The following is a 57,671-nucleotide window of genomic DNA, read 5'->3' on the forward strand; positions in this document are numbered from 1 at the left end:
CTTTGCTGCGCGTCTCCCGTTCCGGATGGTATCTGCATGGTGAAGCTACGGCCCGTTTCGAGCAGGAATTTGCCGATTTCTGTGGTACGGCTCATTGCATCGGTACAGGAAATGGTCTGGATGCCCTTACCCTGATATTCCTGGCTTACCGGGAATTGGGAGTGATGAATGCAGGAGATGAGGTGATCGTTCCAGCCAATACCTATATTGCCACCATACTTTCCATTCTGCATGCCGGATTAAAGCCAGTGCTTTGCGAACCCTTACCCGAAACATGCAATATAGATGTTATCCATGCCGAAACATTAATTACCCAGCGTACACGCGCCATACTGCCTGTCCATTTATACGGTCGTTTAGCAGATATGCAAGGGGTATATGATTTAGCCGCCCGCTATGGATTAAAAATAGTAGAAGATGCAGCACAGGCACATGGTGCCATCTATGATAAAGTTTTACCAGGAAAGGAAAAACAGCTTTTACGTGCCGGAAATCTAAGTGATGCTGCAGCTTTCAGTTTCTATCCCGCCAAGAATCTTGGTGCATTAGGAGACGGAGGCGCCATAACAACGCATGATACAAGTCTAGCCGCTATCGTCCGTTTCATTGCCAACTACGGTTCTACGGAGAAATACGTTCATTTGTATCAAGGTATAAACAGCCGCCTGGACGAATTGCAGGCAGCTGTTCTTTCTGTGAAACTTCCCCGCCTGGATAAAGACAATGTCCGGAGAAGAGAAATAGCACAGTTATATAAAGAAAATATCCACTGGAAATATCCAAAGTTACAGTGTACCGTCAGTACCGAAGATATAAAAGAGTCTAACGTCTTCCACATCTTCCCCGTTTTTTCTCCCCGTCGGGATGAATTACAACACTACCTGACAGCGCACAATATCCATAGCCAAATCCATTACCCTATCCCCCCCCATCGTCAGAAAGCATTGATACAGGAATACGGGATGCAACAACTCCCCATCACGGAACATATCCACAATGAGGAGTTAAGTCTGCCTATTTCTCCATTACTGACGAATGAAGAGGTAGGTCAAGTCATTGATTGTATAAACTCTTTCGTTTAAAACGAAATCACTTTATCATAAGACGATTTCGGCTGTAAGTTATCATCAAACAACAGCGGATAATTGCGCAGACGATTGCCATGACGACGATCCAGCCATGAATCACCATCATAAACATTCCAGAAGGTAACATTGCGAACCACATTCTTATGGTCGCGCATCACACGGAACAGCATATCATATTGGGCAACCTGTGCGGAATCAGCCTCAGCCGTCAGTTCCAGTTCCTTATCTGTTTGGTCCACATTGAGCTGACCGCCTTGTTCTCCCGTGTTGATACGAACATCAAGTTCAGTGATATGAATATTATCAACTACTTGAGAATAAAGTTCAATAGCTTCTCTGAACTCATCTTCCGTAGGAGATGAGATATTATAATGTCCCTGCATACCAATTCCATGGATAGGAACTCCTTCTGCCTTCATGCTCTTCACCATATTGTAAATACGGTCACGCTTGACAGGATTAGTTTCATTATAATCATTGTAGAAAAGTAATGCGGCAGGGTCAGCTTCATGAGCATACTCAAATGCTTTTTTGATGAACTCATCTCCCGCAATCTTGTAATAAGTAGACTGACGGTAAGGAACATCTGCATCAGGATTATCCGTGATAGCCTCGTTCACCACATCCCATGCATAGATAACATCTTTATAACGATTAACTATCGTATGGATATGCTCTCTCATCCTTTCAAACAACACTTCCTTCGAAACTAATTCACCCTTTTCATCATGATACATCCAGTCAGCCGTCTGGTTATGCCACACAAGACAATGACCACGAAGGGGAATCTTATTCTCACGAGCAAAATTTGCAATCTTATCGGCATTCTCCCAGTTCCATTCTCCCTCTACCGGTTGTGTAGACTGAGGCTTCATGTCGTTCTCCGCAGTAATACTATTGAAATTAGCCGTAATCAACGATACCTGTTCAGGCGAATTCAGGTTCGGCATATTCACGGCACAGCCGATAGTGAAATAATCGGCATACGCATCTTTCAGGTTATCTGGCTTTTTCTGCTCCTGGCTGCAACCGGTGACTACCGCCAACATGCCCAGACAACTGATTGTTTTTAACAATGTCTTCATAACTTTAATTCGTTTGTTGGTTATTAATAGTTTTTATTCGACAAGAATGTCATTTTCAGAAGTAGCATACAAACCAATCAAACAACCGGTAAAGCCGCCGGCAACGTTGGTTGAAAGGATGTCTCCAGATACGGTATTACCCAACTGTAAGAAGTTAGTTCCATCCGTGGAGTAACTGAAGTCATAATTATCTCCTTCACCTTTCACTTGCAGTTGAATTGGGTTCTTGACATCTATCTTTGTACTTGCAAGTACTTTAGACCTTCCTCTTTCTGTTCTTTCCAATACCAGATAGAAATCCTTATCCTTTTTGGTCACCCCAAAGACGTAATTGAACCGCTCGCTTTGTACACAAGTGATGCCCGCCAAGTCTTTTTCTGACTTCGGGATATATTTCAATGTCGTAGTAAACGAAAAGTTACTATGCTGTTGTCTGTGGAAAAGCGTTGAAGTGGGCTTCACCTCTTTTATATTCACAGGGAACGGAGTTATCTGTAATCCTCCGTCTTTCAACACAGTTATGAACTCTTCACGAGGCCCCCGTAAACCAATCCAACGGTAATCCAACTGTGGAGATGTAAAATTCTCTGTGAATGTAAAATTTCCATTGGGGAAGTAACCATCTTTACCTGTTTTGTTCTCAACACCTTTGGGGGTCTTCAACTTCGGTTCCATCGGAATAAGCCCATTTTCAAAAACCGGAAATTCACCCGACCAGTCAACCGGCAGAATAAAAGTCTCACGACCGATATTCACTCTCCCCTTCTCATTCGGGCGAATAGCCAGAAATACACCATAATATTTACCGTCAGGACCTTCCACCAAATCAGCATGTCCGGCCCAGTCTATCATGTTTTTTCTATTATGATTCAAGTATCTCTGGCTCAGGATAGGATTACTCGGAGCTGGAATATAAGGTCCTTTAGGACTGTCACTCACAAAGATGACCTCACTATGCCAGTCACCTGTACCGCCTTCGGCACACATCAGGTAATAACGCCCACCCTTTTTATAAATATGCGGTGCCTCAATCCAAATGGGCTTCTTGGACAAGTCCACCCCACCATTTACGATAATCTGATCTGTTCCGGAAATCACTTGGTCATTTTCCACATCATACTCCCAGATCTTGATGACGCGATGTCCGTTATAAAGCTCCTCACCCTTATTCGGTGCATCGTTATGAACTACATATGCTTTTCCGTTATCATCGAAGAAGATAGATGGGTCTATTCCGTCAAACTTCAACTTGATAGGATCACTCCAACCTTTGAAAGGGTCTTTTGTCTTCACAATGATATTTCCGAAACCACCGGCAAACTGTGTGGTAATCATATAGAAAGTATCATTATTGGGATTATACTTAATGGCCGGAGCATATACACCGGCACTGATACCCGTATCCTGTACCTTCAGTTGCGAAGTACGATCCAGCACATGACCAATCTGCGTCCAATTCACCAAATCTTTTGAATGGAAAATAGGCACACCGGGAAACATGGCAAATGATGAGCATACCAGGAAATAATCGTCTCCTTTCCGGGTTATCGCCGGATCGGGATAACATCCTTGCAGAATAGGGTTATAAAACTCACCAGCCTTCAACGGATTCTCGTTGTACACTTTGTCGTCACCCTGATAAACAACCTGTGAGAACACCGGAGCATTCTTTACTTTCTTACCTTTACTGCCCTGAGCAAATCCTACCGTTGAAAACATTGCCACACAAAGAGAGCACAGAACAATCCGCTTACCCATTGAAAGCGCTGAGTTTACCTTTTTCATTTCTAATGCAAATTTCAGATTTATAATTACTAATTATTTATTTGTCGCTGATACGGAAATAATCGAAGTCCACATAACCTCCAGGGGTCTCCGTTGCATAATTGAAGAGTCCGAAACGATAACCCATAAAGTGCGGAAGCGTATAAGCCATTTTAAGCTGACTGCCAATCTTCATCCACTTCTTGCCATCCAGACTATAATAGAAATCAGCTTTGTCTTTCATATCTGTGAAGTCGCATTCGGCTTTCAGAAATACTGTATTCTGGTTCAGTGGCAGACTTTCCACCTCTTCCGGCTTATCAGTCTGCGCACTTACCATAACCACCTTCTTTACCCCGCTTTCAAACTTCACACCTACTAATCCATATTTCTTCTGGAGAAGTGCAAGTCCTGCAAAATCTCCTTCTTTCATGCCTGATACATCTATAGAAGTTATTCCCGAACATACCGGACCGATTGTCCGTTGTGTCAATGTGTTGCGGGCCAACAGAAAATCATTGTCCACCCGTCCGGTTTTCAGGCGCAGATAACCTTTACGCTCACTGACCGACCAAAGGGAATTATCCGGTTGGTGGTTCCACTGCCAAACCAGTGGCAAAGCCGCTTCTTTCTTCTTACGCGTGAACTCATCCGAAGCTACAATGCCCGATATTAAGCCTTTACCAGCAGGCAGTTCCAGTGTTTCCGGCACTTTCCCGTCAATGCCGATCACCGGCCAGCCATCTTCCCACTTCATAGGAACCAGATAAGGGATACGTCCTACCGAACCATTGTCCCGGAAAAGATAAGCAAACCATTTGCCGTCGGGAGTATCTATCAAACCTCCCTGAGCAACACCCTTATCCTGCAGGGCAACTCTGCCTTCCCAAGGTCCGTCCATGCTGTCGGAGCGATGGATGACCACCGTACGCATTCCTCCCTTGGGCCAGGTGATATTGAATAAATAATACTTTCCATTCACCTTAAACAATTGGGAGCCTTCAGCCGGCAAACCTATATTATCTCCGGATGGAGCGCTGGCATTTTCTATAAATACCCGTTCCGTGCCCTCCTTGATACCCGACAAGTCTTCTTTCAGTTCAACAATATGCAGCTTGCCACCACCCCAAATCATATAAATACGACCATCATCATCAAAAAACACCGTATGATCGTGATAGGCAGGCTTGAAAGTGTTCACCTTCCAGGGGCCTTTCTCTATATCCTTGGTGCTGAATATATAAGTCTTTCCAGTGGTCTGGGCAAACGTCGTTACGTAATACATATTATTATGATAGCGGATGCAACTGGCCCACGTACCGCGCCCATACGTACTTTTACCATTAGTCAGATTCAACTCGTCCATGTCTTCCAGGACATCGTAGCAATAGTTCACAATTTCCCAGTTCACAAGGTCTTTAGATTTCATGATAGGCACTCCGGGAGCCATATGCATAGTAGTGCTACTCATATAATAAGTGTCTCCCACGCGGATCATCGACATATCCGGTACATCGGCATAAATCACCGGATTCTTGGCCGAACCGGTTTGCGCAAAAGTTGCGCAACTATAGGCAACAATTGCCAGCAGAAAAATACAAAAACGTTTTCGCATAGTTATATCCTTTTTTATTAGAGTTCTTCTTGGTGGGCAGTATTCTTCATACAGGTTTTCCGCTCCGGTATCTAAGACAGAATCTCCCGGCAACAAATATACAGCAAGGATTCAAGAGACGCATACAATCATTTTACACATTCTTTCACTGGTATTACATCTTTGCCTTCAGCTATTTCATTTTCTTTCGCTCATGTTACATCAGGCTCATAAAGTACCTCTGAGACAGGAAATAGATATCCTCGGCAAAGAGAAATGACTTCCTTACCAAACAAATTTATTACCTTGCAATAATTGATTATTGCAAGGCAATATTACAAGAAGAGATGATTAATGTTTTTCCCAGAAATCAAGATATTGGTGGGCAACTTTGACGTGGTCGTGATGCTTAATTACATATTCGATACTCTGTGCTGACAGTTCCGGAATACGTTCCTTGTGAAGGACAATATCTTCCAGTTTCCGATAAATATCCTGCTCGTCCGGCAACACGTTGATGATGGGACGAAGTTGTGTTTCGTTTATAATTTCATAGTTCTCCGGTTCACCGCCACCCACTACAATCACTCCCTTTGCCATAGCAAGCAATGAGTTCATGGAGGGAGTATATGAATAGAGTTGGTCTAACTGGACGTCAGCGTCATCCATCAATTGTTGATAACGTGCATAGGGCACATCGTGCACTTCGGTGATGCGGCAAAGATCGGGATACTTGCGTTGTACTTCCTGCAGAACGGGGAGCATAACATCAGTTCCCTTCAAATTGCTACGTGCAGTCTGCACGCCAATAAAGAAATTCAGTACCTCCGGCACGCTACGAACCCGGGAAGTTATTTCCCGCAAGTCAATTGCCAGAGGGATAAAAGCTGTTTTCTCAGGGAAGTAAGGCTGATAAGAAGCATAGTACTCCCAAAGACAGGCGATGATACCATTACAGGTTTCGGCAATGGCACGAGTAGCACGGGCAGCTCCTCCATAATACCAATCCTGAAGAGTAATTTCATTGAAAGGTGTGTCTCGATACCGGTCACCAATCTTAAAATCGGAATAATGGAAGACATCAGTTTCCATACAGGCGCGGATATAATAATAATCAGTTCCGAAAGCCCCCAGGAAAACTTTGCCATTATACCGTTGTAAATAGCGGTATACAGGCAATGTACGCTCACTGCGTAAACGCAAGAAGTAGGGACTGATGATTTGCACTACATCATATCCCCGGAAACTTGGCAAATGACGCAGGATGCGGAGAAGGCAAGAAATACCATCACGCAGGCTATCTGTAGGACGGTCAAGGGCAATATTACGCGGATAGTTCCTCCAGCCGCAACCGTCGGAAGCAACGCATACATGGTGTCCTAAAGCCCGAAGCCCCTCGGCAAGGTTCCAATGCAACCCGCTAAACTCTCCAAGTAACAGTATTTTCATATAAACAAATAGGTATAGGCATTGATAACAGGAACCACCAAACGGTATTTCCAACTGTATCCTTTACGGGGCAAAGGTAATAATCCTTCTTGTTTCAAGGCAGCCAATTGGCGGTTTATCTCTTTAATGCTACATTTATTACGTCGCATCTGACGAATATAGTCAATAGTCAGAAAACACACTCTCCTATTCAATGCCTTAGCAGGCAAAGTATCCGATTGAGACGCCAAAGAAAACTCTCTCAACCGGAAAAGCATATCTTTAAAAGCATCCACTCTCTCCCGGCATTTGTCTTCGGCAAAAACCCGAGTCAAAGAGGTTGGCAAACAGAAATAGCCATATACCTTATATGGGGTCACCAGCATTTTCCGAGCATAAAAATAGGCTTTGGCTACAAACTCTTCATCTTCAAAAAAACTTGTTTCACTAAAATAAAGAGAAACCGTTTTCAACATTCCCCTACGGAAGAAATGTGTCCAAACCACTCCTGTAAAGTTATTCAAGAGCATAAAGTCAGCACCCGACAAGTATTCTGTATACGATAATGGTTGATTCGGCAAGTCTTTCTTTTCCAAAAAAGAATTGCATGATAATTCCTGAAAACCAAATCTCAATATATCCGGTGAATATTGCTTCAACAAAGAAAAGCAAGGAAGAAGGGTATTCGGCAACATAACATCATCCGCATCAATAAAAAGTATATATTCGCCATGCGCTTGCTGCATACCCTTATTACGCGCACCTCCCGTTGTCCGGTTCACGTCATCCGCTACAATAATCTCATAGCTCTCCTCCTCCATCCCCTGCCCATGAATAGAGTCAAGGCAGCGTTCCAGCAACGTCGGGTCTGCCGTACCGTAAAAAGGAATAATTATGCTGATAAAAGGAGTCATGTGGCAAATATATGAAAAAATCCTCCCTCAGCCTCACAGCCAAGGAAGGATTTTTAGAGAGAAACACACTGAAAAATTATTCGATAGGCACTCCTTTATAGAAGTCCAATATCTTTGTGCGGAACAGATATTCATATTTAGCCTGCAATTCATCGGATTGGGCTTTCATCAAGTTCTGTTTCGCTTCATTATATTCCACCGCAGTAGCTTTACCATTGTCGTACTTTTCACTCATCAGTCTGAAAGCTTCAGCGCTGGCATTGGAAGCAGTGCTACTGCTGGTATATTTACTTTCAGAAGCAAGTGCAGTGTACCATGCCTGTTGAATTTCCTTATAAAGCGTCTTTTTTACATTGTCCAACTGCAAAGAATAATTCTCCTTTTGCAAACGGGCTGTCCGCACACGGTTGCGGGTAGAAAATCTATTAAAAATCGGCACACTAAGACTGAAACCTACATATTTACTGAAGTTGTCCCGTAGTTGCTGGCTGAAATTGCGGTCAAGAGTAGAATAATAGTTCGTTCCGAGACTACCGTTCAAATTCAGTTGAGGATAGAAATCACTCTGGGCAATGCGGATATTGTGTTTACTGCCTTCCAGACGATATTGCGCAGCCTGAACCGCAGCCTTAGTCGTTACAGCAGTCTGATATACTTCATCCGGCGGGGTAAGAGGAAGCAAATCCAATGTCACAGCAGGAGCTGACAACGTGAATCCTTCCGGCGTCTCCAACTCAATAAGCTGGCTAAGGTCAAGCAAAGCCAGTTGATAATTATTATCAGCCTGCACAGCTTTCAACTCATCCTGGGCCACACGTGCCTGAGCTTCAGCAACTTCAGCAGGAGATGCCTTGCCCAATTCGGCAAGCCGGGAGATACGGGCCAACTGCTCTTTGCTCAGTTCTACCTGCCCAAGGGCAACCTGATGCAATTCCTTATTGAACAGCACCTGCAAATAAGCAGAAGCAATATTTATGGAAATATCTTCTTTCGCTTTTTCCAAATCTGCCATAGCCGCTTTAAGATTCAACTTCGTCAACGCATACTGATTAGGAATTTCCAATCCCGTAAATATGGGAATACTGGTAGACACAGACATACTTGTGCTATTACTATTCGTATTGACATAAACCGTAGAATAGTCACCGGTAGTCTCATCTTTTATAGCAGTCTGTGTACGTCCCCAGTTCCAACTCTGTCCCGCGCTACCATTCAGATTCGGCAAGCGTGCCCATTTAGCTGTATTCACGCTAACCTCGCTCTGTTCCGCCGTATTGGCTGTCCGGCGTATATCTATATTATGTTCGATAGCGTAATCAATACATTGGCGTAAAGTCCAGCCTTCCTGAGCTTGAGCCGAAAGACCTCCCAACATAAGACATGCTATGATTAGTTTATTTTTCATATTCCAATGATAATATTGAGTTATAATAAATGATTCATTAAAGGCTATTTATCTTTCTTTTCAGCACCACGTACCTTAGCCTTACCGTCCACACCGTCTTTGATGACAATCTTGATACCATCGCTCATGCCTACCTTCACCTGTTTGCGTTCAAACTTCTGGGCAGGTACACTATCCGTCATAACATAGACGAATGTACTGTCTCCGCTGAACTCAATAGTACTCTCCGGTAAAGTGAGCGCTTTCTCTGCACGCTCCAGTACAATCTCCGCATTGGCAGAATATCCCGAACGAATCATCACTGTATCCGGCACTTGAATAGCTGCCTTGATTTCAAACTGATTGGCACCGTTTTCTTCTACTCCCTTCGGAGAGATATATTCCAGTATAGCCTCGAATGAAAGATTCTGCAACGCACCGATTGTCAGCTTCACCGGCATTCCTTCGTGAACACGTCCAACTTCAGTTTCATCAATCTTACCTTTAAAAATCAAATCGTTCATGTTGGCAACTGTAGCAATCGTAGTACCATCATTGAATGTATTACTCATAATCACCGAGTTACCGGCTTTTACAGGAACATCCAGTATCAAACCGTCGATAGTAGAACGGATCAGTGTACTTGAGAAAGAAGCACTACTCTTTGTAATACCTTCCTTCACAATTTCCAGATTATCCTTAGCTGTCTGCAACTCTTCACGTACCTGTTTCACACTTACCTCAGCCTTTTCGTAGTCTTCACGACTAACCAGCTTATCTTCAAACAATTTCTCTATACGGGCAAAGTCCGTTTCCCCCTGTTTTGCATTAAGTTCTGCCAGACGCACACGGCTTTCGGCAGAGTTCAGCGTCCCCAGTTCGGGAATCACCTTCACCTTAGCAATCACTTCTCCCTTACGTATACTCTGTCCCGCTTCTTTATACAACTCGTCAATGATACCCGATATCTGGGGCTTGATAAGAATCTCGTCTCTCGGCTCCACCTTTCCGGTTGCCACCGTTGTCTTTTCCAGGTCAGCTACTGCCGGAGTTATCGTTTCATACACCGTAATCTTCGGCTTTGACTTCTGATAAAGGAACACAAACGTAAAGATGAAAATGGCAGCTACAACTACCAATAATGCGATTTTCAGATACTTTTTCATACTATTATTATATTATTGTTTTTCTTATTTCTATTTTATATCCCGCCCACACCCGCAGGCCCCTTTTAATTTTCAATTTTTAATTTATTCGTCCCTGATTGCCTCAATAGGTTTGATTGCCATAGCACGATAAGCCGGAGCCAGACCGGCAAGCACTCCTAAAGCAATCAGTAATGCACATGTACCTATAGCCAGTCCGAATGAGACCTGATAATGAGTAGTTATATGCCCCGGATCATTAGCAGCCACCTCCAGCACTTGCAACACGAGCACGGCAAAAGAAATACCTGCCATACCTGCAATGGTCGTCAGCACCATACTCTCCGAAAGAATCTGCTGCAAAATGTCCCTCGGGCGTGCACCAATGGCACGGCGAATACCAATTTCCGTAGTACGTTCACGCACCGTCACCATCATAATATTCGATACACCGATAGCGCCTGCAAACAAAGTTCCCAAACCTACCATCCAAATTAAAATGCGAACTCCTGCCATCAGGTTATCCACCATGGAAAACATCGCTTCCGCATTCAGCATCATCACTGCCTGTTTGTCATCCGGAGATATGTAATGAGCCGCTTTCACAATACGTTCCACCTTATCCTGAATATCCGTTACCTTGATACCCGGCTTCACCGTGAAACACACCACATGTATCCGGTTACCCAGATTATAGGCCTGCTTCATGGTAGTATAAGGCAAAGTAACAGCCTCCGAGGCTTGTCCCTGGATATTCATGTTACCCTCGGACGAGCACATGCCGATAACCTGATAGTAAATCCCATCTACCCGGATATACTTTCCACAAGGATCCTCTCCCGGACGGAATAAACTTTCATACACACGCTTACCGATTACGCAAACTTTGCGTGCTTCCTTAATATCCACATCATTGATGAAGCGTCCATAAGCCATTTCCTGATGTTCTATATGCTCATACTCAGGATACAATCCCTTTACACTACAATCATATTTTTTATCTCCGTGTATAGCTGTTCTTCCCCAATAAGCGATGGAAGGGGTAATGACATCTATCTCATTCACTCCATGGCGCAGGCGCTCTATATCTGAAAGTTCCAAGTCCCACCAGCGTCCTTTCCGGAAACCTTTATACGCTTCTCCCGTCTTCTGCGAAACCAGGAAAGCCGAGTTCGTGGCAAAGCCTTCAAACTGGGAACTCATAGCCTGCTGCATCCCCTGTCCGCCACCGATTAGTGCCACCAACATGAAGATACCCCAGAATACACCGAATGCCGTCAGCAAGCTTCGCGTCTTGTTTCTTGTAATCGTGATGAGGATTTCCTCACAAGAGTCTATATCTATTCTCATGTTATATAGTGATTAATGTTTAATGATTAGTGATTAATACTTCTACGTTCATCGTTAGTCGTTAATCACTTCTCAACGCTTCTATCGGACTGATACTCACCGCCTTCTTTGCAGGGAAGAATCCTGCCAGTGTGCCTGCGATAATCAAGGTAAGCGTAGCCTGAATGGCAATCCCCAAATCTACGGTCGGATTCGAGAACATGGTCTGCTGGAACATACCCGCATCCATAGTCTGATTGCCGAAAGCCGAATTCATCCACTCCGTGACGGCAATGCCGGCCACCATACCTATGTATCCAAACAAAGTAGTGATAGTAACACTCTCCACAATAATCAGCCAAAGAATAGATAATGGCTTCGCTCCAAGTGCCTTACGGATACCAAACTCGCGAGTACGTTCTTTCACCGTAATCAGCATGATGTTCGAAACCCCGACTATTCCACTCAATAAAGTAAAAATGCCAATCACCCAGATAGCTGTACGAAGCATTCCCATGGCATTTTGCGTCCGCATATAATCAGTGAAGCGGTTCCATATCCAGATAGCACTGTTATCCTGAGGATCAAAACGACGGCTGGCACCAATCACCCTACGATAGTTGGCCTCAAAGAGTTCATTGCTCTCTATTGTTTCCAGATTCTTAGTAGTGAAAATGATATTATTCAGCTGTTCGCCTTTATTATAGATAGTCTGTAAAGTGGAAAACGGGATGTAAGCCTCACTGGCTTCGCGGTCTCCCTGATCGTTATAGATACCAACTACCTGATAAGCCACGCCACTTGCATTGACAAACTGCCCGATAGGTTCGGTATGAGTCTTGCCAAATAGGATTTCAGCAGTCTTCTTATGTATAACTATGACTTTCCGCCGTTCTTTTAAGTCATTTTGATTAATAAAACGCCCGTCCGCAGTTTTCACGGTTTCCACCTCCGTATAGTTAGGATGCACCCCCATCAGGGAGATATTCACATACTCTTGTCCGAAACTAACGTTTACATTGCCCTGCCGCACAGTAGCGCCGGCACTGATTACATAATCCGGAAAATACTTTTCAGTAGCCTCCAGATCATTATTCTCCAAACGGACACGGCGTCCCTCTTTCAATCCTGCATAAGGCTTGGAAGTCCATCCCGGGAAAATGCGGATAGAGTTCAATGCACGTTCTGAGGACGACTGATCGAAAGCATGGATGATACCGTTTCCGGCACCCAGCAGCACTATCAGCATAAAGATGCCCCATGCCACGGCAAACCCAGTGAGGAATGTACGCAACTTATTCCGCTTGATGGTTCCGTATATCTCTTGCCAAATATCAAACATTCTGAATTAAGAATTAATAATTAAAAATTAAAGAGCTGAAAGCCGACTGTCATGCCGGAGTTTTCATCCTTTCATGATTCACTCTTTTATCGGCTTGTCATTTCATGATTCCGTCTTTTCCAAACGGAGAAGCGTCATGATTCAGATTTTCTTCAATACTGCCGATAATACCATCCTTGATGTGGATAATCTTATCCGTCTGGTTGGCTACACCACTCTCGTGAGTAACAACTACAATCGTCATACCCGTCCTGTGCAAATCTTTAAGGATCTGCATAACTTCCACAGAAGTCTTACTATCCAGAGCACCAGTAGGCTCATCAGCCAGAATAATCTGAGGCTGCGTGATAAGAGCACGGGCAATGGCAACACGTTGTTTCTGTCCGCCGGACATCTCATTCGGCATGTGGTGTGCCCAATCTTTCAATCCCAGACGATCCAAGTACTCCAGCGCCATGGCATTGCGTTTACGGCGGCTCACTCCCTGATAGAAAAGCGGAAGCGCCACATTCTCTACTGCATCTTTAAAGGAAATCAAGTTAAACGACTGGAAGATGAATCCAATCATACGGTTCCGATATTCAGCCGCTTTAGTCTCACTGAGGTTTTTGATCAGCGTGCCGTTCAGATAGTACTCACCGGTATCATAATTATCCAAAATACCCAATATATTAAGCAAGGTGGATTTACCGGAACCCGAAGCTCCCATGATGGAAACAAACTCACCCCGCTTGATATCGAGGTTGATGCCTTTGAGCACATGTAGGGGTGCTCCATTGTTGTAGGTCTTGTTAATGTCTTTTAGCTGTATCACGTATACCTCTGTTTTAGTCTGTTTTCTTATTAATTTTCACTATTAGACGCAGCTATGTTACGAAAAGTTGCAAAGAGGGTGAACTTTTTTTCAAAAAGATTTTGAAGTGTCGTTTTTCTTTGTGTAATTTGTAACCATAATACTAATTAACTAACCCTTTAAACAAAACATTAATATCATGAATTCAAGCATGGAAAAACCCTACGTAGTAGGTATTGACATAGGCGGAACAAACACCGTCTTTGGTATTGTGGATGCACGCGGAACTATTATTGCAAGCGGCTCCATCAAAACCGGCGCTCACGATCAAGCAGATGCTTATGTAGATGCAGTCTGCAAGAATCTGTTGCCTTTGATTATCGCTAATGGCGGTGTAGATAAAATCAAAGGTATCGGTATCGGTGCTCCCAATGGTAACTACTACAGCGGTACTATCGAATTTGCCCCCAACTTGCCGTGGAAAGGTGTGATACCTTTGGCAGCTATGTTCGAGGAGCGTCTGGGTATACCTACCGCATTGACTAATGACGCTAACGCCGCAGCTATCGGTGAAATGACTTATGGTGCTGCACGTGGTATGAAAGATTTTATCATGATCACTCTGGGTACAGGTGTAGGTAGCGGTATCGTTATCAACGGTCAGATGGTTTATGGCCACGACGGTTTTGCTGGAGAACTGGGCCACGTTATCATACGCCGCGAAAACGGTCGTCTTTGCGGATGCGGACGTCATGGCTGTCTGGAAACTTACTGTTCAGCTACCGGTGTAGCACGTACAGCCCGCGAATTCCTGACTGCACGTACCGAACCAAGTTTGCTTCGCTCTATCCCTGCTGAGAATATTACTTCTAAGGACGTATACGATGCGGCAGTTCAAGGTGACAAGCTGGCACAAGATATTTTCGACTTCACAGGCAATATTCTGGGTGAAGCTATTGCTGATGCTATCGCTTTCTCAAGCCCCGAAGCTATCATCCTGTTTGGCGGATTGGCCAAATCCGGAGATTATATCTTCAAACCTATCCAGAAAGCTATTGATGACAATGTGCTGAATATCTATAAAGGTAAAGCCAAATTGTTGATGTCTGAGTTGAAAGACTCCGATGCAGCCGTTTTAGGTGCCAGTGCACTGGGCTGGGAACTGAGAGACTTGAAATAAAATAGTCCATCATAATTTTAAGTGAAATCCTCCTTTTGCCGGTAAAACGGGAAAGGAGGATTTTTTATAGCACTATGTTCGGACTATGTTTTAATGTAAAAATCAAATTATGAATCTACATCCAAATCACCTCCCCATTCTTATAAAGGAAAATCCTTTCCTTTATTTTTTCATCTTTCTCCGTCTTTTGCTTCAATCTAAACAAAGCATCTCCCGGAACGTTTTCAAACAACAAATCCGTTCCACTTCTTTTTTGTTCTCCCAGTGATTCCCAATCACCATTTTTCCAGTAAAACAATTCATAAGTACTATTCCTGAGAATCTGCGACATAACATAGGGTACCACAACAATATGTTCCACTTCATAATCTCCTCCCAAGTCAATATCTACATACTTCTTTTTTGATTTACCGCGATAACCTGTAGAAGTAAAACCATCAAAAAGAACCTCTACCGATTCATGCTCAGACAAAGATTGCAAAGGAGATATGATTTCAATATCCTCTATTTTACCCTGCGAATTATAAAAGCCCAACTCTCCCAAAGCAATACTATCCGAAGGCAAATTAATTCTCACGAAGCGACTGACTCTTCCCACATTCACCTTATAGGCAGTACGTCTAACCGGCAATATTCCCGATATCGCGCACAAGGTATCTTCTACCCTATTCTTATTCAAACTTACAATGCTTGTCCCGCTCATACATTTCAGATACTCCCTATTTCTAAATGATTGTATCACAACATTTCTCGTCACCAAACTATCTTCTTGTACACCCATCCCATCCAAGACTAACACACTGCCGTCCTCTTTCAGGCACAAGGGAGGAGCAGCCGGTAATAAACTTCCCTTTTTATAATAAACGGGCAGATATACAATATTTCTCCCCATTTCCCGAAATAGTGCTTTCCCGTCTGCTATCTCCCCAAATTGTACAGGTATCCAACCTTCAACATTAAATACACACAGATAAGCATATGTTGTATTCTCCGGAGCATTTTCGGTTAAAAGCACCTCCACATCAGTTGTTTTAAAATAATCAGAAGAAACATCCTTTTTCTTAAAATTACGGAATAAAGGAGGGATATCCTCCATTTCCACACCTTTACCCAACAAAGAGCTCTCCAAATGAGTGGAATATGTTTTTCTGTATACCTTCGGAACACGAAACTCCCCTTGCCCGTTAAAGTCATACATTCCTGTATTACTGTACAATCTATTATAGTGTTCCCATTTATTATGCCCCCAAAATGGGTCAAAAGCATAATGTTTATCACCCACTACCAACACATTCCAAGAATGAGAACCATTCTGGCTCCCCCATGCCGGAACAAAATCCACAGTAACCGGCATACCGAGGGCTGAGAATAATAATGAATTAAAAACTCCCCGCTCCGTACAGCTTCCGCCTCCCATCTGCATCAGAGCCTCAGTGCTCAAAGCAGGGATACCCGAACCATTGAAAGAAGTAAAATCAATATTCTTATAAAGGGCCAATACAGAATCAGCTTCATCAGTCAGCAGCTTTGCCCTATCTTGAAAGTATCGACGTTTGTATAATTGATAAAACCGTGAACGAGAGTCATCCAATACAAAGCTACTGCCGCGATAGAAAGGTAAAATGTACTCACAGAAGTGCTCAAACGAACATTTATCTGTAGATGCATTCTCTTTCCATGATTCGAATGCCTGATCTATTTCAACTATCATCTGATTAGCAGTTATCGCTTTCTGCAAGGGAACATAATGCACGGTTCCGAATGTTTTACCAGCCTGAGATACATCCCACAGACTATCTATCAGCGCTATCCATCGGCTTCTATGGGTAGACTTATACTCATCCCTGATTGAATCACATCTCTGATAAAACGCCTTATATCTTTCCACAGACGTTGAGGTCGGCACAGAGTGCCCCACCATATTCAGAATCAGAAACTCGGCAGCCTTCAATTTAGAACCATCATCCTGATAATGCAGCAAGACCTTTTCAAGTTCTCCCCTGTTCTCACCAGCAAGAGATAAAACTTCTTCCACACCTTTACTATATTTATTGCATGACACCAAAAGGCACAATAAAGCCCCGCTTACAAATACCATCAAACACTTTCTCATCATAATCATCAGAAATATCTATATTAGTGGCAATCAGCATTGTTGTATATACTTATCCAAACTATCCGTAGCTGATAAAGTCAACTTATTTTTTATACGCTGTTTAGCTTTCAATACAGACCGGGGAACTATATTAAAAAGAAGAGCAATTGTCTTATTATCCAAGTGAGCACGTACCATATAGCATAACCTCAACTCCTGGACACTTAAACTAAATGGCACCAATTCTTCCGACAGGCACCCACCGTAAAACAAGTCTATGACGATAAACAGATCCCTCCATTCGGCCTCATCCTTGACTATACCATAAGCAGGTTTTTGATGAAGACACAATAACTGCCCCATTGCCACTATCAAAGAAGAAGAACATCCTGCTAATGCCGATGCCTTCTGGTAATCCTTCAATTGTTTTGTCAACTGTTTATTGCGGTACAGCAGACAAGCATTCCAACTATCCTTATACGTATCCATATCCACCATATTATATCATATTCACTTATCAATCTTCGTATTGCACCAGTCATCTCCTATCTTTTCCACTTCGCCCCTCATTTCCCTGATAGCGGTGGAATAAACTTTCGGTTCTTTAGTCAATACAATCCGTTGCATCTTCTCAAACTTCTCTCTATTCCGATAGTCCGGCTCCGCATAGAGTTTTGCCAGCAGGTAGTAGGGATAAATCCGTCCCGGCAAACGGTGGATTGAAGCCAGATAATAAGTTTCAGCCCTTTCATAGTATTGCATTTCCTGATAATTCTTACCTGTTATATTCAGTATCATTGGGTCAGTACTATATATAACAGCCTGCTCCAGAAAGAGATTAGATTGATCATAACGACCGGACTTATGCAAACTATGCCCATATTCAAATAAAAAAGTTCCTCTTTCTCCCAACTGCGGATAGAGTTTATAGTAAGCCTCATTGGCAGCAGTATAATTTCCCAGATGATAAAGCATCCTCGCATTCGCCCAATCCCGGCAGGCATCTTCCTCCTGTTGCCATTTACCGCCAAGCCCCACTATCCATATCAGTGCACAAGTGCCCCAAATTAGAAATTTCCCTGCCACATCTCCAGTGCCACAAGCAAACAGCAGGCAGATACCGGTTACTGCAAATACCGGAAAATGCATGGGATAAGAAGAAAAAGAGAAAATAAGCAAGGATATGAGTGCTCCGCAAATTTCATAACGCCCCCATTTCGCCCCTAACCACAGGCAGCCCCCAATAGTCACCAGTAACATTCCACAAAGCATTATTCCTGCTGTTAACGCCAGTTCCAGATATTCATTGAAAGCGTATTCCGGACTTCCGGCCACACGTTCTTCCCAAGCAGCATAGTCTCCGCTACCAAAATAATTTTCTTGTGCTTCGCCGTATGCATAAGCAAATCCTTCACTACATCCCCAAGGATGCTCCACGATAGCTTTACAAGTAATTTTCCACATAAACAGACGTCCCATAGCAGAGTCAGGCTTCAAAAAGAAAATGCCGGCACCTCCCAATATCAGAACCAAAAGCCCGGCCACTCCCCATGTAAGGTAACGTTTCTTATATCTCCGCCATAAAACGCCCCACTTACGTCTGTCACGATGCATATATGCCACCCATGCACAGCTTATTGCAGCAGCAATCCAGGCAGAACGGCTCATCGTGGCCGGTAATACACATAAAATAAGAATACCGGCAAGTCCTGCCGCCACTTTCTCTATTTTATGAAGAACATCTGTGCTCTTCCGTTTGCAAACACGTAAATACAAATGCAAGCAGACAGGTAATATCATCGCTAAATATCCCCCATACGGACCGGGATTGAAGAAAGAGCCTGTAAGTGCATACTGTGAATACCCGGAAACAGAAAATCCATATAATTGCCGCAAGCCCCAAACCGCTTCAATAGTCCCTAATAATACCAAACTCCAAGCCACATGAACAAAGAAATGCCGGAAACACAAAACATCTGTCCAAGAATCTTTTCCCAGAAGCTGTATCAGGCAAGAAACAGTGATACATCCGGCCGAAACCAGTGCGGCTTTCCCAAACCACACCCACTGACCGATGGTTTCTCCTACAGGCAGTTCAGGAGTTGTCGCACATACCATACTCAGCAAGGAACAAACAGCTACAAACTGTAGCAAAACAACTGTAATCTCTCTTATTTTATGTGTCCATCCTATCATCATTCTATCTTTTTGAATATCCTATTCCACCGCACTCTATCCGTCCTCTTATCCACTGATTTCCATATCCTGACAGCCTTTCCAACAATAAAAGGCTCCGGCAACAGCCCCCAGTAACGGGAATCCTGAGAATTTATAGCCAAGTCTCCTGCAACAAAATAATAATCTTGCCGGAAAGAGTACTTCCGTATTACACTATCGCCTAACAATACGGTATCACCTTTCAGAGTAAGAGGTTTCTTTTGCTCCCATTCTATCGCATTCCGATAAAGGACTTTATTCAATGGAGTCATCAATACTTCCGCACCTTTAGCAGGAATAAAAAACGGTCCAAATTCTACTATATTCCAATTTACAATATCATTAAACGGATATGCATTAAAGCATATTCCCCGCTCACGGGCAGAGTGGTCATCAGCTATCCCATTTAGTTGTAAACGCAGGTAATCTTGCTGTCGGATATTCCCCAGCACCCCATCATAACCACGTACATAATAGCGTGCATCTCTTATTTCAAATGTGTCACCCGGCAAAGCAACGCAGCGCTTTACATAGTATTTCATTACATCTAACCTTATGCTATCCCAACGCCCCGGATATGGGAAATTAAAAACCAATACATCATCCCGTTCCACTTTTCCAAAGCCCGGGAGACGGGTTATCTCCACCTCTTTCCCCTCCAAAGCATCCCATACATTAAAAATACGTCCCCCCATTACCCACTTATTGACCAGAATACAATCTTCCGGCAGCAAAGCAGGTTCCATAGAATCTGTAGGAACCTTAAAAGTAGCAAAGGTTGTGACTCCCAGCAACAAATAGAGTACAAAGAGTATACAAGCAATTATAACCAACCTGAACACTTTATCTATAAAGAATGAAAGCCTGTAATACTTCTTTTCCATCTGTAATTTCTTTATGGTTTCTATTTACTTTAGCCTATAATTAAATACCTGTTTTCCTTCTTTCCAATAAAAAACTTGTTCTTCTACTCCCTTTGTCCGATTATGCAACCAGAGTAAAGCACCAGCAGGTACATGATTATATTCCAAATAATCAAACTCAGCAATTTTCGCCCCTAATGAAATCCAACCTTTCGTCCCATTCTGATAAAAGAGTTCATAATAGTCACCCGGACTAACATAGTTGTCATCATTACGTGGCACATAGATAATTCCACCAATTTGTGTTGGAGTTTTTAGGTCAAGCATGCAAGGGACATCCTCTTTTCCTGACTCATAACGTGTCAGATTTCGCCCGTCAAAAGCTTTATCTATCGAATATTCCTTTAAGTTATACACAGGTGGAGCGCATGCCTCTACCCGGCAATCCAGCTTCCTGTTGCAACTACTATCTGCATAAATGGCTACTTCTGCTATATTCAACCGTTTCCCCACAGGCGGGCATACCCACAAGTAGCGGTATTTCCGCTTTGCAGAAACTACTAACCGACATTCCCGACTATAAATACTGTCACAAACCGAGACTGCTAACAATTCTGCATTTTTAAAGTCTGGAGTATTATTCCCAAAGAAGCACACACCGTCCATTTCCCGCATTTGCCTTACCCAATATTGCGTCAACGGGTGTTTTCTCACCAACCGGATACTTTCCCACTGCGTCGTATCCGGTACAAGAGAGAGCACCGTACCGTCTGCTTGCGGTATAAAGGGGTATCCGCTCTCCTTCCAGCCAGCTACAGTCTGCACCAATGGCTGATAAATCTGCTCTATTTCAATATTTTCCGCTAAAGTCTCTCCGTCATGCCATCTATACCCACCGATAGGAATCCAACCATTCATTGAAAAAACGCCAATCAATCCCTCTCCGGCACTACCCTGAATTCCTGCAATCCGTATTTCATTTGCAGGATAATAGTCTGTAGTTACATCTTTAAGCAAAGTGCCAAAAATTGAAGATTGTTCTTGCGGTACAGAAAAAGCACGATAAACCTTCCCTTTAGAACGATAATTCACCCATTCACGCGTCACTCCTGTCCGCTGCAGTTCAGTAGGGATAAAATGCCCGGTCGTATCGCGGAACACATTCCAGCTATGAGCTAAAAAAGTGTCCGGCGAATAAATATAGCGATCTACAGCAACCGGTATGCCCAACGCCCTTAACAGATAGACTAAAAAATCCGTCTCTTCCCGACATGTCCCGATGCAATGTTCAAGAATAAAAATTCCCCCGGCATGTGGAAAACTGAAATCATTGTTATAACAAAAGTTCATATTACGCTGCAAATAAGATTGTAAACTATCTACAGCAACCACAATATCTGTCCCCTGATAGAGAGAATCCAGCACTGGCTGAAAACGCTCCCGATATATACGCCGCCAACAGTCTGGAATTTCGTCACCCACCCAATAAGGAAGCAAGTAATTACAAAAATCATCAAACGGACAATATTTATCCCATCCACGCTGTTGCCAGGCTTCAAAAGCCAAATCTATATTCTCTATCAAATAATCCGCTTTTATCACCTGCGCATCATACACCTTTGGTGAGCCTGCATAAGAATAGCTGCGCCATTTATCCCGCCGTCCACGTTCCATAAAACCCTGTTGACGGCTGGTTTCAATCAAAGCTTGCCGCACGCTGTCTATTCCAGCACCCCGATAAGAATGACGGTCTTTCATGTGAATAAGAAGGAATCGGGCAGCTTCCAGTTTCAATGAATCATCCTGATAGTGCAACAATACCTTTTCTAATTCCGTACGATTCTCTCCGGCTAAAATCAATGTTTCCTCCAGACGATATTCCTTGTCAGAAGCACAACTTCCCAGATACATACACAAGAAGAAAAGAAAATAGAAGTTGTTTTTCATGTTCATTCTGCATTTCCCATTATCTTTAAAAGTAAAGGAGAAACTTTTGCATTGCAATACACAGTTATTGTTTTATTGAAATGCTCAGGATGCTCTGCCTTATAACTCACATGGAGATCAACAGAACCACCCGGACGTACAGGCTCTTTATCGTATTCTACCTTCGTGCAACCACAAGACGTTGCAACTGCGTCAATCACCAATGTATTATTACCAGTATTTTTCATTGTGAAAACTACTTTTTGTTCTTTTTCCCAACTAAAGTTCCCCAAGGGTAAAGAGGTATTATTAAGACTCACTTCTGTTTCTAAAATAGTAATTTCATTTTTCGATACAGTTTCCCTTCCCAAAAGAATTTTCATATAAAGTTCCTTTATTTTAGGATTACGAATGGGATTACCAATGGCAATTACTTCATTATTCTTGTCTAATAAGAAAGTCTGAAAATCTATATCAGCAGGAAAATGGTTCAATTTATTTAACGAATCATTCATATCAAAACAAACCGGATACTTAAACGCTTCACGACGAATTATATAATGTAATTCGTCCACATTCTTTGGAGAAAAATAGAACACAAATGCTGTTTTAGGTCCAGTTAAACTGTCAACTTCTGAAATAAAATTTTTCCATTGTGACAACTGTAATTTACAGCTTGTACAACCAATAGAATCCATGTAAGATAGAACCCTATATTGAGTATTCGAAAATGAAAAGTTTACTGTATCTTCTCCCAAAACAGTAAAAACAAGATGATTTGGGAAAAGAATTTCTTTATTTTTCCATTCCTGAATTAACTGAATGATATTATTCTTTTTATTCTCCTTGCAAGAAAAAAAACAAAACAATATCAATAATAAATAGAAATGTTTCATGATATGACTAAGAGTTACTGTTTAAATCTATAAATAATAGTCTCATCAACATCAGAAACATATCCGACAAGACACCCTTCGGTATCAATATTGATAGAATCAACTATTTTCCCCAATGTATACTTTACTCGGCACTCTCCATGGCAATCATATACCTCAACAATATTACCAAAATTCTCTCTATTTCTCGACTTTAAACAATAGAATAAACCCTCATAAGAAGCAACAGCAACATAATAATGAAGCAAATCATTATAACTTTCCAGTTCAGATTGATCCTTATCATTCCCCAAAACAACCATAGGCTTTATTTTATCATTAACAATAGAATATAACTCTATTCTATCCATATATTTATAAGCAACAATAAAGGCTGAATCATATATGCATTGAACAAAATCAAAAGGAGTATACGACGCTTCTGCCTTTCGAATAGGATTTTTGTACGAATCTAATATTTCATTTTTACCCAAATCAGCTATTTCCCATGATGAGGATTCATACTCATTTATTTTCATTAAGTATTTATCGCCTTCTATTTGACTAATAAACGTAAAAAGTTTGCATACACCATCTTCACCATTATATAAAGGAAGCTTTTTAGAAATCCATAATGAATCCTCTCCTATCGTCAATTGCACAAGCTTTCTACTCATCAAATCATACAATAATACATCCTCTGATACAGCATCCCCACTAAATGCACTTACAAACTCATCAGGGCCTTGCCCAATTTTTCCATAACCATATAGTTTTCGGCAATTCGGATAAGAGTAAACCGACAAAAAATTATCCGTTACTTTATAGGTTATAAAACTGATATTATTAGCATTAATCTTCCATCCCTGTAAAGAAAAGGCATCTTCTATTTTCATAGAATCCAATACCTGTAATTCAATCACAGTATCAAAATTTCTTTCCTTCTGTTGAAAATCAATATATTGCCCTTTTGTTGTGCAACCAAAAAGAAAAATAAATAACAATAGATATAAAGTACTTATCTTCATAAAATTCCTTTCTTCAGTAGAGGAATAGATATCTTATATCATCTATTCCTCTAACATACAACCAATTAATTATTGACAATTACCTGCTTTCTTGTCTGGAGCATTAGGAACTGCGCACTATCGTAACTGCAGAAATCAGTTTCCGTTTTTCATTAAAAATATCTGTTGAAAGAGCAAATATATCATGCAATTCCTGATTTATTTTCAAGGAATATTATAGATGTATACAACATCTTCCCTGTCTTGACATACAGCATATAATTTACCATCTGTAGAAGCTCTTGCCAGACAATTTACAGGCTTATCTAGTAAATAATGAGCCCTTGGAATACCTTCCCAATCCCAAATTTCCAAAACCTTTCCTTCTTCTTTATCTGTTAAAACATAGATATAATTCTCATCCGCATAAGGATAGGAGGAATAATATATAGTTTTTTCTTCTGATGTATCCTTTTGCGACGATTCAAGCATGGTCTCTTTCAAAAGTTCTCCTTTAGAATTATAGATTCTGCAAAGTTTTATATAAGCATAAAATGCAGCAAATTTATCACCCTGAGGATTAGTAACCGTCAACTTATTATAGACAAAACGGTTCAATTCCTCCTCTTTTTTCTCTAACAAACCTTCCGGATAATCACCAAAATATTGTACTGTTCCATCTTTGTCAAGCAAAGCATACTCATACTCTTCCTTATCAGAAATAAAGCAATAACTATCATTCTTTAAAAAAAGGAAACGATTCAATCCTCTTTGTTCTACTTCCAGTTGTTTGGCAGAAACCACTTTAAAAGTACCTACTGAATCTACAGCTACTTCTTTCACTTTATTCGAAGCTATTTCAAATGCTTTAAAACCACCTGACATTTCTTGAAATGTCCTATCAAGCATCAAGAAATCATCAGGTCCTTCCCCTCTACTACCAGCCCTAAACAAGTAACGACATTCAGGCAATTTCCAAAAAGAGAACATAGTATCACTTCTCTGTTGATAAGCCACCAACATATTATCTGTAACAAATAATCGGGTCACAGATAATAAAATCGGAGGAATAGAAATACTATCTGCTTTCAATTCTTCTAGTGGAGGGAATTTTTCCGCCAGTTTTCCACTATACGTACATCCCTCCAATAGAAAAAAAAGAATGAAGAGAGACGCTAAAAGTATATAAATACGCTTCATTATTAACAATGCCCTCTAATACTTCCTTCTAATAACCAATATGCCTCACACTCACTACAGATCCAATCCCAAATTGCTAACGAATCATCATTAGGAGCTTTTCTCCATTTCGTAAAGCAAGCTCTGTTGCCACCGCCTTCACCACCAGCCAATGCTTCCACATTAGCCAACATCAAATCTGACATAGTATCTACTTTCTGATTAGCATAGACACCATAACCTGCAATTGCTGCAAAAGCTGCAACAAAAGCTATTTTCATAAACTTTTTCATCCTTATATTATTTAAAATGAAAATATATTCAATTACCAACATCAAGTACACATATATTGTACAGTCGAATATTAAGATACAGAGTATCTCATTAGAGCATATTTCATACTGCACTATCGTAACAGCAGAAATCAGTTTCCGTTTTTCATTAAAAATTTGTATCTTCGCCAGGCTTCTAAATTTTAGAGGTTACGGAGCATTCGGTATCCTAATTGCAGCAACAAGTCGTTTACTGTCTGTTCCTTTTAATAAGCTATATCACTCTATATAATTTTTATGCTATACTCTAATATAGGTTCATCCCGATTCACATCCGTAGCATAAATAACTCCACGTTGCTCATCTACCATTATGCCACAAATATAATGGTCCAATACATATTTCTTTAACGGTTTCCCTGTCAGACTAAATACATAGATATATTGCCCACCATCCAAGTGATTAACACCATTCTGCGCATCCTGTGCTATATCCTTGAATGAGTGCCCTTGAAAGACTGCATATATAGCTTTATCCGTCACCTGCACATCACTAAATCCCATAATGCCTGTTGGGATACCATACCCCTCGGATAGCTGAAATTCCGGCTCACCATGTGGCCCCATGCACACAACATGCGTATTGTCTTTCAGATTATAAATTTCGAGCACCTCACCCAACTGAGTGACAGCAGCGAGTATTCCATTTCGGGGATTGTAATCTATAAAGCTACGCCATGCTTGCGCCAAAGCCGGACGGGCATTCTGCAAGGCATCGTCATTAACAGTGGGAATAGCACCAAACTTATGCATCAATTTTCCACCTCTGCATACTTTGCAAAAGCGACTATCACCCGAATAATCGGGAATGATAAAAGTAGAGTCCTCACACATCACAAAATCGAGTGCCCTGAGAATATCTTTATCCAGATTCACCGCTTCCTTACGAAGCAGTGAATCGCCGGATAAAGCAAACTCAAACCTTGTTAATTCAGACTTATTAGCATCCAATATCCACAAAAAAGTCCCATTCCATCGGAAGTTTTCGGCAGAAAGCATATCCTGCGGTGCATCTCCACGCTTTCCAAAAGAAGACAAGTAACGAAAATCAGGATAACTGAATGCATGAAAGAAATAGTCTGTTCCATGCAAATCAAGTACCACAACTTTACCATCTCCACTATGTAGCCGGAAAGGATAGCGGAATAAAGCAGTATCCAATAGTATTGTTCTTCCTTTCAGTTCTTGCTCCTGAGGGAAATCAGTATATACTTCTTTACCGGAAGGAACTGACTTTGAAGTACAAGAAACGAATAGAAGGACAGATACAATACTAATAATATAAGCTATACGGAGCATGATAATAATGTACCTTAGTGTGATTTATTGGACAATCAACAGAACCTATACCAAAGCAGAAAACACGATCAGTTTCAGGATCCGCCAACGCTTCTATATTCTCCAACACTAAAGAAGACATTTTTGTCGATGACTGTTTACTACAAACATACCCAACCATAGCAATAACTATAGCCCCCATAAATACCAGATTTTTTTTCATCTTATTTTTCATTTTACCATTATGTTTTTCATCAATGATTATGCAGGCAAATGTAGAAAATAAATAGACCTGAATTCTATTTACGGGAGTAAAATAAGGGAGTAAAATAATTTTTACTCCCCCTTTTCTATCTCAAAATAAAGCACTTATCATTTTTCAACGAGCAAATAAAAGCCGAACTCTTTTTGCTCATTTTTGCCAGATTCTATTTTCACATGAGACCTTTTGCAGTCAAGTAACTTCCTCAATTGACTTATGGTCACTCTTCTTTTCACATTAACACCAATATCTCCCAAATTCCAATCACAAATCTCAATAATCCGATCATTCGATAAAAAATGGTTTTCTGCGTGAACAAATGCCGAAAGCAATTTATAAAGTTGCATTGAGCATTTCTCCACACTCTTATCTTCAAAAGTAAGTGTACTTGCTTCTTCATCAAATAGAACTCCACCTATTGGGTATTTCTTCTTGGAGATATGTAACACAGAATAATCCGAACTATCTACTTCATTACCTTTTTTCTGATTATTCAAAAAGAGCAAGATAAGTGCACATAAACAAAGCACGACTATAATAAGACAAGACACAATTCCATTCTCTCCCCAATCAGCACAAAACCATGGAGATGGAACTGCAATATAAGCCATAAATTCAAGAAAATACATGTCATCCAGGTAGTAAGCACCAAGCTTATATTCATCAGCTATAAATGTTGAGTCACCAGCTATAAACCTTTTTCCTTCATTATCACCTGGCATTTCAGACAATAAATCAAGAGCCGCATTATAATGTAACTGCATACCATTCAGGCTCTCCTGCCACAATTCATTCAACAGATCTATAGAAGGAGTACTTATTGAGAACAAACACTGTACTTTTCCACTCAGCATCCAAGTAAATAAGCGCCTTGATTCTTTCACCGAGTCAACCTCCACTATGATCGGCCCTTTAGCCACTACTATACGACGCTTTGTATCTTTCTCGTCTGGCTGACCTCCACCATAAGAGTATGGTATTCCAAGTTTTTCAAATTCTTGGTTCACCCAAAGCTCTGCAGTAGATTTCAATGAAGATTCTGCTTTTTGCTTACATATCCTACGTCCTTCCACTCCGCTCTCATACACCTGAAAAGCAAGCATTCCTATTGCGAGAAGCAATATTCCCCCCAATACATATAATATTTGTCGATAGTATTTCATTATACAAATAAGTTATTCATTCTGCAAAAGTACACAAACATTTTTAAAGACAAAGCACTACAGAAAGCTTTCATTATAAATCCGATACATCATAAGAATAGAGATTATCTTCTACATCCGCAACACAAAGAATATGACATATAACAAATAACCTCTATTAGCAAAACATACTGATTTACTTCCTTTTTACAGGATGCAAAAATAACCCATAAGAACGAGAAAAACATCTAACAACATGATTAAAAAAAAAGATTTAGACGATTGTTTTATTAATTTGGATTATAATTCCATATTACCCTAGATGCACTTGCTCCGTACCTTCTCCACTCACAGGTACCCCTAAGCGAAGAAACTACGGCCTTGGTACGGAGCAAGTGCATCCCGGGTACAATGCGGATAAACCATCATACACCAGAAAAAGCAAATTTACCAACTACGCAAAACAACGCAAATTAACGCAAAAATCACATGGATAGGATTGATAAGAATCTTTTTCCATATATTTGCGAAATCAGAAAAACAAGTAACTTAAAAACACGATAACATGGGAATTATCAATCAAGGCATTCTCGGAGGGTTCTCTGGCAAAGTGGGACCGATAGTCGGTTTCCGTTGGAAATCAAATTACTACATACGTGCACGTGCCGCCAAAGTCAGCAATCCACGTACACCTAAACAACAAGAGCAACGGGGCAAGTTTGCCACAGCATTCAACTTCCTGAAAACAATAAAACCATTTATACGCATAGGTTATAAAGAGTTTACGCAGGATAAATCCGCGTTCAATGCCGCCATGTCCTACACCCTGAAAAGAGCCGTGACGGGCAGTGGAAAAGATATTACGATTGACTTCAACCGGGCACTGGTCTCTATGGGAACCCTGATGCCCGTATTCGAAGGTACAGCCACGCAGGATAGAAGTAAAATGACCTTCAACTGGCACGATAATAGCGGCACAGGAAATGCAGAAGACACAGACATAGCCATGCTACTGGTGTACAACAAAGATAAGGAAACAGCCGTCTACAATGCCGAAGCCACCTTGCGCTCCGACAAGCACGCAGAACTGGCACTTCCGGATAATTGGCAGGATGACGAACTGGTAGCCTACCTCTGCTTTCGCAGTGCCGACGGAAGCTGTGTAGCCAACAGCGTCTGTCTGCCGGTCTCCGTAATTCTCGCATCGGAAGACGAGGTAGAAATGGAAATGAACCCCATCTCCCACTACTCAAATCTCAACCTCTCAACTCCCTGCATACAAGGAGTTAACTCCCTGTCGACAAGAAGTCAACTCCTTGCTGACAGGAAGTTAACTTCTTGTAAGGCACTGAATGTCAGTTACCATATATTGCAATAAAAAAGGGAAACCAACGAATCGGCCTCCCTTTTTTATCTCGAAATTAGAGATTAACAGATTACTTGTTAACTCTTTTTTCTTTAATTCTTGCTTTCTTACCGGTAAGAGCACGCAGGTAGTACAATTTAGCGCGACGAACCTTACCTACCTTGTTCACCTCAATGCTATCGATAGCCGGTGACTCAATCGGGAAAATACGTTCTACACCTACAGTACCGGACATCTTGCGTACAGTGAAACGCTTCTTTTCTCCGTGACCGGCAATCTTGATAACAACACCACGGTACAACTGTACACGTTCTTTGTTACCTTCGACAATACGATATGCTACTGTAACAGTGTCACCTGCTTTGAAGCTCGGGTGTTGTTTACCGGTAGCAAATGCTTCTTCTGCAATTTTAATTAAATCCATTGTTATTATTCTTAAAATGTTTGATCGTTACAACGCAACATACCAGGCTTCTCTCTATGTCCTGACAGCGATTGCGCGAAAGCGGTGCAAAGTAACGAATTATTCGGCAGATACACAAACAATTCGCTCATTTTTTGCTTAGCGGCGGTCGCCTGAGGAACGGCTGGAACTGCCGGAGCTACTGCTTCTTGTAGAAGAAGAACCACTGCTGCGAGTACTGCTTCCTGAGGAACTCCGCACACTGGAAGAGCTGTTCTCTTTGCGCTCCGTGCTCGGTTTGGTAGTGGTAGTGCTGCGACGGGAAGAACTGTTATTGTTATTACGTGAACTACTACTGCTGCCGCGTGAACTGTTATTGCCGTTAGTGGTAGCATTCGTATTCGTACTTTCGCGGCGGGTGGTACCTGTAGTACCGGATCGGTTAGTGCTCGAACTACTGCGACGGGTGGTGTATACATCATCCCTTGCCGGCGCACGGTTGGAGCCTGGGCGTACGGTTACAGAGCCAAAATCTGAACGGCGGTGCGTAGTGTAGGATTTATGGTCGCGGATGCGGTAAGAGCCATTATAGTACGGTTGTTTGTAGCGTCCACGGTAATAGCTTACATTATTATAGTGTGTGCGATAGTGTCCACCCACATACGTGCGGTAGTGATAGGGACGGGGGAAGTAGAAATGGTTATGATTGGTATACGTGACGTAAACACGGAAGTACCAACGGCTTCCACTGGTATAGATGGGCCGGTAGAAGTACTCAGCCTGTATGAAACGCCCATACTGCCCACTGTTCAATACCCAGCGGAGATCGTCATTGCGTACATCCAGATAGTCGTAGTAACGATTGAGCGCCCATTCTTCGCCGCGCAACACATCATCCATCACATAGCGTACACCGGAGATGAAGTCATAATTGATTTCGTATACATCATTGTATTGCTCGGTGCTCAGGTTCAGCTCGTAAGCCATTTTATCAGTGAGGAAACGGGTTTCCTTACGTACTTTGCTATTACTCATAGCGTCCGTGCCAGCGCTGCAAACAGCAGTACTCAAGGTGGCAAGCAGGATAAATAATATTCGTTTCATGATAGCGTTTTTTTACTTAGTTGATGAATATCTATTCTTTGTTGGAAACAAAAATAGGGGAAGATTATCCCCTATCCGCTTGTTTCTCTCTATTCTTATATAGGGATTTCCCTAATCTATTTAGGAATTCAGGGGCTTTGCCAACATGATTCCATCTTCTTGCAAGAGGATGAGATGTCTTTTATAAAGATCACCCACCCCTTTCTTGAAGGTCTTCTTGCTGACCCCGAAGGTAGAGTAGATTTCATCTGCCGGACTTTTATCATTCAGATAAATCCGTCCGCCGTTATCCTTTATATATTGCAGCAGGACTTTGGAGAAGTCGTCCACTTTCTCGAATCCCGGTTTCTGAAGCACCAGGTCAATCTTACCATCCTCGCGCACTTGCTTGATGAAAGCTTTCAGCCTATCACCCGTGCGGAGCGACTGGAATATTTCACTATCGTAGAGCAAACCGCTATACTTATTCTCAATGATAGCCTTGAAGCCCAAATCCGTCTTCTGCCAGATAAGGATGTTCACTTCATCTCCCGCCTCATAGGGGGCTGTCTCTTTAGAAAGATAGCGGTCCACTTTGGCAGAAGCCACAATGCGGTAGCTTTCATCATCCAGATGGGCATAAATGACGTACTTATTCCCCACTTGCATCTTCATCTTCTGTTCACGGAAGGGGACGAAGAGGTCTTTCATCAACCCCCAGTTCAGGAATGCGCCGTACTCGTTCACCCATGCCACTTCCAGACAGGCGAACTCGCCCACCTGTACCAGCGGCGTCAATGTGGTGGCAACCAGACGCTCCTCGCTATCCAGATAGATGAATACGTTCAGTTCATCTCCCGGTTGGCAACCTTCGGGCACATAGCGCAGAGGAAGCAGGATTTCTCCATCCTCACCCCCATCCAGATACATGCCGAACTCCACTTCTTTGACTACCTTTAAGGTATTGAATCTTCCTAATTCGATGCTCATAACTTCTTTCGTTTGGGACAAAGATAATGCAAACCGAAGGCAGTACAAAATAAGCTTGCTTATTTTTAATGCTAAGGTGCAGCTTATCTTCGCTTTTGAGCAAAGATAATGCAAACCGAAAGCAGTACAAAATAAGCTTGCTTATTTTTAACGCAGACATGCAGCTTATCCTCGCTTTTAAGCAAAGATTAGTATAAGGAATAACTTTTCAATCTAACCCATAACTTTTTTCTATGAACAAATCTCCTGGAAAACAGTTATTTTTGTAGTGGGAAATCAAAAACAAGAAAATACTATTCACCTTTAAATAGATAAAAGTTATGGAATTTCTAACAAACGAAAAGCTTACGATTGTAGGAGCAGCCGGAATGATCGGCTCAAACATGGCACAAACTGCCATCATGATGCATCTGACCCCCAACATCTGTCTGTACGACCCTTACGGTCCGGGACTGGAAGGTGTGGCCGAAGAAATGTTCCACTGCGGTTTTGAGGGATTGAACCTCACTTACACTTCTGATATCAAAGAAGCGTTGACCGGTGCCAAGTACATCGTGTCTTCTGGCGGTGCCGCCCGCAAAGCCGGCATGACGCGTGAAGACCTGCTGAAAGGTAATGCTGCCATTGCCGAAGAATTCGGTAAGAACGTAAAGGCTTACTGCCCGGACGTGAAACATGTGGTCGTTATTTTCAACCCTGCCGACATCACCGGACTGATTACTTTGCTGTATGCCGGACTGAAACCTTCACAGGTGACCACACTCGCCGCTCTCGACAGCACCCGCCTGCGCAGCGAACTTGCCAAACACTTCCACATCTCTCCTGATAAAGTAGAAAACTGCCGTACGTATGGTGGACATGGAGAGCAGATGGCAGTTTATGCCTCTACTGCAAAAGTGGACGGCAAACCGTTGTTGGAAATCATCGGCACACCTGCCCTGACTGCCGAGCAATGGGCTGAAATCCAGACCAAGGTAACCAAAGGTGGTGCGAACATCATCAACCTTCGCGGACGTTCTTCTTTCCAAAGCCCGGCTTATGTTTCTATCGAAATGATTGCTGCCGCTATGGGAGGTAAACCTTTCCGCTGGCCTGCCGGCACATATGTGCACAGTCATGGTTTCGACCACATCATGATGGCTATGGAAACGGAAATCAATAAAGACGGCGTGCACTACAAAGAACTGAAAGGTACTCCGGAAGAAGAAGCTAAACTAAAAGAAAGCTATGCCCACCTCTGCAAGTTGCGCGACGAAGTGATTGAAATGGGAGTGCTCCCTGCCATCAAAGACTGGAAGAGCATCAACCCGAACATTGACTAAATCCATATAAACGGGGTATCCCCCCACAACTCCTAACCAGAGATTCCCTCTTGCGTCAGCAGAAACCGAATGCAAGAGGGATTTTTCTTTTATTTTTTCAGGAATCCTTTGGCTGTATAAAAAAAACTATTTATCTTTGCACCCGCAAACGGAGAAGGTGCCATAGCTCAGTTGGTAGAGCAAAGGACTGAAAATCCTTGTGTCCCCGGTTCGATTCCTGGTGGCACCACTTTCCCCCTCCGTCGGCAAGTATCGGAATGTAGCGCAGTTGGTAGCGCACTACGTTCGGGACGTAGGGGTCGGGCGTTCGAGTCGCCTCATTCCGACACAAAAAGGGTCTGATTCTCAAAAGGAGTTAGACCTTTTTTGTTATATCGGCTTTCAATGAACAACATTTACTTAATTTCATTATAGCATGATTGACATCATACTTATCACATTGGGAGGAATATGCCTCATCATAGGACTGCTAGGATGCATTATCCCAATGATTCCCGGACCACCTGTTTCATACGCAGGCTTATTATTGCTTCACATTACGGATAAAGTGCAGTTTTCGGCATCACAATTACTGTTCTGGCTGCTTTTAGTGGTAGTTGTGCAAGTACTGGACTACTTCACTCCCATCATAGGAAGCAAATACAGTGGAGGAACTAAATGGGGCAGTTGGGGCTGCCTGATAGGATCAATCGTCGGGATTGTCTTCTTCAGTCCGTGGGGCATTATCATCGGCCCGTTCGGGGGCGCTTTCATCGGAGAACTGCTGGGAGACAGAAGTGCAAAGGATGCCCTGAAATCGGGCATCGGTGCACTAATGGGTTTCCTGATAGGAACAGTATTCAAAGTCGTGATTTGCGGATATTTTATATGGTGCTTTGTAAAGGCTATCGTTGTAGCGTAATGCTCATCAATCCGATTACCACATCATTGGAAAGCGTTTCAAGAACAAGATGTGAGAGCTTCTTATCTGGATTCAGAGGCATTTCGAGCAATACGGCAGCACCGCCATCCAACTCACGGGAAGCACCGGGAAAGCCCAATTCTTCACCGAAGTTATTACTGACTTCACCGGTCTTGAGACGCAAACGGTAGAGAGCCGGGGCATGGCGATTAAAGGCCAGACCATCTTCAAAGAAGATATGCTCAATGGGAGGCCAGTTATCCGGATTGCGCAAAGGCATAACATCGCAGGTGCCGTCTTTATAATATACACGGATAAGTCCATTGTCGATGTGGCACTGCATATGATTAGTGCTGCCCGCCATAAGCAAATAAGCACGGGAGGCTTTCCCCTTGAGTGGAACAGTCAAGCTATCAGGATAATTATCCCACAAAGAAGTGAAAGCAATGTTACGGCCCTCGGCAGGAGTGCGGAAAGGAACTCCCGGTTTAGTATTCAGTACACCTTCCCGAACGGAAGAACGCAGACCGGAATCATTGATATCTACCGTATGCAGAGGATGACACCACTCTCCTATACCTTGCTTCGGCAGTTGCAAAGTAGTATAGGGAGAACGGGGCGAAAGATACTCATTACGGAAAATATCTGTTACCGAGGAATTGAATTGCGCATCCATCACCACTGTTTCACATTTAGCGGAGTTGACATTAGTAAAGGCTTCAGACTGTGCAAGGCTATGTTTTTCTTTATTTTTCGATTTATCTACGGGATACCACCACTTCATATCCCCTTGTTGCATCGGGACGAAACCGACGGGAGCTTCGGCAGATATATCTTCTATCTGAACGACCGTAGGGGCATTGAGTTCCTCCCCGCCCCATTCAATCTTGATTTCCATCTTTTCGCCGGAAGAAGCGGGCACGACAACAGAAAGCATCGGGCGGCTTATTGAGTTCTCCACCAACTTCCAGGCAGTGGGAGTTCCGTTGACTGTCAGTTTTGCCACTTTCGAGCGCTGTGCAGGAAACTGGAGTTCCAGCGTGTGTACAGCAGGCAGACGATGGGTAATGGTATAGGAAGCATTGTGATAATCAAAATCAATATCCGGCGTGTGCAAGGATGCGGACGTCCAGTCAGACGGCAGACCGGGCTTCACCAGCAAGCGCCCGTTCATAGCATCAGGAAGAATACCATAAAGTCCCTGTATCAACACACGGGAAGCTACACCGATAGGGTCGCCGAAGTCACGATAACACTCGCCACGGGCAGCATCGTAAAAGCTGACTTGCCCGAAGTTTCCGGGGCTTTCGCCTAGATACATGCCATCCAGAATAGAACTTTTCAGCAACTTGAAACCAGCATCAGCACGACCTGCCTGAAAATAGGCAAGAGCGGTGTGCATCACTTCGGCAAAGGCGACGTTATTGATACTCCAGGAATAAGGCAACCAGTTGGTAGTGGAAATGGTGGCATAACCTTCATCTTTCAGCCCCTCACCACGAACAGGGATGTGAGGAATCTCACGATCCACATAGCTGGTGGCAAGATAAGCCTGGAAGGGATCGGCAACGTCACTATCAAGAGCATGGTAGATGGTCCAGACTCCCGGACTGGTGTGCAGGCGCTTATGTCCCATGAAATCCTGGAACTCAGCCCAATGTCCCCGTTCAGGCATCCAAAGGCGGGCATTCAGGGCATTCAGTATTTTATCAGCCTCTGCACGGTAAGGCGTGGCATCTTCTCCAATCTTTTCAGCAATCATGGCTGCAAGACGGTTGGCACGATAATTATAAGCTGAGGAGTGAGTGACCGCACCACTGTTATAATAAAGAGCATCACTCGCCCAGATACAGGCATAAGCATCGTAAAGGCCATCATTATCAGGGTCATAATTGAGCTTTTCCCATGCGAGGTGACGCGTGAGAACAGGCCACATACGGCGGGCATAATCCAGGTCACCAGTCCAGTTGAAGTGCCACAACAGTTCGTCGATATAACAAAGATTCATGTCATAATGATGCATCTGATCATTGCGACGGGGATTGCGGCAAATGTAACCATTACTATATTGGGGCGTTCCCCACTTTTTCACGGAACGGGCTAACGCAAGCGCAGAATCCTGGGCGGGATGCGGGATCGTGTTCGGCACATCAGTTACCTGACTGGCGGCATAAGCATCGAAGTGCGTACGGGCACGGTCGTGCCATCCGAGAACATCGCCGGTATAAGCTGCACGCCAACCGCTGAGAGGCATGCGCCAGCCAATGGCACCGTGCAACCAGACTTCACCATCCCAAATGCCATCGGCAGCTACGGCAAGCGCGCCGCCAAGAGTGTTGAAGAACGGATCGGGAGTGGTTATCCGGATGCGTGAAGCGAGTTCGGCACGGGCCTGTTCAGACTTATCGTAAAGGGCAGCGCCTTCTTCCAGTGAGGGAATCACTAAGGAATAATCACGAACAAGAATATATAAAGGAGCATTGAGTGCCACATCTACCGTCTGTAAATGTTCAGGATGCTCAGGCGCATCGAAGCAACCTGGAGGATCGGCTCCCATATCGCCGTTACGGCTTAGTTTAGGAAGGCGAATCTCACATAGCGAAGAACGCAATACTGCACCTTCGGGGATGTTGACAGGGGTAACCTTCCAGATAGCGGCATCTTCATCGGACAGGGCGAGAGCCGAGATTTGCAGTTCAGCATTCACTCCCCAAGTGGGATGTGTCAGGCGATAGGAACGTCGGCCGGGAGTATAACGGGATTCGCACCAGGCGGTTTCTTCCAATGGGGTGACCGAACCATCCGGCAGTTGGAGACGGAAACTGATGTTCTTACTGTTACGCTTATCATAAACAGCAAAAACAGGACGGTCGCTCGTTTCCAAACGAAAGGCGGTATGGCTACCATAAAGGGCACGGGTATATCGGTTCTGACCATTGATGCGGACAAAGTCTTCACCATCGGGATGATATTGGAGAGTGCGGGCAGAGCCGCGCTTATGGTCGTTGAAGGAGGTAGATTCAATACGGTCTCCTGCGCCTTGGGGTTTATTGCCAGTGGTATACTGCGCACAGGCAAAAGCGGGCAGTAAGGAAAACAGGGTATAGAGAAAAGAACGTTTCATAGTGATTAGTGTTTAGTGATTAGTGATAAGTATTTAGTGATTAGGGGTTAGTGATTAGCAGGCTGCTTATATATTACAAAGACGTATATGCCGCAAGGAATACTTATCACTAATCACTAACCCCTAATCACTAATCACCTTCTTTTATGGCATTGGCTTCAATCCTTCCCAACGAACATCCCACGTACCATCTTGCGGGAAGCCCGGATTCTTCACCTGGCAACCATCCCAGCCGGCACACATCAGTGCTACGGCAGTCAGCAAACCACCATTACCCGGCAGATAGCAACGTAAGCGACCATCCTGATAATTATGTCCGTTCAGCAGATAAGTATTCGTACGCTTATCCATCAACAAGGCACCAACTGCTTTTTCCGGTTCACCCAGACGGGTGGCATTCATGGCAGTCATTGGATAATCCCATCCCCAGGTTTTGCCCCAGTTCCAGTTGTCCCATACCCAGTGCAGGGTATTCTTCATATAATCGTCACGGATAAGTTTATTCATCGGCAAAATACCGACAGAACCCAACACGGCCATGTGGTCGCTGGTGAAGCGAATATCTTTATAAGTATCCACAGCGTCTTCGGAAGCCAGATAAAGATGGTCTTCATTATAAGCAAGCGGAGACAGTTTATCTATCAGCTCATCCCATTCCAGATTACGCTTTTCTCCGGCACGCTCACGCCACTGCTGCGCTGTCTGCATGGCATAGTGCCAGTAAGAAAGCTCGAAAGGTGAGTTGATGGTAGTGGCTGCACGCAGCGTTTCCTGTGCCGGGATGGCACCTTTCAGAATGAAGCGACCGTGGAATTCATCATAAGTGGCAAAGGCATACATGAACTCGGCAGTCTCCTGCACCAAGCGGTTGTACTTCTTAATAACTTCGTCCGAAGGATTGGCACGGTAAACAAGCTCTGCCAGATAGATGAAATGCGGTTGTTGCCAGATAAGGAAAGAACCTACATTGGAGGGGGCTTCCGTACCGCTGGGATCAGTCATCTTCATCCAGCGCACACCGGGGAAGCCTTGACGGCGGGCAATTTCACGAGCCACAGGTTCAACGGTTTCATACCAGCCCAAAGTGCGGTCCAGCAGATTTTCATGTCCCCAAAGTGCCTGCCAGGACTGATGCCACCAGATCATTTCGAGGTGGAACTTACCAAACCAGGAGTTATAAGTCAGACCGGTTTCCTGCGGAGGCACACTGCCTGCCGACTGGATAGCGAGGAGATATTGCGAAAGCAACACACGGCGTTCCAGTTCTTTGGCACGCGGATCAGTGCAATGGGAGAAATCGACAGCAGCGCCATTTTTCCAAAAATCCGTCCAGTAGGCAGCACTGGCGGCAGAGGTTTCAGTGAAAGCGGGCAATGCCATGTCGGTAGCAGGTTCTGCATCGGTAAAGAGGCAGGAGAATGCCAGCATATCTTCTTCGGGAGTCAGCACAAAGTAGTTCTTCGACTTCTCAGCCAGTGCTGCTTTGCCTTCCCAGCGGAGGGTTACGTAGTAAGTTGTTTCATCGAGCACACGTTTCAGCACAGCGCTTTGGGCATCCTGACGAACAATAACCGTGGAATGTTTATCATTGGCATCCCAGTTGCAGGCATCATCCGCATGTCCGCCTGTGGGATAAGGGAAACGCAGATTTACACCGCCATGTGCACGACTGGTGACGCAAGCGGAAATCATATCCTTATTGGGATGGCAGACGGTTTGCACGTCGTAGGCATTACCATTCAATGTAAAGTGACTGGTAATTTCACCTTTCCACATGTTCAGCGTTTGTCGGATGTCTGTAATATCGGAAGCTTTCACCTCCTCGCCCAGTTCCAGACCGACAGTGCCCAGATGTAAGCGATGAGGATTCACACGAAACCAATCGGAAGCCTCTTTCTGGCGCCCCGGCTCCTTGAACTGGCAGGCGTAGAGTTCCTCGTGTCCACGGCCAAAGTCGAAGGCTTTCAACGTCTCTTCGTGCTTATAATTCTTCGGATTGGCAAAACTATGCCAACCCCATTGGCTTTGTGTGCCCAGGGGTACACCTTTACTATACATAGTCGGGAATGTCTGCAAACCGGTAGCATCTACCGTGAACGCAAACTCACCGTTGCCGACACTGAGCGAAGCCAGCGAATCAAATTCAGATACTTGAGGATTATTACGGGCCACCAGTGCTTCACGGTCTATCGGAGTTTGCTTCTCCGAACCACAAGCCGTAAGCAGCAAAGCAGCAAAAAGGGAATAAAATACTTTCTTCATGGTATTCTTTATAACAGATAGTTAGATTAATAGCTGGGACAAAAATAGCGGTTCCCGGCTAACCGCATTCTGCATGGTTTGGCAGAAATGATAAGGTAAATGATAATAATAGTCATTTATCTACTTGTTCTTCACAAGGCTATTGAGATAGACTTCGATATTCGTATAGTCTTTATCCAAAGTATAAGCCGACGCATCCGAAGAATCATCCGGATTCAGTCCATGGCGACGTTCCCAGGCATCCGGCATGCCATCCCCATCACTGTCGAGCGACGCTTTGACAACTTTCAGTGTAGGCCACCCGCCTACGTCTTCCTGCGAATTGATAATGCCGTTTACACCGAATGTGCCTATTCCTTTCTTCATCTGCCGCAGTACTTCCTTGTCGTAAGCATCGCGGCGGAAACTGCATCCGACGGATTTCAGCACCCGACGGTAAGCCACCTCAGGTTCATCTTCCGGGATTGCTTCATAAGGGAACGGTTGCCCAACCAAACACGTTTCTGCCTCCTCTCCCCTTTCCGGGCGTGCTTCGGGCGATATGCCGGAGTCAGGTCCGGCACTCTTCTGGTGAAGCACATAAGGCTTTCCGGCACAATCGCGCACTCCGAGGCGGTTGTCACGGGTGACGTCTTTATCACCTGCCATTACATTGCCCTGCACATAGTAGCGTCCTGTGCCATCTTCCGCCACATCGAGCAAACGATGATGCTGGGATGCCGGCCCCGGCTTATAATAGTTCTTCACCATATTGATTTCTCCATGATGTCCGCCACCATAGGCTGCCTTGAAGCCCCAGTTGTAGACCACGTTATTGCGATAGTCCACCCATTTAGTCCCGTCCACGGACGAGAAGCGGGGGTTGCGGCTGGCATGGTTGGCCAGAAGATTATGGTGGAAGGTAGCTTTATAGCCGCCCCAGATACCGCCAAAGCCATGGCTACCTTTGGTATGTACGGATGTATTCAGGCTATGGGCCACAAGACACCATTGCACGGTCAGGTTTTCTGTTTTATAGATAGAGAGGCATTCGTCGATGCTCCAACTGACAGAGAGATGGTCGAGGATAACATGCTTCTGTCCATAGCGTCCGCCGCCCAGACCATCGCTATCCAACTGATGACGGTCGCCCACACGCACACGCAGGTATCGGATGATGACTTGGCTGGCATCAACGATGAGCGGATAGTCTTTCAGGCAAATCCCTTGCCCCGGAGCGGACTGTCCGGCAATGGTGATGCTGTCGTTCTTGATGCGCAGGTGGGATTTCAGTTCGATGGTACCGTCTACAGCAAAGGTAACGATGCGGGCTCCTGTGGCTTCGACGGCTTCGCGAAGACTGCCCGGTCCGTCGTCGTTCAGGTTCGTTACGACGAAAACATGACCGCCACGACCGCCCTGCGTGTACTTGCCATATCCCTCGGCCCCGGGAAAGGCGACGGTTTGTGCTTGTACATGTGACAGTGCCACCAGCAACATGCTGGTGGCAAAAAGGAAGTTTTTCATACGATTATAGTATTTATTTATCGGTTGTCGGATTTATTTGTTCATCTGAAATCAAACATCAGGTTGAGGCGCAACCCTTCGTCCCCTTGCTTGATACGGATGATTCCCGGCTGGCTCTGCGGTCCGTGCTGGCTGATGGGCTTGAAGCAACGGATACCGGGAATATCGAGCAGGAAGGAGATGTCTCCGGCGGGGAAGTCGGGCATGGTGTTGATGCCGTCCTGGCGTCCGTGCGGTTCTTCGGGCGTGAAGACTCTCATAAATATTCCGTCGCTCGCCGCATAAACGGTGAACGGGGCTGTAGGACTTTGCAGGGTTGCCCAGTAAAGATTGGCATGGTGTCCCTTGAACTCAGGATAAACCAGGCGGTCCTTACTTTCTCCGGTGATAGTGTTGTTATAGTCTTTCTGCCAGACGCCATAGTTTGCACCGGGGATGCGGTTCTTCCATACACGGTAAGGACCACGCCCCATCCAACGCATACCGGAACATTCCGCTTCGGGATAGGAGAAGGTGAAACCAAGGTTCAGGACTTCCGTATCAGTGAAAGCATCATCAAAGCCACCGCCGCCGGAAGCACGGTTCAGGAGCACGGCATCCATAGAGAGAAGACCGTCGGGGGTGAGACGCCAGACGATGGAGTCGGCAGCACCACGATAGCGGGCACAGAGGATGGCAGCGCCTTCTTCGGTACGGGCGGAAAGTGTGTTCAGCACCATCTTCATACCTACAGCAACAGGGCCGTCTTTCAGAGGGATAAGCTGTCCGTCGGCATTCCTCGTAATGGATGAAATGGTTGCATCACTCTTCCGGAAAGAAACGGTGACAGCAGGAGAATGCAAGATGATTAATGTATCATTTTCCGATATGGAAGAAGCGGATGTTTGCAAGGCATTATTCGCTTTCCCCAATAGCGCAGCCTTTTCGCGTTGCAGATAGTCTTTAGCATAATGTATCGGGAAAGTACGGGTACAGATGCTTTCACCATTCGCACCGTAGGCTTCAAGTTCCAAAATATCACCGTCAAAGAGACCGGAGGATGCCATACGTGCAAATCCTGTTTCTCCGGGAGATAATGCCGGCAACTGTACCATTCCGCTATCTACCACCTGGCGCCATGCTTGTGCACCTCCATCGGCTACGGGGATGACCTCTCCTTCATTGGTGCCATGCAGCGGCGAAGCACAACGGAGCACCCGCCAGCGCATCGAGCAGTCTTTCAGGTTCGTGAATAAGTATCTGTTCGATACCCGGAACTCTCCCCGGAAGGAAGGTGTAATCATCAACGGTTCCACATATATCGGCGACCATACTTCACGGACGGAATAGTAGCTGCCTTCCTTTTCCCGGAAGGGACCGAGAATACCGTCCGGCGCATTGTAGTCTTCACTATCCAGTTCTCCGTTGCGGTCGGCACGACGCACGGCCTCATCGCTGTATGCCCACATGAAACCACCGGCAAAGAGGGGATGCGCCGTATAGCGTGCCCAGAAATCTTCAAGTCCGGCACCATGTCCCTGGTCGTACTGACCGTGCATGAACTCGGCTGGCATGAAAACCTTATAGCCGTTCGTGAAACGTCCTACACCTGTCAGGTAGGCGGGATAATGGTGAGTGTCCAGTTCATCGAAATCAGCCCAGGGATGAATTACGTGGCGACGTTGCGGGTCGTAAGTGCGGAAAAGGCTATCAAGTTCGACGTTCCATCCGCCTTCATTGCCATTGCTCCAGAGCACGATGCACGGATGATTGACGTCGCGTGTCAGCATTTCGCGGACAAGATTTGTCCCGGTCGGAGTATCGTAAGCATTCTGCCAGCCTGCCAGTTCGTCAATGTAGAGCAGCCCCAGAGAGTCGCAGGCATCGAGGAAGTGTGTATCGGGTGGATAATGGGAACGCACCGCGTTCATGTTCATTTCTTTGATGAGCTTCACGTCCTGTATGCTGAGTTCCTTATTCGTGGTTCGTCCGCCATCGGGGTGGAAGGAGTGGCGGTTGATGCCCTTCATGACAAGCTTCGTACCATTCAGATAGAGCCCGTCGCGAGGGCGGAAGTCGATGGTGCGGAAACCGATGCGGGTGGTCATAGAATGAATGGTGCGGGTTCCTTCTTTATCCATCAGGGAGACGGTAAGGTTATAAAGATTGGGAGTCTCCGGTGTCCAGGGACGAATGCCGTCCCAACTGGCAGTCAGGGTTTGCATCGGTGCATCCTTCACTACCCGCACGGGGGTGGTATCCCCTACACGTGAAAAAGAAGTGGTTTCTATAGCGAGGGGTGTAAGTTCCGCCATCAGGCTTTCTTCGCCGGTAACACCTTGCAGATAGACTTCTGCCTTGACAGTTCCATCTTCTGAGGTCGCCACCGCCAGACGCTCGATGTGCACGGCAGGTTTAGCCTCCAGCCACACCGGGCGATAAATGCCACCGAACAACCACCAGTCCGCTTTGCGTTCGGCAGCATTCACCGAGCGGTTGTCGGAGTGCTTCTTGACGTGCACTTCTATCTGATTGGAACTACCGTATTTCAGCAAATCCGTGATGTCGTAGGAAAAACGGTAGAATCCACCACGATGTACTTCGCCGGCCGATTGTCCATTGACAAACACTTCCGTATCCGTCATTACGCCGTCAAACCACAGGCGGACATTCTGCCCCTGCCAGTCTCGCGGAACACGGAAGGAGCGCTTGTAGGTTCCTTCTTCCATACTGGGATTCTTCACACCCGGCTTCTTATACCAACGACCGTAGGTATATTCACCAAAGCCTTGCAGTTCCCATTGCGAGGGGACTTCTATTTTACTCCAACGCCCGCTACCCCGTCCTTCGGAGACGCGGAACTGCCACGTCACCGTGTTGCCCAGCCCGGTGCCGGAAAGATATTGACGTTCTGTTTGCTGTGCCTGCACGCCCAGGGCTGCAAGCAAAATAAGAATGGTTCCAAGAAAGTGCTTTCTACTCATAGTATTCGCCTTTATTATTCGAGTTTACAAAGAAAGACATTCCCCGGCAAACTATAAATGAACAGAATGATTTTCTGCCTGTACAAAATGACAGGAAGCGTATTTGAAGGCAGCAAACACATAAAGGAAAAGAAAAGAATCAAATGATAATTTAGCGCAGTTCAAGGCTGAAAGCCTTAAGCTGCGCAATAGCCACTAGTTCTATTCTACAGTTATGAATAAGCCTCTCCTACAGACTTAGCAAATCTAAGTATAGGACTGAGTACTTTTCAGTCGCGGACTGAGAGGTCAAAACATCCCCATCTTATATTTGAAAACACCCGGATGTTTTGGGGTAAAACATCCGGGTGTTATAGGGTAAAACATCCCCATGTTTTGGAGCAAAACATCCGGGTGTTTTCGGTATTCAGTCCCGGAGTGTGGTATGCTCAGTCCTAAGATGCAACGCGCTCGGTACTAAGGTGTGATGCATTCACTCCCGTTGCACGCTTCCGTTTCACCTTCTTACGTATCCACAGATAATAGCCGGTCAGAGGCAAGCTTGCACCTATCAGAGCTGCAATGAAGGCCAATATACGTGTCAGCATGCCACCCCAGCTACCTACATGCACGGAATAAATCCAGCCACGAATCTTGCCGGAGTTCTCCAAATCACTGTATAGGGTAGTCTCGGTTATCTCACCGTTACGGGGATTAAACTTATAGCGGTCCGTTGCACGCTGATTGCCGAAACGGTCTGTGGCAACACTGGCGGAACCGTCGGATACGCTGATTTGCCGGTAGTCGGGGTTTGCCTGAGCCAACTGTTCGTACACGCGTTCCCAGTTTGCATAAGGCGAATGTCGATGTCCGCCACGGCCTTCGGGTCTGCCCCCTCTGCCTTTTCTGCTTTCTGACTTGCCGTCATGGGTTTCAGCACCGTCTTCCCTACCCTCCGGTTTGCCGCTCCTGGCAGTAGCATTGGCGGCAGCATTACCATGCCCCATGCTGGGCTGCACTTCTACTCCAAACACTTTATAGAATCCAGTTCTATACCATTGAAAAGACCACGTCAGTCCTGTAAGCGACATTGCCAGAAGGAAGATGAGCGTATACATTCCGCCAGCCACATGCAGGTCGTACCAGAAACGGCGCCAGCCTTTGTTAGCTACTATCTTCAGACTATTCTTCAGTGCCTTGCGTGTACGCGGCCACCAGATGACAATTCCCGAAATCAGCACGAACACGAGCATCAACGTACTGGTTCCCACAATAATCTTGCCCCAGAAGATGCCTCCGTCAGGCTTCATCGAATCCAGCATCCAGCGGTGCATCCTAAACATGACGTTAAAGAACGGTGCACGCTCATACTTCCCCGTAACCTCACCCGTGTACTGGTCGACATACATAGACGCACGGCGGGGTTTGGAAAGCGTGACCTGATAGGCCCTTTCGGGATCAGATGATATGTTGACGCCCGTCACCGATATGCTATCCGGCAAGGTGGCAGCCACCCGGGTCATCAACTGATCCATGGGCAGAGGTGCAGCTTCAACCTTCTTCACAAAGTAGAGGTCGCGATGACATAACTCCATTACTTCCTTCTCGAAGACCAACGCAGCACCCGAAAAACAGATCAGCGTGATGAGCAGTCCGAAAGGAATGGAAAGCCACAAATGTATGTTACGGAATATCTTTCTCATCGAGGACTCAATCTGCCAACACCACTAACCTGAGTTGCTTCTATAGTAAGTCCCTTAGTAGCAACCGCACTTGCCGGATCAATCTTATAGATGGCAGGATTGCCATCGGTAGTTGTCACTGTCATGTAAACAACGCCACTCTCAGCATAAGGCGCATTTCCGAAACCGGAAATCAACTCAGCAGAAGGCAGACCGGTTACGTAGGTCAGTTTCTTGCTGTCTGCTTTGAAGATGGCCAATTGATTAGCAACGAAATCTTCTTCAGTCAAAGGACGGTCGTACATCAGCATCAGGAAGTAGTCGCCCGTGATGTGCCAGCAACGAAGGAAAGATTTTCCGCCCGACTGTGCTTCCAGGTCGCAATAGTAATCATCAAAGTCCTGCGTTCCGCTGGGGATGCGCACTACGCCTGCCGGCAAAGTAGTCTGCTGGCGCGGATCGTCCATCGTTTTAGCATAACTTGGAGAGAATACATAAATATCGCCATTGTCTGCCGCCCAGATGGTCTGATAGTATTGAGACTTATTACGTCCGCAGGCATAGCTGATTTTATCTGTCTTGATGAGCGTCTTTGCTGTGAACTTCTCATTATCAAAGATAGCTACCCAACATTCATTAGGATACTGCGTCCATTGCAGCTCACCTTTTTTGTAGCTACTACTGTTAGAACCACCGTCTTCGGTCTTGACCAAATCTTCATTGCCCGGCAGTATCCATTTGCCGTTATCGGCTTTAGAACCATACTGGCTCAGCCCCATCGGAACAGCTGCGCTGTAAATCTTGTTGTTGTGCTCCAGGATACCCGCCAGCGTCACAAACTCACCATTACCCAGGAAGTTCTCGGACAAGTATGCTTTTTCTTGAGTATCATTGGTCGTATATGTTTCGGCAGGTACATCCAGATAAGAGAACAAGAAGGTTTTCGGCAGATAACCGTTCTCGTCTGCATATCCGGTATAGCCGTCACCGGTAGAAGCTGTAATGATGTATTTATCAAAGATGCCATAAGTAGTAAATCGCTTCACGGCATATTCGCCCGAACGCGCCACTACATCATAGTTAGCGTTCATATAGAACGAACGGGTGGTACCGGCGTTTCCCTGATTATAGGTCAGCCCATACAAGTATTGGTTCTTATAGAACACCCACTGCGTTGCGCCATCGTTCACCAAACCATTGTTGATGGTAGAAACCGTTCCATTATCCAGTGTTTTGGAAGATACCAAAACGTTAGTTGTATTTCCCGAAGCTGTGACAGAGGATGCGATAACATATTCACCCTTTTCTACAGTGCCGCCACCGAGGCTCGGCTCATCATCTGTACATGCTGTCAATGCCAGTCCGGTCATTGCGGTTACAAAGAGTCCGGTCAGAAAGTAATTCTTCTTCATGTTGTTTTTACCTTTCATATTAAACTAAATTTATACTATTTATCTAATCAATTATCTCTAATTTCCGAAGTATACACGCACCTTTCCATAAAAAGCCCGGCCGGCCCGCTGAAGGCTGAAGTTATCATACAGCTTCTCGTCCGTGAAGTTGCGGCACTCAAATGACAGATTGTAACGCCCGTTCTGAAGACTGTAGGAAAAAGCCAGATTGTGAGAGAACTGGCTGGGCACTACATAGTCTCCTTTATTCGAACCGATGTTGGATGAATAATAGGTAAAGCTATGCAGGTACTGGTTATCGTAAGACACCGTCAGCGTATTGCCCTTCTTCCATAAGTTGCGCCAGTAGAATGTCACGTCCGAGTCGGCGAACATATAGGGCAGGTTCGGCATACGTTCTTTATAAGCAAGGTTCGCCGCACTACTGGAAATGGAGGTTTTCATATTGTCACGCACGTTCATCTTCGTAAAGTTTCCACCAATACTCAGCCATCTTCCGAAGCCATAACGGGCGGAGATGTTATATCCTTTTGTCAGCACCTTGCCATAGTTGATGTAAGTGGCTGCCGATTTGCCTCCGCTCAGGTCCGCAATGTTACGTTGGATATAATCTTTCGTATTTCGATATATCAGCCCACCTTCCACATATAGGGAATGTATCCCAAAGGTCCTATTGTAGCTGAGGTTGAGGTTTACGTTGTCACTGCTTTCCGGTTCGATGCCAATGTCTCCCATTTCCAGGTCTTCGTCGCCGAACATCTCTTCGATAGTAGGCAGGCGATAGGCTTTTTCGTAAGAGAGTTTCACTTGCAAGCCGGGTAATATGAAATAGGTACCTGCTGCACCATAGCCAAAAGAACTGACGTCGCGGGTTGTACGCACATATTCACTCTGATTGGTGTTTGTGGCAATCGGCCCTGCCACAAACTGGTGATAGTATTTGCCGAATACAGAGAAGTTCCAATCTTCGGACGGCATCAGGCGATAGGACAAGCCAGAAATATTCTTGCGGGTTTCCTTATCAATGGCTTCTGTTTGCGCCTCCTTGGCAAGCAATGAAGTGTTGGAACGGGTAAAAGCATTCAGCACATGGTTGAAGGTCAACATCTGCACTTTATCAATACGGTAGTTAATGGTCAGTGTACCATTCCAGTTATCATTATCCGCCCGTGAATACTGATACGATTGTTCGCCGGGCGAGTTCAGGCGGGCTTTTTCTCCATACCAATTGTATTTATAGGATGCGGTATCCACATTGGTAGTCTCATTCTTATTATAGTTAGCGGTCAGCGCTACATCCAAACCTTTAGTAAACAAGTCACGCTTGTAATACTCCATTGATGGCATCAGCGAATGACCTTTGCGATGCTTTTGTCCGTACACAATTTCTTGGCGTACACCCGTCTGTATATCCTTATACATGTTCGAATAGGTGAAACCGAACATCAACCGGTCTGCCCATGACTTATCCACTACACCCAGCTTTCCAATGACAGCTTCGTTATGGTACGTATCGTTAAAACGCTTCACGCGTACTTTTTTATCCTTATCGATTCTTCCCGTTTCGAAATCTTCCACCGGAGCCTCTATGTGATAATCATTATCCGAATAGTTCTGGAAAGCATTAATCTCATACGTAAAGCCATTCTTGAAGGTTTGTCCGAAGTTGACATACGACTTATGCGTATTGAATGAGCCATAAGAGTAGGACGCATCCAGGAACCAGCGACGACGCTTCTTGTTAGTGACAATGTTAATGACCCCACCAATAGCATCCGTACCGAATCCTACAGGTACCACACCTTTATATATCTCAATCCGGTCAGCAAAGTTCACGGGGATATTGTTCAGTCCGAACGAGCTTCCCACACCTTCCTGCGGAACACCGTCAATAAACACTTTCACATGCTTTCCACTGAATCCATCCAGCATGAGTTGCATATCGGAGCCTACACCACCCGACTCACGGAGTTTCATACCCGGCGCCTTAGTCAGGGCATCGCTCAGGTTCTTCGTAGTGTTCTGCAATTCTTTTGTATCGACTGCCACCGCATTGAAGGCTGAGCGCTTCAAGCGGGTTACTCCTGTTGATACAATGGTCACTTCATCCAGCTGCTGTGTCTCCGGAGTAATCGTAAGATTCTGTTTCGCTCTTTCTCCTGCCACCAACTTCACTTGTTTCTCTACCGTCTTATAGCCAACAGCTGAAACAACCAGTGTATAGTCACCTGCCGGAGCCTTTATATGATAAATACCTTCCTGATTGGTGGTACCTCCATAGTTGGTTCCTTTAAGGTAAACAGTCGCGAAATCAACAATTTCTTTCTCGGTAGACAGTATCTTGCCGGAAATCATTGCTCTGCCTTGTGAATACATTGCTAATGAGGAAAATAACAAGACAAGAAGGAAGGAGAGTTTTTTTATATTTGCTTTCAATTTACAAAGAATTTTATGCCGTTAATAAATCGCTGCAAAGGTCTCTATAAACGGAAAGCAAAACAATCGCTATATGCAGGTAAATAATTTAGAAGGATATTCGATAGTGTAATACGCCGCAATCGCTATTTATAGGTATATTGAATTTCTGAGAAACGTTTTTCATAGTTCTTTATAAAAAAGAGGCGGCACACTCATAATGAGTGTCCGCCTCTTTTATTCACTAACCTACAATCTTATTAACCCTAAATATTAATAGCAAGGATGTTGTTGTCCGGCAAGACCGGGATTGACATCAATGATGCTCGTCGTATTGAATGGCAGGATTTCTACCATATTCTTCTTCATACCGTAGAACATTCCCGTACTTCCTACAATCCATGTATTTTCGGATGCAAATCCTTCTACATCTTCTACAGAAAGACCGCCTCTCTGCTTCACGCTATGACAACCAAACATATTCAAAATAGTATAATCCACTTCAGTCACACTCTTACCTGCCGGCACAGAGCTCTCAGTGAAATACACATTTCCTTCTTTATCTTCATAAAACTTCACATCCAAAAATCCTTTGGTAGAAGAGTTCAAGACATTTAAGGCATCCACATCATCTTGTTTAAGCCCCAAAGAAGCAATGTCTTCCGCACTCATCGAAATATAAGAAAGCGAAATTGTAGGATCTTCAAAAGCAGGTTTAGCTGTGAGTTTATAAGCACGATACACATCTACATCGGCATATTGACCTTCGCGCTTAGCCAGTTGAATCAATTTGTCTTTCTCTGCTGTCAGATGATCAACCAATATTCCCCAACGAGCCAGGTCACTTTTGCGCAAACCTTCATTAGATAATTCCAGTTTACGTTCCAGAATAATGGCTTCCTTGAAGGCAGCATAGCTCTCCGGAATAGAACCAATTTTTGAAGCATCTTTATGGAATGCACGCAAGCGAACCGATTTCAATGCGTCAATAGCTTCGGCAGTGGGACCGTTGTTCAACTCATTCAAAGCCTCAGCATACATCAGCAATACGTCCGAGTAGCGCAACAGAGGGAAATTGATATCACGCTTACTATCTGATGAACCTCTCACTTTCTTCCAGTTAATGCGATACTTACCCACACCATTGCCTATGTAGGTATTCATCTGATAAGCATCTTCTTTCGTGCTGAGCACAAGACCGTAATTGCAGACAGAAACATCACGACGCTGATCGCCATCATTAAATTCAAAGTAGAGAGTCGGCATAGCTACCATCTGGCATCCGCCCTTTCCGAGGGTAGTGCTTGTACCATTCGTAGGAATACCATTGGTATAACCGGTACGCACGTCCGGACCGTTGGTGCTGTACCAGCCATATTCCAACATAGTTTCCTCATTGTATTGCTGCATGCTCAGGTCGCGGAAGATCTGATCGTACTCATCCAACAATTTATTTTCATTCTGAGTGATTACCGCTTTACAAGCATTGGCTGCAATCTGATACAATTCTTTAATACGATTGGCATCACTGCGTTGAGCAATAGCCACCGTAGATTTATCGTAAGGCACTGTATTCAGGTCCCAACGTAAAGAATAACCAGCAGCATACAGTGCTACACGAGCCAATATGCCATAAGCCGCATTCTTGGTGAAGCGCTCAGGGGTAGCTACCATCCCTTCGCTCTTCCAGGGGAGCAGTTCCGTAGCCCGTTGCAAATCAGAGATGCAATGATCCCATATCGTATCACGACTGACACGTGAGGAAGAGAAAGTAGTCAAATCGGCCGTCGGTACTGCAGAATAAGGTACATCACCATAGAAACGTACAATATTCCAATAAGCATAGGCTCTGACAGCCAAAGATTCACCCAACAGTGCATCTATTTTCTTTTGCTCACTATCAGAAGAAGCACTCATGGAAGGCAAATTCTTTATACATACGTTGGCATATTCAATAGCCTTATACATAGTGGTATAAGTAGAATTCAGCATCGTTGAGGTAGCCAGATAATCATAATTGGCCACATTATATTTAGAATTGCTTTCAGTAGAACTGGCTTCATCCGTACCCATCAGTAATTGATACCCGAGTTCTTGTGTGTGCAGTGAAGCATAAGCTCCAACCACTGCCATTTCCGCTCTATTGATTGTTTCAAACACGGACGAACTATCAGCTTTTGATTCGGAAGGCATGTCCAACCAGTCTTCACATGACGTGAAAGCCAGCAACATGGCTGAAATCCCTATAATACTAATTATCTTTTTCATATTCGTTATTCAATTTTAGAAAGTTAAGTTTACGCCCAGTACCCAGCTTTTAGAGCGAGGATAGGATGAGTTATCAATACCCGGAGTCAGCGCACTGCTGGTAGCCGAAACTTCCGGGTCATAACCGGAATATCCAGTAAATGTATGAATGTTGTTCAGCGTGCAGTAAACACGTGCATTGCTGATCTTAGCTTTCTGTACCAACTTCTTCGGCAAAGTGTAGCCCAGTGTAATCGTATTCAGACGCAAGTAAGAACCATCTTCAATATAATAACTACTATAATCACTGATGGCAGTCTTATTATTGGAAGATATATTCCACATGGCTGAACCACCATATTGTCCGGGGTTCAATTCCGCCAGACGTGCCAGATCCTTGCTCTCCTTACCGGTTGAAGGATCAATCAGCGTAAAGCGGTTCTTCATCTTATCCAAAGTATTCTGGTTGGCCAGATACGGGCCGATGAAACGCTGTGTACTCATATTGAAGACATCATTACCTACTACGAAATTAAAGAAAAGGGTCAGGTCGAAACCTTTATAGGTAAAGGTATTACTCATACCACCGGTAAACTTAGGTTGTGCATTGCCAATAACCGTTTTATCATTGGTAGACCAAATCGGATTGCCGTCATCATCAACATCTCCGGCAGTAGGTTTGTATTTTGCATCACCCGGCTTAACGCTTTTACGGTTGAAACCTTTCAATGAAGGAACACCGTCTTTCAAAGCATACGTACCATCCGCATTCTGTGTAAAATCATCCGTAGTATAAACACCATCATAAATCAGTCCGTAGAATTGTCCCAATGGTTTTCCCACTTCTACTTTAAAGCCCATACGTGATGAATAATCCTGTATGAAGTTGTTGCTTTCACCTTCACCATAGATATCCAATACTTTTGAACGATTGAAAGCAATATTGAAATCGGTTGTCCAAGTAAAGTCTTTAGTACGAATATTTACAGTATTCAAAACGATTTCCAGACCACGGTTACGAATAGAACCTAAATTTTGATACTGATCCACATATCCGGTTGAAGTTGGAATCTTATTCTTAATCAATAGGTTGGATGACTCATTGTTATACCAGTCTAACGACAGGTTTACGCGGCTGTTCAATATAGATAGATCCAAACCGACATTAGCTGTAGTTGTTTTCTCCCATTTCAAGTCAGGGTTACCCAGCGTAGTGCCCGGAACATACGTAATGAAATCAGTGCCATTGTAGCCATAGTGACCGGAACCGTAGTCGGTAGCATACATATTATTGTCGATATTGTTATTACCGGAAGTACCATAACCTACACGCAACTTCAGATTCTGCAAGAAATTCAAATCTTCCATGAAGGCTTCTTCCGAAATACGCCATGCAGCAGAAGCTGACGGAAAATATCCCCACTGATTGCCCCGGGCAAACTTAGAAGAACCGTCAGCACGCAATGTACCGGTAAACAAATAACGCTCATTGAAATTGTAAGAAAGACGACCGAATACGGAAACTAATCCTAACCTTTCTTTGTTAGATTTCCAAGTATCGGGAGTACCCATACTCACATCATTCAAACCGAAATTACCATCAGAAAATTTACGATATTCATTATCCAACTTCATTGATTCCGCATAATAAGTTTCCTGACCCAACAACACATTAAAACGGTGCTTATCAGTCAGTTTAAAAGCGTAACTCAGCGTATTCGTAATCTGCCATGAGAATTTCTCACTGTTATTACGGTATCCATAGCCATAAGGGCTCTGATTGGTTGAAGCCGTTTTGGTTCTACCATCGTCCCAATAATCCTGACGAACTTGTTGCCACAGGTAACTGCCCGAAGTACGGAATGTGAGATCTTTCAAAATATCAATCTCCAATCCGGCATTAACAGTCACCATCCGCGTATATTTTTCATTGGATACAGCAGCATTATTTATAATCGGGTTGTTAGCATCGTAATTATCGCCACCATACATTTCAGAGAAAAGGTCGGCCAAGTCTGAACCTATCAACTGTTCATTAGTCCATTTTTCACCACCTGTAACCGGCTGCAAAATAGTTTGCTTCAATTTGCCGCCCAATGAACCGCCACCATCTACTTTTGTCATTTGCATGCTTGAAGAGAAGTCAAAACGGACACCTTTCCACAACTCATGGTTAATCTTCGCACGGATACTATTCTTCTGATAACCGAATTTATCCATTATGCCATCTTCACCCGTATAATTGTAGCTTAACATATACTTAGTCTTATCGCTACCACCGCTGATGTTTATATTATGATTTTGCGTAATACCAGTATCGCCAAATACTAAATCTTGCCAATCGATGCCAGCGCGATTTCCATATTCTTGTGCAATACGACTGTAAGCACCTGTGTAGAAGTCAGCCGAGTTAATATCACCACCGAATAAACTAGCCCAATTATCTTGGTCACCACGCAAGGATTGAAACTCATACTGATACTTCACATAATCCTCAACACCCAGTAAATCTAATTTCTTACCCAAACGGTCGAAACTTACAAAACCATTATAAGAAACTTCAGTCTTACCGGACTTACCGGATTTAGTGGTAATAAGAATTACGCCATTAGAGCCACGAGCTCCATAAATAGCTGTTGCAGAAGCATCTTTCATGACATCAATACTCTCAATATCATTGATGTCTACATTCTGCAAACCATTCTCCATTTGGAAACCATCCACAATATACAAAGGTTCAGTACCTTGCGTAATAGAAGTACCACCACGCACTGTAATTTGGATATCAGCCCCCGGAGCACCACTCTGCTGGATTACTTGCACACCAGCAGCTTTACCAGCCAAAGCCTGAGCAGCTGTGGTTACAGGAGCCATTGCCAGTTCTTTATTACCTACGGATACAGAAGATCCCGTCAAATCTTTACGTTTTACTTTCGCATAGCCAATAGCAACCACTTCTTCCAACATCACAGAAGACTCTTTCAACGTAATGTCGAAATGAGTTTTACTACCAATCGACACCGTCTGATTATCATAACCAATAAAGGACACTACCAGTTCTTTGGCAGAAGCTGGCACAGAGAGTTTAAAGTTACCATCCATATCGGTAATCGTACCGATAGAATTATCACCTTTCACAGTTACAGAAGCACCGATTACTACGTCGATCGCATCACGGACCGTACCGGAAATCGTCTTGTTCTGAGCAAAGACACTTAGAGGAAAGCTCATTAATAAAAGCATTAATAAGCACAGATTTTTGTGTAAGATTCTCATAGATTATTAATATAATTGATTAATAAATAAATCCAAGTTTAACAAAACAAGCATCCGTTATCGAACACAGAGCTTGCGCGGACAAAATTATTAATTCAACTAGACGTAGAAGATGTGACTTTTGACTGAAATACTTTTCTTTTTGACTTTCTTCATAAAGTCAAAAGCATTTTCAACCCAAAATTAACAGATTCACAAGGGTTTACTAATTAATTTGATTTTAAACTACACGTTTTGATTTTACAATAACTCCTCTTCTTCTACATTCGTTTCGCGCCCAAAAGACCTATATTCCAATGGAGTAAAGCCGGTACGTTTCTTGAAAAGAGAGAAAAAATGTTCGGTAGATTTATAATCGAGCATAAAAGAGATTTCTTTGACGGATTGAGAAGTTCCCACCAGCAATTGCTTAGCCTTACGCAGTTTTAATTCCTGGAAATATTTAGCAGGCGCATATCCTGTATAATCCTTGAAAACCTTGCGAAACCATGAATAACTAATATTCAGTTTCATGGCAAGTTCTTCCGGGTCAACATCCTTAAATACATTCTCATTCATGATGATTTTCGCCTGTTCAATCTTTTGGTCTACATCGCCTACTTCAAAAATCTTATTCTTAGAAATAGAAAGAATCATTCCTATCATGTGCAAAACAATGCCTGAAAGATACTGTTGGGAAGAAATCTTATCTGCCTCAGCTATTTCCAAAGCACGAGAAAAAAGCGTGACTAGTTCCTCATTCAAACCAACTTCCAAGACCTGATTATCTTTAGAGAGGAAACCACCTCGCAACATATCATCAATGACCGGACCTTCAAATCCAATATAATATTCATTCCATCCTGTCTGCTGATAAGGATGATATGTATGCCATTGCCCTGGGAAGAGCACCATGAGACGTCCTTTGCAAACTTGTTTTTCAGGGGTAGTCTCAGATGTAAATAATCCTCGTCCTTTAGTAATATAAACCAATTGGTACTCACGCAAGACGCGCCCTTTCTGAGCATTGAAGAAATAGCCGGAAGGATGGTCCTTCAAAGGATAAGGAGAGTTCGGCTGTATAGACTGAAATCCTACAGTATTTACCCACAGACCAAATTTCTGGTCCATATCATTCACGATCAAATACTTGAACTCAACTCCTAAATCATTATAATTCTTAGTCATAATACGTGTTTTGCATGATAGACTCAGGCAAAAATAGGAATTATTTGTGAATAAAAAAGCGTCCGTTCCGGGTTAATTGTAAAATACCCCGAAACGGACCCATAAATATTATTAAAGAAAAGAAATACTATTTCTTCACAACAATCTTATCATATTGTTGCTCAGCCTTGATTTCCGTATACTTTGGAGCATCAATCATTTCGACAAGTGCACGGAGCACAGGACCTTCCCCCATAGGATCGTTCTCCTGAGTAGGACGATTATAATAGTATACTACGGAAGGCATAATACCGGTTCCCACACAAATAGAAGTTACATCTCCATTATCAGAAATCTTTTTCATCATACCTTTTAGACCTTGCTCAGCCACATAGATGAAATCAGGATGCAGCCAGCCCTCCTTTACACCACGAGCAATACCGAATACAAACATTGCCGTACCTGTGATTTCTTCATAAGAATCTTCTTTATCAAGAAGTTGATGCCAAAGTCCGTTCTTACCCTGATAACGGGCTACCCCACTGGCTTGCTGACGGAAGTTCTCGATAACTGCTCCACGCATCGGATGATCTTTCGGCATCATGCTGAGCAAATCAGCCTGCGCCATGAACACCCAACCGTTGGCACGACTCCAATGAGCTACTCCATGTTCCTTATTATCCGTATGATAACAGTGATAATAAATCTGTTTCTCAGGACACCAGAGATAACGAGTATAATTCAGTACCTGATTGGCGGCATCATTGAAATACTTTTCATCACCAGTCATTTTTCCCATACGGGCTAGAAAAGAAATAGCCATAAAGGCATCATCTGCCCAAATAGTATTGACATGAGGCCAGATACGAGCAATAGTACCATCAACCAAACGAGGCTCACCATAATTCAGATGTTCAGCAGTTTCATTGATGTAACTCAAAAAAGCATCGTTAGGGTGCTTCATCTGCAATTCTATCAGACTGGCTCCCATCGGACCGTTATCATCTAAACGCTTGCTGCGGAAAATCATGTGCCAGCTCAGTTTGCGGATAGCATTCCAACCACCTTGCCTGAAGGCTTCGTCATACTGTTTGCGGAAGAATTCCAGATTGCCTTCGTTGAACACAAAGTTCATGTTCTTCAAGACATATTTATCATACTTTTTGTCGCCAAGCTTCTCACCCAGTTCCATTAAGCCAATATTTGTTACTCCGTTGGTATAATGCCAGTTATTATACTTACATGCCACCTTCACATCCATATCAAGAGGTAACTTCTTGACGGACTTATATGTTTCGCCAGTCTTCGTATTCTTGAACTCGTACGTGGTGCTGGCCAGAATGCGGTCTGCAATCTTTACGGCAGCTTCTCTT

The 57,671-nt window shown here is 44.0% G+C and carries 41 protein-coding genes and 2 tRNA genes (2 of these 43 running past the window's edge); 7 read left to right on the forward strand and 36 right to left on the reverse strand.

Annotation, left to right across the window (positions count from 1 at the left end; all coding sequences use genetic code 11):
- Positions 1-1,082: the 3' portion of a DegT/DnrJ/EryC1/StrS family aminotransferase gene (locus tag HMPREF9447_RS08925; protein ID WP_009129388.1), read on the forward strand. It extends 61 nt beyond the left edge of the window; only the last 1,082 of its 1,143 coding nucleotides appear in the window; the start codon falls outside the window, past its left edge; its stop codon occupies positions 1,080-1,082.
- Here HMPREF9447_RS08925 and HMPREF9447_RS08930 read toward each other — a convergent pair.
- From HMPREF9447_RS08930 to HMPREF9447_RS08975, 10 genes are all read right to left on the reverse strand, one after another.
- Entirely contained in the window at positions 1,079-2,173 is a 1,095-nt protein-coding gene (locus HMPREF9447_RS08930; protein WP_009129389.1) for an endo-1,4-beta-xylanase, read from the reverse strand. The genes HMPREF9447_RS08925 and HMPREF9447_RS08930 overlap by 4 nt on opposite strands.
- A 33-nt stretch (positions 2,174-2,206) precedes the next feature.
- Positions 2,207-3,892 carry a glycoside hydrolase family 43 protein gene (locus HMPREF9447_RS08935; RefSeq protein ID WP_044138098.1) on the reverse strand — a complete coding sequence of 562 codons (1,686 nt, stop codon included), beginning with the start codon at positions 3,890-3,892 and terminating at the stop codon, positions 2,207-2,209.
- A 103-nt stretch (positions 3,893-3,995) separates the two neighbouring features.
- Positions 3,996-5,552, reverse strand: a complete 1,557-nt coding sequence (locus HMPREF9447_RS08940) for a glycoside hydrolase family 43 protein (protein WP_009129391.1) — start codon at positions 5,550-5,552, stop codon at positions 3,996-3,998.
- A gap of 330 nt (positions 5,553-5,882) precedes the next feature.
- On the reverse strand, positions 5,883-6,980 hold the full coding sequence (locus HMPREF9447_RS08945) for a glycosyltransferase family protein (protein WP_009129392.1): 1,098 nt from the start codon (positions 6,978-6,980) through the stop codon (positions 5,883-5,885).
- Positions 6,977-7,873, reverse strand: coding sequence for a glycosyltransferase family 2 protein (locus tag HMPREF9447_RS08950; RefSeq protein WP_009129393.1), 897 nt, complete (start codon positions 7,871-7,873; stop codon positions 6,977-6,979). Before HMPREF9447_RS08950 ends, HMPREF9447_RS08945 begins: the two co-directional genes overlap by 4 nt.
- Before the next feature lie 76 nt (positions 7,874-7,949).
- Positions 7,950-9,278, reverse strand: a complete 1,329-nt coding sequence (locus HMPREF9447_RS08955; protein WP_044137939.1) for a TolC family protein — start codon at positions 9,276-9,278, stop codon at positions 7,950-7,952.
- 44 nt (positions 9,279-9,322) lie between these two features.
- Positions 9,323-10,423, reverse strand: coding sequence for an efflux RND transporter periplasmic adaptor subunit (locus HMPREF9447_RS08960; protein ID WP_009129395.1), 1,101 nt, complete (start codon positions 10,421-10,423; stop codon positions 9,323-9,325).
- A gap of 84 nt (positions 10,424-10,507) precedes the next feature.
- Positions 10,508-11,752 (reverse strand): ABC transporter permease, encoded by a 1,245-nt coding sequence (locus tag HMPREF9447_RS08965; RefSeq protein ID WP_009129396.1) that lies wholly within the window; start codon positions 11,750-11,752, stop codon positions 10,508-10,510.
- Positions 11,753-11,813: 61 nt separating this feature from the next.
- Positions 11,814-13,073 carry an ABC transporter permease gene (locus tag HMPREF9447_RS08970; protein ID WP_009129397.1) on the reverse strand — a complete coding sequence of 420 codons (1,260 nt, stop codon included), beginning with the start codon at positions 13,071-13,073 and terminating at the stop codon, positions 11,814-11,816.
- 97 nt (positions 13,074-13,170) lie between these two features.
- Positions 13,171-13,887: an ABC transporter ATP-binding protein gene (locus tag HMPREF9447_RS08975; protein WP_009129398.1), complete on the reverse strand. Its 717-nt coding sequence runs from the start codon at positions 13,885-13,887 to the stop codon at positions 13,171-13,173.
- Between the two features lie 178 nt (positions 13,888-14,065).
- Between HMPREF9447_RS08975 and HMPREF9447_RS08980 the strand changes: the two genes are divergently transcribed.
- Positions 14,066-15,046, forward strand: coding sequence for an ROK family protein (locus HMPREF9447_RS08980; RefSeq protein WP_009129399.1), 981 nt, complete (start codon positions 14,066-14,068; stop codon positions 15,044-15,046).
- 115 nt (positions 15,047-15,161) lie between these two features.
- Here HMPREF9447_RS08980 and HMPREF9447_RS08985 read toward each other — a convergent pair whose 3' ends face one another.
- The 12 genes from HMPREF9447_RS08985 to HMPREF9447_RS09040 all read right to left on the reverse strand — a co-directional run bounded on the left by HMPREF9447_RS08985 (position 15,162) and on the right by HMPREF9447_RS09040 (position 28,242).
- Positions 15,162-17,162 (reverse strand): discoidin domain-containing protein, encoded by a 2,001-nt coding sequence (locus HMPREF9447_RS08985; RefSeq protein ID WP_167549115.1) that lies wholly within the window; start codon positions 17,160-17,162, stop codon positions 15,162-15,164.
- 30 nt (positions 17,163-17,192) lie between these two features.
- On the reverse strand, positions 17,193-17,630 hold the full coding sequence (locus tag HMPREF9447_RS08990; RefSeq protein WP_009129401.1) for a helix-turn-helix transcriptional regulator: 438 nt from the start codon (positions 17,628-17,630) through the stop codon (positions 17,193-17,195).
- 21 nt (positions 17,631-17,651) lie between these two features.
- The gene (locus HMPREF9447_RS08995) at positions 17,652-19,340 is read right to left on the reverse strand and encodes an O-antigen ligase family protein (protein ID WP_009129402.1); all 1,689 of its coding nucleotides are present in this window, start codon (positions 19,338-19,340) and stop codon (positions 17,652-17,654) included.
- Positions 19,337-20,242: a signal peptidase I gene (gene lepB, locus HMPREF9447_RS09000; protein ID WP_009129403.1), complete on the reverse strand. Its 906-nt coding sequence runs from the start codon at positions 20,240-20,242 to the stop codon at positions 19,337-19,339. Before lepB ends, HMPREF9447_RS08995 begins: the two co-directional genes overlap by 4 nt.
- A gap of 24 nt (positions 20,243-20,266) precedes the next feature.
- A complete protein-coding gene (locus HMPREF9447_RS09005; RefSeq protein ID WP_167549116.1) occupies positions 20,267-22,168 on the reverse strand; it encodes a transglutaminase domain-containing protein in 1,902 nt (633 codons plus the stop codon).
- 2 nt (positions 22,169-22,170) lie between these two features.
- A complete protein-coding gene (locus tag HMPREF9447_RS09010) occupies positions 22,171-23,043 on the reverse strand; it encodes a DUF1573 domain-containing protein (RefSeq protein ID WP_009129405.1) in 873 nt (290 codons plus the stop codon).
- A gap of 14 nt (positions 23,044-23,057) precedes the next feature.
- Positions 23,058-24,050: a hypothetical protein gene (locus HMPREF9447_RS09015; RefSeq protein WP_009129406.1), complete on the reverse strand. Its 993-nt coding sequence runs from the start codon at positions 24,048-24,050 to the stop codon at positions 23,058-23,060.
- Between the two features lie 204 nt (positions 24,051-24,254).
- Positions 24,255-25,229, reverse strand: a complete 975-nt coding sequence (locus tag HMPREF9447_RS09020) for a BF3164 family lipoprotein (RefSeq protein ID WP_009129407.1) — start codon at positions 25,227-25,229, stop codon at positions 24,255-24,257.
- A 2-nt stretch (positions 25,230-25,231) separates the two neighbouring features.
- Positions 25,232-25,501 (reverse strand): NVEALA domain-containing protein, encoded by a 270-nt coding sequence (locus HMPREF9447_RS09025; RefSeq protein ID WP_009129408.1) that lies wholly within the window; start codon positions 25,499-25,501, stop codon positions 25,232-25,234.
- Between the two features lie 263 nt (positions 25,502-25,764).
- The gene (locus HMPREF9447_RS09030) at positions 25,765-26,838 is read right to left on the reverse strand and encodes a BF3164 family lipoprotein (RefSeq protein WP_009129409.1); all 1,074 of its coding nucleotides are present in this window, start codon (positions 26,836-26,838) and stop codon (positions 25,765-25,767) included.
- Positions 26,813-27,052, reverse strand: coding sequence for an NVEALA domain-containing protein (locus HMPREF9447_RS09035; RefSeq protein WP_044137941.1), 240 nt, complete (start codon positions 27,050-27,052; stop codon positions 26,813-26,815). The genes HMPREF9447_RS09030 and HMPREF9447_RS09035 overlap by 26 nt, the downstream gene beginning before the upstream one ends.
- Positions 27,053-27,189: 137 nt before the next feature.
- Positions 27,190-28,242 (reverse strand): helix-turn-helix domain-containing protein, encoded by a 1,053-nt coding sequence (locus HMPREF9447_RS09040; protein ID WP_009129411.1) that lies wholly within the window; start codon positions 28,240-28,242, stop codon positions 27,190-27,192.
- Between the two features lie 544 nt (positions 28,243-28,786).
- On the opposite strand from HMPREF9447_RS09040, the gene HMPREF9447_RS09045 reads away from it, so the two are divergent.
- Positions 28,787-29,599, forward strand: a complete 813-nt coding sequence (locus tag HMPREF9447_RS09045; protein WP_009129412.1) for a DUF6266 family protein — start codon at positions 28,787-28,789, stop codon at positions 29,597-29,599.
- A gap of 58 nt (positions 29,600-29,657) precedes the next feature.
- Here HMPREF9447_RS09045 and rplS read toward each other — a convergent pair whose 3' ends face one another.
- The 3 genes from rplS to HMPREF9447_RS09060 all read right to left on the reverse strand — a co-directional run bounded on the left by rplS (position 29,658) and on the right by HMPREF9447_RS09060 (position 32,063).
- Entirely contained in the window at positions 29,658-30,011 is a 354-nt protein-coding gene (rplS, locus tag HMPREF9447_RS09050) for a 50S ribosomal protein L19 (RefSeq protein WP_009129413.1), read from the reverse strand.
- A gap of 138 nt (positions 30,012-30,149) precedes the next feature.
- Positions 30,150-31,094, reverse strand: coding sequence for a hypothetical protein (locus tag HMPREF9447_RS09055; protein ID WP_009129414.1), 945 nt, complete (start codon positions 31,092-31,094; stop codon positions 30,150-30,152).
- Positions 31,095-31,214: 120 nt separating this feature from the next.
- Entirely contained in the window at positions 31,215-32,063 is an 849-nt protein-coding gene (locus HMPREF9447_RS09060; protein WP_009129415.1) for a CvfB family protein, read from the reverse strand.
- A gap of 320 nt (positions 32,064-32,383) precedes the next feature.
- Here HMPREF9447_RS09060 and HMPREF9447_RS09065 point away from each other — a divergent pair, with 320 nt between their 5' ends.
- The 4 genes from HMPREF9447_RS09065 to HMPREF9447_RS09080 all read left to right on the forward strand — a co-directional run bounded on the left by HMPREF9447_RS09065 (position 32,384) and on the right by HMPREF9447_RS09080 (position 34,286).
- A complete protein-coding gene (locus HMPREF9447_RS09065) occupies positions 32,384-33,385 on the forward strand; it encodes a malate dehydrogenase (protein ID WP_009129416.1) in 1,002 nt (333 codons plus the stop codon).
- A gap of 156 nt (positions 33,386-33,541) precedes the next feature.
- A tRNA-Phe gene (locus HMPREF9447_RS09070) sits at positions 33,542-33,614 on the forward strand.
- A 24-nt stretch (positions 33,615-33,638) separates the two neighbouring features.
- Positions 33,639-33,711: transfer RNA gene (locus HMPREF9447_RS09075), tRNA-Pro, on the forward strand.
- An 89-nt stretch (positions 33,712-33,800) separates the two neighbouring features.
- Positions 33,801-34,286 carry a DUF456 domain-containing protein gene (locus HMPREF9447_RS09080; RefSeq protein WP_009129417.1) on the forward strand — a complete coding sequence of 162 codons (486 nt, stop codon included), beginning with the start codon at positions 33,801-33,803 and terminating at the stop codon, positions 34,284-34,286.
- Here HMPREF9447_RS09080 and HMPREF9447_RS09085 read toward each other — a convergent pair.
- The 11 genes from HMPREF9447_RS09085 to HMPREF9447_RS09135 all read right to left on the reverse strand — a co-directional run.
- Entirely contained in the window at positions 34,270-37,410 is a 3,141-nt protein-coding gene (locus tag HMPREF9447_RS09085; protein ID WP_009129418.1) for a DUF4450 domain-containing protein, read from the reverse strand. The two genes, HMPREF9447_RS09080 and HMPREF9447_RS09085, sit on opposite strands and share 17 nt — an antisense overlap.
- A 144-nt stretch (positions 37,411-37,554) precedes the next feature.
- The gene (locus HMPREF9447_RS09090; protein ID WP_009129419.1) at positions 37,555-39,672 is read right to left on the reverse strand and encodes a hypothetical protein; all 2,118 of its coding nucleotides are present in this window, start codon (positions 39,670-39,672) and stop codon (positions 37,555-37,557) included.
- Positions 39,673-39,792: 120 nt separating this feature from the next.
- The gene (locus tag HMPREF9447_RS09095) at positions 39,793-41,178 is read right to left on the reverse strand and encodes a hypothetical protein (protein WP_009129420.1); all 1,386 of its coding nucleotides are present in this window, start codon (positions 41,176-41,178) and stop codon (positions 39,793-39,795) included.
- Positions 41,179-41,219: 41 nt separating this feature from the next.
- Positions 41,220-44,141 carry a glycoside hydrolase family 2 protein gene (locus tag HMPREF9447_RS09100; RefSeq protein ID WP_009129421.1) on the reverse strand — a complete coding sequence of 974 codons (2,922 nt, stop codon included), beginning with the start codon at positions 44,139-44,141 and terminating at the stop codon, positions 41,220-41,222.
- A gap of 434 nt (positions 44,142-44,575) precedes the next feature.
- Entirely contained in the window at positions 44,576-45,823 is a 1,248-nt protein-coding gene (locus HMPREF9447_RS09105; protein WP_009129422.1) for a PepSY-associated TM helix domain-containing protein, read from the reverse strand.
- Complete coding sequence (locus HMPREF9447_RS09110) at positions 45,820-47,214, reverse strand: DUF4374 domain-containing protein (RefSeq protein WP_044138104.1); 1,395 nt, start codon at positions 47,212-47,214, stop codon at positions 45,820-45,822. Before HMPREF9447_RS09110 ends, HMPREF9447_RS09105 begins: the two co-directional genes overlap by 4 nt.
- Positions 47,215-47,271: 57 nt before the next feature.
- Positions 47,272-49,590 carry a TonB-dependent receptor gene (locus HMPREF9447_RS09115; RefSeq protein WP_244267617.1) on the reverse strand — a complete coding sequence of 773 codons (2,319 nt, stop codon included), beginning with the start codon at positions 49,588-49,590 and terminating at the stop codon, positions 47,272-47,274.
- A 312-nt stretch (positions 49,591-49,902) separates the two neighbouring features.
- Complete coding sequence (locus tag HMPREF9447_RS09120) at positions 49,903-51,897, reverse strand: RagB/SusD family nutrient uptake outer membrane protein (protein ID WP_009129425.1); 1,995 nt, start codon at positions 51,895-51,897, stop codon at positions 49,903-49,905.
- Between the two features lie 15 nt (positions 51,898-51,912).
- A complete protein-coding gene (locus tag HMPREF9447_RS09125; protein ID WP_009129426.1) occupies positions 51,913-55,107 on the reverse strand; it encodes a SusC/RagA family TonB-linked outer membrane protein in 3,195 nt (1,064 codons plus the stop codon).
- Between the two features lie 285 nt (positions 55,108-55,392).
- Positions 55,393-56,319 (reverse strand): AraC family transcriptional regulator, encoded by a 927-nt coding sequence (locus HMPREF9447_RS09130; RefSeq protein WP_009129427.1) that lies wholly within the window; start codon positions 56,317-56,319, stop codon positions 55,393-55,395.
- 127 nt (positions 56,320-56,446) lie between these two features.
- Positions 56,447-57,671: the 3' portion of a glycoside hydrolase family 88/105 protein gene (locus HMPREF9447_RS09135; RefSeq protein WP_009129428.1), read on the reverse strand. 74 nt of this gene lie beyond the right edge of the window; the window shows 1,225 of its 1,299 coding nt (coding positions 75-1,299); the start codon falls outside the window, past its right edge — the gene reads right to left on this strand; the stop codon is at positions 56,447-56,449.

Source organism: Bacteroides oleiciplenus YIT 12058, assembly GCF_000315485.1.
Classification (GTDB): domain Bacteria; phylum Bacteroidota; class Bacteroidia; order Bacteroidales; family Bacteroidaceae; genus Bacteroides; species Bacteroides oleiciplenus.

Coding starts and splice junctions, on each gene's coding strand:
- HMPREF9447_RS08930 (WP_009129389.1), bottom strand. CDS start 2,173: ATGAAGACATTGTTAAAAACAATCAGTTGTCTGGGCATGTTGGCGGTA.
- HMPREF9447_RS08935 (WP_044138098.1), bottom strand. CDS start 3,892: ATGTTTTCAACGGTAGGATTTGCTCAGGGCAGTAAAGGTAAGAAAGTA.
- HMPREF9447_RS08940 (WP_009129391.1), bottom strand. CDS start 5,552: ATGCGAAAACGTTTTTGTATTTTTCTGCTGGCAATTGTTGCCTATAGT.
- HMPREF9447_RS08945 (WP_009129392.1), bottom strand. CDS start 6,980: ATGAAAATACTGTTACTTGGAGAGTTTAGCGGGTTGCATTGGAACCTT.
- HMPREF9447_RS08950 (WP_009129393.1), bottom strand. CDS start 7,873: ATGACTCCTTTTATCAGCATAATTATTCCTTTTTACGGTACGGCAGAC.
- HMPREF9447_RS08955 (WP_044137939.1), bottom strand. CDS start 9,278: ATGAAAAATAAACTAATCATAGCATGTCTTATGTTGGGAGGTCTTTCG.
- HMPREF9447_RS08960 (WP_009129395.1), bottom strand. CDS start 10,423: ATGAAAAAGTATCTGAAAATCGCATTATTGGTAGTTGTAGCTGCCATT.
- HMPREF9447_RS08965 (WP_009129396.1), bottom strand. CDS start 11,752: ATGAGAATAGATATAGACTCTTGTGAGGAAATCCTCATCACGATTACA.
- HMPREF9447_RS08970 (WP_009129397.1), bottom strand. CDS start 13,073: ATGTTTGATATTTGGCAAGAGATATACGGAACCATCAAGCGGAATAAG.
- HMPREF9447_RS08980 (WP_009129399.1), top strand. CDS start 14,066: ATGAATTCAAGCATGGAAAAACCCTACGTAGTAGGTATTGACATAGGC.
- HMPREF9447_RS08985 (WP_167549115.1), bottom strand. CDS start 17,162: ATGATGAGAAAGTGTTTGATGGTATTTGTAAGCGGGGCTTTATTGTGC.
- HMPREF9447_RS08990 (WP_009129401.1), bottom strand. CDS start 17,630: ATGGATACGTATAAGGATAGTTGGAATGCTTGTCTGCTGTACCGCAAT.
- HMPREF9447_RS08995 (WP_009129402.1), bottom strand. CDS start 19,340: ATGATGATAGGATGGACACATAAAATAAGAGAGATTACAGTTGTTTTG.
- lepB (WP_009129403.1), bottom strand. CDS start 20,242: ATGGAAAAGAAGTATTACAGGCTTTCATTCTTTATAGATAAAGTGTTC.
- HMPREF9447_RS09005 (WP_167549116.1), bottom strand. CDS start 22,168: ATGAAAAACAACTTCTATTTTCTTTTCTTCTTGTGTATGTATCTGGGA.
- HMPREF9447_RS09010 (WP_009129405.1), bottom strand. CDS start 23,043: ATGAAACATTTCTATTTATTATTGATATTGTTTTGTTTTTTTTCTTGC.
- HMPREF9447_RS09015 (WP_009129406.1), bottom strand. CDS start 24,050: ATGAAGATAAGTACTTTATATCTATTGTTATTTATTTTTCTTTTTGGT.
- HMPREF9447_RS09020 (WP_009129407.1), bottom strand. CDS start 25,229: ATGAAGCGTATTTATATACTTTTAGCGTCTCTCTTCATTCTTTTTTTT.
- HMPREF9447_RS09025 (WP_009129408.1), bottom strand. CDS start 25,501: ATGAAAAAGTTTATGAAAATAGCTTTTGTTGCAGCTTTTGCAGCAATT.
- HMPREF9447_RS09030 (WP_009129409.1), bottom strand. CDS start 26,838: ATGCTCCGTATAGCTTATATTATTAGTATTGTATCTGTCCTTCTATTC.
- HMPREF9447_RS09035 (WP_044137941.1), bottom strand. CDS start 27,052: ATGAAAAATAAGATGAAAAAAAATCTGGTATTTATGGGGGCTATAGTT.
- HMPREF9447_RS09040 (WP_009129411.1), bottom strand. CDS start 28,242: ATGAAATACTATCGACAAATATTATATGTATTGGGGGGAATATTGCTT.
- HMPREF9447_RS09045 (WP_009129412.1), top strand. CDS start 28,787: ATGGGAATTATCAATCAAGGCATTCTCGGAGGGTTCTCTGGCAAAGTG.
- rplS (WP_009129413.1), bottom strand. CDS start 30,011: ATGGATTTAATTAAAATTGCAGAAGAAGCATTTGCTACCGGTAAACAA.
- HMPREF9447_RS09055 (WP_009129414.1), bottom strand. CDS start 31,094: ATGAAACGAATATTATTTATCCTGCTTGCCACCTTGAGTACTGCTGTT.
- HMPREF9447_RS09060 (WP_009129415.1), bottom strand. CDS start 32,063: ATGAGCATCGAATTAGGAAGATTCAATACCTTAAAGGTAGTCAAAGAA.
- HMPREF9447_RS09065 (WP_009129416.1), top strand. CDS start 32,384: ATGGAATTTCTAACAAACGAAAAGCTTACGATTGTAGGAGCAGCCGGA.
- HMPREF9447_RS09080 (WP_009129417.1), top strand. CDS start 33,801: ATGATTGACATCATACTTATCACATTGGGAGGAATATGCCTCATCATA.
- HMPREF9447_RS09085 (WP_009129418.1), bottom strand. CDS start 37,410: ATGAAACGTTCTTTTCTCTATACCCTGTTTTCCTTACTGCCCGCTTTT.
- HMPREF9447_RS09090 (WP_009129419.1), bottom strand. CDS start 39,672: ATGAAGAAAGTATTTTATTCCCTTTTTGCTGCTTTGCTGCTTACGGCT.
- HMPREF9447_RS09095 (WP_009129420.1), bottom strand. CDS start 41,178: ATGAAAAACTTCCTTTTTGCCACCAGCATGTTGCTGGTGGCACTGTCA.
- HMPREF9447_RS09100 (WP_009129421.1), bottom strand. CDS start 44,141: ATGAGTAGAAAGCACTTTCTTGGAACCATTCTTATTTTGCTTGCAGCC.
- HMPREF9447_RS09105 (WP_009129422.1), bottom strand. CDS start 45,823: ATGAGAAAGATATTCCGTAACATACATTTGTGGCTTTCCATTCCTTTC.
- HMPREF9447_RS09110 (WP_044138104.1), bottom strand. CDS start 47,214: ATGAAGAAGAATTACTTTCTGACCGGACTCTTTGTAACCGCAATGACC.
- HMPREF9447_RS09115 (WP_244267617.1), bottom strand. CDS start 49,590: ATGTATTCACAAGGCAGAGCAATGATTTCCGGCAAGATACTGTCTACC.
- HMPREF9447_RS09120 (WP_009129425.1), bottom strand. CDS start 51,897: ATGAAAAAGATAATTAGTATTATAGGGATTTCAGCCATGTTGCTGGCT.
- HMPREF9447_RS09125 (WP_009129426.1), bottom strand. CDS start 55,107: ATGAGCTTTCCTCTAAGTGTCTTTGCTCAGAACAAGACGATTTCCGGT.
- HMPREF9447_RS09130 (WP_009129427.1), bottom strand. CDS start 56,319: ATGACTAAGAATTATAATGATTTAGGAGTTGAGTTCAAGTATTTGATC.